Origin of the sequence: Faecalicatena orotica (genome assembly GCF_905197545.1) — a bacterium.
Lineage (GTDB): Bacteria > Bacillota > Clostridia > Lachnospirales > Lachnospiraceae > Faecalicatena_A > Faecalicatena_A orotica.
Map to the genome: position 1 here is coordinate 173,014 of NZ_CAJJZH010000009.1, position 48,418 is coordinate 221,431.

Annotated in this window: 38 protein-coding genes (1 of these 38 cut by a window edge); 30 read left to right on the forward strand and 8 right to left on the reverse strand. The window is 45.2% G+C overall.

What is annotated here, in order from left to right:
• From glgA to gdhA, 9 genes are all read left to right on the forward strand, one after another.
• A protein-coding gene (glgA, locus tag ABIN22_RS18455) for a glycogen synthase GlgA (protein WP_109729272.1) crosses the window boundary here: on the forward strand, positions 1-424 show its 3' end. It extends 1,025 nt beyond the left edge of the window; only the last 424 of its 1,449 coding nucleotides appear in the window; its start codon lies beyond the left edge, outside the window; it ends in the stop codon at positions 422-424.
• 42 nt (positions 425-466) lie between these two features.
• On the forward strand, positions 467-1,336 hold the full coding sequence (gene metF / locus ABIN22_RS18460; RefSeq protein WP_109729273.1) for a methylenetetrahydrofolate reductase [NAD(P)H]: 870 nt from the start codon (positions 467-469) through the stop codon (positions 1,334-1,336).
• 12 nt (positions 1,337-1,348) lie between these two features.
• Positions 1,349-1,990: a vitamin B12 dependent-methionine synthase activation domain-containing protein gene (locus ABIN22_RS18465; protein ID WP_346910395.1), complete on the forward strand. Its 642-nt coding sequence runs from the start codon at positions 1,349-1,351 to the stop codon at positions 1,988-1,990.
• Positions 1,991-2,009: 19 nt separating this feature from the next.
• A complete protein-coding gene (locus tag ABIN22_RS18470) occupies positions 2,010-4,400 on the forward strand; it encodes a homocysteine S-methyltransferase family protein (protein WP_346910397.1) in 2,391 nt (796 codons plus the stop codon).
• 124 nt (positions 4,401-4,524) lie between these two features.
• Positions 4,525-6,039, forward strand: a complete 1,515-nt coding sequence (locus ABIN22_RS18475) for a 4Fe-4S dicluster domain-containing protein (protein WP_118618638.1) — start codon at positions 4,525-4,527, stop codon at positions 6,037-6,039.
• 111 nt (positions 6,040-6,150) lie between these two features.
• On the forward strand, positions 6,151-8,790 hold the full coding sequence (gene alaS, locus ABIN22_RS18480; protein ID WP_346910399.1) for an alanine--tRNA ligase: 2,640 nt from the start codon (positions 6,151-6,153) through the stop codon (positions 8,788-8,790).
• A gap of 125 nt (positions 8,791-8,915) precedes the next feature.
• Positions 8,916-9,092, forward strand: coding sequence for a 30S ribosomal protein S21 (gene rpsU / locus ABIN22_RS18485; protein WP_004054229.1), 177 nt, complete (start codon positions 8,916-8,918; stop codon positions 9,090-9,092).
• Positions 9,093-9,292: 200 nt separating this feature from the next.
• Positions 9,293-9,877 (forward strand): putative ABC transporter permease, encoded by a 585-nt coding sequence (locus ABIN22_RS18490; protein WP_109729277.1) that lies wholly within the window; start codon positions 9,293-9,295, stop codon positions 9,875-9,877.
• A gap of 517 nt (positions 9,878-10,394) precedes the next feature.
• On the forward strand, positions 10,395-11,729 hold the full coding sequence (gene gdhA, locus ABIN22_RS18495) for an NADP-specific glutamate dehydrogenase (RefSeq protein WP_109729278.1): 1,335 nt from the start codon (positions 10,395-10,397) through the stop codon (positions 11,727-11,729).
• A gap of 464 nt (positions 11,730-12,193) precedes the next feature.
• Here gdhA and ABIN22_RS18500 read toward each other — a convergent pair whose 3' ends face one another.
• Together ABIN22_RS18500 and ABIN22_RS18505 are read right to left on the reverse strand one after the other, a co-directional pair.
• Positions 12,194-13,468, reverse strand: coding sequence for a sensor histidine kinase (locus ABIN22_RS18500; RefSeq protein ID WP_346910402.1), 1,275 nt, complete (start codon positions 13,466-13,468; stop codon positions 12,194-12,196).
• The gene (locus ABIN22_RS18505) at positions 13,462-14,175 is read right to left on the reverse strand and encodes a LytR/AlgR family response regulator transcription factor (protein ID WP_346910404.1); all 714 of its coding nucleotides are present in this window, start codon (positions 14,173-14,175) and stop codon (positions 13,462-13,464) included. Before ABIN22_RS18505 ends, ABIN22_RS18500 begins: the two co-directional genes overlap by 7 nt.
• Positions 14,176-14,342: 167 nt before the next feature.
• Here ABIN22_RS18505 and ABIN22_RS18510 point away from each other — a divergent pair, with 167 nt between their 5' ends.
• The 4 genes from ABIN22_RS18510 to ABIN22_RS18525 all read left to right on the forward strand — a co-directional run bounded on the left by ABIN22_RS18510 (position 14,343) and on the right by ABIN22_RS18525 (position 19,564).
• The gene (locus ABIN22_RS18510) at positions 14,343-15,032 is read left to right on the forward strand and encodes a DUF4097 family beta strand repeat-containing protein (protein WP_346910406.1); all 690 of its coding nucleotides are present in this window, start codon (positions 14,343-14,345) and stop codon (positions 15,030-15,032) included.
• 141 nt (positions 15,033-15,173) lie between these two features.
• The gene (gene sdaAB / locus ABIN22_RS18515; RefSeq protein ID WP_109729282.1) at positions 15,174-15,839 is read left to right on the forward strand and encodes an L-serine ammonia-lyase, iron-sulfur-dependent subunit beta; all 666 of its coding nucleotides are present in this window, start codon (positions 15,174-15,176) and stop codon (positions 15,837-15,839) included.
• Position 15,840: 1 nt separating this feature from the next.
• Positions 15,841-16,710 (forward strand): L-serine ammonia-lyase, iron-sulfur-dependent, subunit alpha, encoded by an 870-nt coding sequence (gene sdaAA, locus ABIN22_RS18520; RefSeq protein ID WP_346910408.1) that lies wholly within the window; start codon positions 15,841-15,843, stop codon positions 16,708-16,710.
• Positions 16,711-16,951: 241 nt separating this feature from the next.
• Positions 16,952-19,564: a cation-translocating P-type ATPase gene (locus ABIN22_RS18525; protein ID WP_118618912.1), complete on the forward strand. Its 2,613-nt coding sequence runs from the start codon at positions 16,952-16,954 to the stop codon at positions 19,562-19,564.
• Positions 19,565-19,689: 125 nt separating this feature from the next.
• On the opposite strand, the gene ABIN22_RS18530 is transcribed toward ABIN22_RS18525, so the two are convergent.
• The 3 genes from ABIN22_RS18530 to ABIN22_RS18540 all read right to left on the reverse strand — a co-directional run bounded on the left by ABIN22_RS18530 (position 19,690) and on the right by ABIN22_RS18540 (position 23,490).
• Complete coding sequence (locus ABIN22_RS18530) at positions 19,690-21,114, reverse strand: APC family permease (protein ID WP_346910410.1); 1,425 nt, start codon at positions 21,112-21,114, stop codon at positions 19,690-19,692.
• A gap of 259 nt (positions 21,115-21,373) precedes the next feature.
• Complete coding sequence (locus ABIN22_RS18535; protein ID WP_346910412.1) at positions 21,374-22,132, reverse strand: type 1 glutamine amidotransferase; 759 nt, start codon at positions 22,130-22,132, stop codon at positions 21,374-21,376.
• A complete protein-coding gene (locus ABIN22_RS18540) occupies positions 22,129-23,490 on the reverse strand; it encodes a Mur ligase family protein (RefSeq protein WP_346910414.1) in 1,362 nt (453 codons plus the stop codon). The genes ABIN22_RS18535 and ABIN22_RS18540 overlap by 4 nt, the downstream gene beginning before the upstream one ends.
• 238 nt (positions 23,491-23,728) lie before the next feature.
• On the opposite strand from ABIN22_RS18540, the gene ABIN22_RS18545 reads away from it, so the two are divergent.
• Complete coding sequence (locus tag ABIN22_RS18545) at positions 23,729-26,158, forward strand: cation-translocating P-type ATPase (protein ID WP_346910416.1); 2,430 nt, start codon at positions 23,729-23,731, stop codon at positions 26,156-26,158.
• Positions 26,159-26,219: 61 nt separating this feature from the next.
• On the opposite strand, the gene ABIN22_RS18550 is transcribed toward ABIN22_RS18545, so the two are convergent.
• Entirely contained in the window at positions 26,220-26,951 is a 732-nt protein-coding gene (locus ABIN22_RS18550; RefSeq protein WP_330405212.1) for a J domain-containing protein, read from the reverse strand.
• A 95-nt stretch (positions 26,952-27,046) separates the two neighbouring features.
• Entirely contained in the window at positions 27,047-27,226 is a 180-nt protein-coding gene (locus ABIN22_RS18555) for a hypothetical protein (RefSeq protein WP_109729289.1), read from the reverse strand.
• Positions 27,227-27,354: 128 nt separating this feature from the next.
• Between ABIN22_RS18555 and fliB the strand changes: the two genes are divergently transcribed.
• The 10 genes from fliB (at position 27,355) to ABIN22_RS18605 (ending at position 38,458) form a co-directional block, all read left to right on the forward strand.
• Positions 27,355-28,503 carry a flagellin lysine-N-methylase gene (gene fliB / locus ABIN22_RS18560; protein ID WP_346910419.1) on the forward strand — a complete coding sequence of 383 codons (1,149 nt, stop codon included), beginning with the start codon at positions 27,355-27,357 and terminating at the stop codon, positions 28,501-28,503.
• 27 nt (positions 28,504-28,530) lie between these two features.
• Complete coding sequence (locus ABIN22_RS18565) at positions 28,531-29,571, forward strand: alcohol dehydrogenase (RefSeq protein WP_346910441.1); 1,041 nt, start codon at positions 28,531-28,533, stop codon at positions 29,569-29,571.
• Positions 29,572-29,615: 44 nt separating this feature from the next.
• Positions 29,616-30,419 (forward strand): C39 family peptidase, encoded by an 804-nt coding sequence (locus tag ABIN22_RS18570; protein ID WP_346910421.1) that lies wholly within the window; start codon positions 29,616-29,618, stop codon positions 30,417-30,419.
• 68 nt (positions 30,420-30,487) lie between these two features.
• Positions 30,488-31,744 carry a D-alanyl-D-alanine carboxypeptidase family protein gene (locus tag ABIN22_RS18575; protein WP_118618658.1) on the forward strand — a complete coding sequence of 419 codons (1,257 nt, stop codon included), beginning with the start codon at positions 30,488-30,490 and terminating at the stop codon, positions 31,742-31,744.
• A gap of 182 nt (positions 31,745-31,926) precedes the next feature.
• Positions 31,927-32,610, forward strand: a complete 684-nt coding sequence (gene deoC / locus ABIN22_RS18580; protein WP_346910423.1) for a deoxyribose-phosphate aldolase — start codon at positions 31,927-31,929, stop codon at positions 32,608-32,610.
• A complete protein-coding gene (locus ABIN22_RS18585) occupies positions 32,607-33,488 on the forward strand; it encodes a metallophosphoesterase (RefSeq protein WP_118618660.1) in 882 nt (293 codons plus the stop codon). Before deoC ends, ABIN22_RS18585 begins: the two co-directional genes overlap by 4 nt.
• Before the next feature lie 146 nt (positions 33,489-33,634).
• Positions 33,635-34,378 (forward strand): segregation and condensation protein A, encoded by a 744-nt coding sequence (locus ABIN22_RS18590; RefSeq protein WP_346910425.1) that lies wholly within the window; start codon positions 33,635-33,637, stop codon positions 34,376-34,378.
• A gap of 17 nt (positions 34,379-34,395) precedes the next feature.
• Positions 34,396-34,965 (forward strand): SMC-Scp complex subunit ScpB, encoded by a 570-nt coding sequence (gene scpB, locus ABIN22_RS18595; RefSeq protein ID WP_109730561.1) that lies wholly within the window; start codon positions 34,396-34,398, stop codon positions 34,963-34,965.
• A gap of 104 nt (positions 34,966-35,069) precedes the next feature.
• Positions 35,070-36,347: a serine hydrolase gene (locus ABIN22_RS18600; RefSeq protein ID WP_430517205.1), complete on the forward strand. Its 1,278-nt coding sequence runs from the start codon at positions 35,070-35,072 to the stop codon at positions 36,345-36,347.
• A 122-nt stretch (positions 36,348-36,469) separates the two neighbouring features.
• Entirely contained in the window at positions 36,470-38,458 is a 1,989-nt protein-coding gene (locus ABIN22_RS18605; RefSeq protein ID WP_118618664.1) for a 2-isopropylmalate synthase, read from the forward strand.
• Between the two features lie 144 nt (positions 38,459-38,602).
• Here the strand turns inward: ABIN22_RS18605 and ABIN22_RS18610 are convergent, their stop codons facing one another.
• Positions 38,603-39,946 carry a peptide MFS transporter gene (locus ABIN22_RS18610; protein WP_346910428.1) on the reverse strand — a complete coding sequence of 448 codons (1,344 nt, stop codon included), beginning with the start codon at positions 39,944-39,946 and terminating at the stop codon, positions 38,603-38,605.
• Between the two features lie 352 nt (positions 39,947-40,298).
• On the opposite strand from ABIN22_RS18610, the gene rbr reads away from it, so the two are divergent.
• The 6 genes from rbr to ABIN22_RS18640 all read left to right on the forward strand — a co-directional run bounded on the left by rbr (position 40,299) and on the right by ABIN22_RS18640 (position 47,907).
• A complete protein-coding gene (gene rbr, locus ABIN22_RS18615; RefSeq protein ID WP_346910430.1) occupies positions 40,299-42,458 on the forward strand; it encodes a rubrerythrin in 2,160 nt (719 codons plus the stop codon).
• Between the two features lie 215 nt (positions 42,459-42,673).
• On the forward strand, positions 42,674-44,113 hold the full coding sequence (locus tag ABIN22_RS18620) for an acyl-CoA carboxylase subunit beta (protein WP_346910432.1): 1,440 nt from the start codon (positions 42,674-42,676) through the stop codon (positions 44,111-44,113).
• Positions 44,114-44,127: 14 nt separating this feature from the next.
• Complete coding sequence (locus ABIN22_RS18625; protein ID WP_118618680.1) at positions 44,128-44,919, forward strand: OadG family transporter subunit; 792 nt, start codon at positions 44,128-44,130, stop codon at positions 44,917-44,919.
• A gap of 17 nt (positions 44,920-44,936) precedes the next feature.
• On the forward strand, positions 44,937-45,305 hold the full coding sequence (locus tag ABIN22_RS18630; RefSeq protein ID WP_118618682.1) for a biotin/lipoyl-containing protein: 369 nt from the start codon (positions 44,937-44,939) through the stop codon (positions 45,303-45,305).
• A 20-nt stretch (positions 45,306-45,325) separates the two neighbouring features.
• Positions 45,326-46,477, forward strand: a complete 1,152-nt coding sequence (locus ABIN22_RS18635) for a sodium ion-translocating decarboxylase subunit beta (RefSeq protein ID WP_118618684.1) — start codon at positions 45,326-45,328, stop codon at positions 46,475-46,477.
• A gap of 17 nt (positions 46,478-46,494) precedes the next feature.
• The gene (locus ABIN22_RS18640) at positions 46,495-47,907 is read left to right on the forward strand and encodes an oxaloacetate decarboxylase subunit alpha (protein ID WP_109730263.1); all 1,413 of its coding nucleotides are present in this window, start codon (positions 46,495-46,497) and stop codon (positions 47,905-47,907) included.
• Positions 47,908-48,418: the final 511 nt, after the last annotated feature.

Sequence of the window (48,418 nt, forward strand, 5' to 3'; positions counted from 1 at the left end):
GTTCAGACATTTTGCATGGAAATACTCAGGAAAGGTTTCTGCCAATATCTTTTATTCGGAGGAGTTATCGCATAAAATTTATGCATCATGTGATGCGTTCCTTATGCCTTCCTTATTTGAACCATGCGGGTTAAGCCAGCTTATGAGCCTCCGCTACGGAACAATCCCGATCGTAAGGGAGACCGGCGGTTTGAAAGATACTGTAGAACCCTATAACGAATTTGAAAAGACCGGAACTGGTTTCAGCTTCAGCAATTACAATGCGCAGGAGATGCTGAATACCGTCCGTTACGCAGAACGTATCTATTACGATAAGAAACGTGACTGGAATAAAATTGTAGAGCGCGCCATGAATATGGACTTTTCATGGAAGAATTCTGCAAGGCAGTACAATGATTTATATAAGAGCCTGATCGGTGAATAGAAGGGGCTGCTGCGTGAAAACGATACACAGGAGAGTAAAGGCATGAAGATTATAGACAGACTGAAAGAAGACAGGATACATATATCGTTTGAAGTATTTCCGCCAAAGACAGACGCGGGGGTTGATAATGTAATGAGGGCTACAGACAGGATTGCTGAACTTAGGCCTGATTTCATCAGCGTAACATACGGTGCCGGCGGCGGAACCAGCAGGAATACAGCGAAGATCGCGAAGCATATCAAAGAGGATCTGGGGGTCGAGAGTCTGGCACACCTTACATGTGCATCATCCACAAAGGATGAGGTGAGGGGTGTAATCTCGAATCTGAAAGAACTGGGAATAGAGAACATTCTGGCGCTCCGCGGGGACATCCCGGCAGACCAGCCGTTCCCGACAGAAGACAGGTTCCATTATGCTTACGAATTGGTTGAGGAGATTCGCAGGTCAGGTGATTTCTGTATCGGCGCAGCCTGTTATCCGGAGGGCCATGTTGAGAATGAGCACAAGGAAGATGATATCAAGTTTCTGAAGCAGAAAGTGGACAGCGGTGTTGATTTTCTGACGACCCAGATGTTTTTCGACAATGATATTCATTACAATTTTTTATACCGTATCCGTGAAGCCGGAATCACGGTACCGGTGCTGCCGGGTATCATGCCTATTACGAGTGCAAAGCAGATGAAGCGCAGCTTAGAATTATCCGGGACAGTTTTCCCAAGAAGATTTCAGGCAATTCTGGACAGGTTCGGTGATTATCCGAATGCGATGGAACAGGCCGGGATCGCATATGCAACGGATCAGATTATCGACCTGCTTGCGAATGGTGTGAAGAATATTCATATTTATTCCATGAATAAGCCAGAGACAGCAGAAGCAATTATGCGCAATTTATCAGAAATAATAAAATGCTAGGAGTTATAACAGATGGATGATATGACAAAAGAGGCCATCCGTTATCTGGGGTATGGAAAGCATGCGGTAGATGAAAGAACTCTTGCTTTGATTTCAGATTCTTTTCGGAATCTGGAGGAGACGGCAGGCAGGAAATCCATCTATCGCATCTTTGATTTCAATCAGACGGCGGATGATGAGTTTACAATAGGAACGAGTGCGATACAGAGTTCAAGTCTCGGCAGGAATCTCAAAGGATGCAGGAAAGTTATTCTGTTTGGCGCTACGCTTGGTGCCGGTGTTGACAGGCTGATTACACGTGCATCTGTCACAGATATGGCGGGGGCTGTTGTACTTCAGGCATGCGCGGCTGCTTTGCTTGAGGAATACTGTGACAGGTGCCAGACTGAGATTGGCATGGAAATGGAAAAAGAAGGGCTTCACTTAAGGCCGAGATTCAGTCCCGGATATGGAGATTTCGACATTCGCTTTCAGGCCCCGCTCATACAGATGCTGGATTGTGCGAAGACGATCGGGCTTACGATGACGGACAGTTACATGATGACGCCGACGAAATCTGTAACTGCCGTGATTGGGGCAAGTGATACGGCGGAGAAATGCCATATAAAGGGCTGTGAAGTTTGTGAAAAAAAGGATTGCATATACAGAAGATAATAAGCGGAAAGGACATCATATGATTTTAGACAGATTAGGAAAAGAACTGCTGTTTTTTGACGGCGGAATGGGAACTCTTTTGCAGGCGGAGGGGCTGAAGCCCGGAGAACTCCCTGAAACATGGAATATTACTCATGCAGAGATTGTAACAGGGATACATAAAAAGTATATAGAAGCTGGAAGCGACATCATACTGACCAATACATTCGGTGCAAATGCCTTGAAGTTCCATGACGGCAGCATGTCTCTGAAAGAGATTGTTGAGAAAGCCGTGGGGCATGTGAAGAGGGCGGCAGGACTTGCGGATGTGGACCGTGAAGTATATACGGCCCTGGATATCGGTCCGACCGGAAAGCTTTTAAAGCCTATGGGGGATCTGGATTTCGAGGAGGCCTATGAAGCATTCAAAGAAGTGGTGATATATGGCGAGGAAGCAGGGGCTGACCTGATCCATATTGAGACGATGAGTGATACCTACGAGCTGAAGGCTGCAGTGCTGGCAGCTAAGGAGAATACCTCCCTTCCGGTCTTTGTAACTACGATCTTTGATGAGCGTGCGAAACTGCTGACCGGAGCAGATGTTCCGTCGGTCACGGCACTTCTGGAAGGGCTCAGGGTAGATGCACTCGGGATTAACTGTGGTCTGGGTCCGGAACAGATGATGCCGATTCTGGAACAGATTCTGAGATATTCTTCCCTGCCTGTGATTGTAAAGCCGAATGCGGGTCTTCCCAAACAGGTAAATGGGAAAACCGTTTATGATGTTCTTCCCGAAGCGTTTGCTTCTACGATGCAGGAAATTGTCAGAAAAGGTGCTGTTGTCATCGGGGGATGCTGCGGTACAACCCAGGATCATATCCGGGCGATGACCGGACTTTGCCGGGGAATGGAACCGGTGGCTTTAAAGCCGAAGGAATGGACGGTTGTTTCTTCCTATGGGCAGGCTGTATTTCTGGGAGAAGGCTCCAAAATTATAGGGGAGCGTATCAACCCTACCGGAAAGAAGAAGTTTAAACAGGCTTTAAAAGAGCATGATATGGATTATATTCTGAAAGAGGGAATTACCCAGCAGGACAAGGGTGCGCATATTCTGGATGTCAATGTCGGACTCCCCGATATTGACGAGGCGGCTATGATGAAAGAGGTAGTGACAGAACTTCAGAGTGTGACGAACCTGCCGCTGCAGATTGATACGGTGGATGTAAAAGCGATGGAAACGGCGCTTCGTATTTACAACGGAAAACCAATGGTGAATTCAGTCAGCGGCAAGCAGGAGTCGATGGATGCCGTATTCCCCCTGATTCAAAAATATGGAGGAGTCGTAATTGGACTTGCCCTCGATGAAGACGGCATTCCTCCGACAGCAGACGGCAGGGTCAGGGTAGCCCGCCGCATCATCGAAGAAGCCGGAAAGTATGGGATTCAGAAGAAGGATATTGTCATTGATGTTCTTGCCATGACGATCAGTTCCGAACCTGAGGGGGCTAAAGTCACGCTGGAGGCATTAAAGAAAGTAAGGGAAGGGCTGGGAGTGAATACAGTTCTGGGAGTTTCCAATATCTCCTTCGGCCTGCCAAGCCGTCCGGTTGTGAACGCGAATTTTTATACGATGGCAATGTTTAACGGCCTGAGCGCAGGGATTATCAATCCTTCTTCCGAGGACATGATGAAGTCTTATTATGCTTATCACGCACTGATGAATCTGGATAAAAACTGCGAAACTTACATATCCCAATATGCGCAGACGGCAGCCCCGGCACAGGCGGCACCGTCAGCCGGACAGAGTATGCTTCTTGATACTGCCATTGAAAAAGGGCTGAAAGAGGAGGCCCATCATATTACATCAGGGCTTGTGAAAGACAGAAAGCCCCTTGATATTATCAATGAATTCCTGATTCCTGCACTGGATAAGGTTGGCAAAGGGTTTGAGAATGGTACGGTCTTCCTCCCGCAGCTTTTGATGAGCGCGGAGGCTGCAAAGGCATCGTTTGCCATATTGAAAGATGCTTTTGCATCTGATGGAGAGGTAGAAGAAAAGAAAGAAAAAATTGTACTGGCAACAGTTAAGGGGGACATTCATGATATCGGAAAGAATATCGTAAAAGTACTCCTTGAGAACTACGGTTTCGATGTCATAGACCTCGGAAAAGATGTCGCACCGGAACTAATTGTGGATACGGTGCTTAAGAAAGATGTCCGTCTGGTTGGTTTAAGTGCCCTTATGACAACAACGGTTGTAAGCATGGAAGAGACAATCAAACAGCTCAGAAAGCAGGCTCCTTCCTGCAGGGTTATGGTCGGGGGCGCCGTGCTGAACCAGGAGTATGCGGATATGATCGGGGCAGATTTTTACGGCAGGGATGCAATGCAGTCCGTTTACTATGCACAGGAACTGCTTCAGGGCAAATAATGTACTTCTTTTTGTACAAGGAACTGTATTGACTATTTTTTAACATAAGGGTATAGTGATAGTGCAAAGAGAAGATATGGCGCATTATGTGCTGTTTTTTATGAATTCAGGAGGATGAGAACCTATGATGAGAGGACTGCAGACACCGGTCAGGGCGATTAGGAGACGTGTATTTACAGAGGTTGCAAAACTAGGATTTAAAGCGGACGCAGATACACTGCTGACGGATATGGAAGCAATACCTTATGAAATTGTGAATGATGATACAGAAGAGAAGTACCGCGAGAGTACATACCGCGCGCGCGCGATTGTAAGAGAGCGGTTAAGGCTTGCGATGGGGCTGTCCCTGCGCCCGGAGAATAAACCGGTGCACCTGACTGCCGGAGTGGAAGCCAGTAATATATCTGAAAAATATTATGAGCCGCCGCTTATGCAGGTAATACCATCTGCATGTGAGCGCTGTGAAGAGAATAAGTATGAAGTGAGTAATATGTGTAAAGGATGTCTGGCGCATCCATGCCAGGAGGTCTGTCCAAAGGGCGCGATTTCTATGGTGAACGGGAAGTCATTCATCGATCAGGAAAAGTGTATTAAGTGTGGGAAGTGTAAATCTGTCTGTCCGTATGACGCCATTGCGAAAAAAGAAAGACCGTGTAAGAATGCCTGCGGAGTCGGTGCGATTGTGTCTGATAAGTATGGAAGGGCCTACATTGATACGGAGAAGTGTGTATCCTGCGGTATGTGCATGGTCAGTTGTCCGTTTGGGGCGATTTCTGACAAGTCACAGATCTTCCAGCTGACACGTGCCCTTCAGGAAGGCGGAGAGATTGTAGCCGAGATCGCACCAGCATTTGTAGGGCAGTTCGGAGACAATATCACACCGAGAAACATCAAGGCTGCCCTGCAGGAGCTCGGCTTCTCAGAGGTCTATGAGGTAGCTCTGGGTGCAGATATCGGTGCGATTTCAGAGGCCCACCATTATGTGGAAAAGGTGGTGTCCGGCGAGCTTCCGTTTCTATTGACATCTTGCTGTCCGTCCTGGGCGATGATGGCGAAAAAGTTCTTCCCGGACCTGATCGACCAGATTTCACAGGAACTGACACCTATGGTTGCAACGGCAAGAACGATAAAACAAGAGCATCCGAATGCAAGAGTCGTTTTCATTGGACCATGTGCAGCCAAGAAGCTGGAAGCTTCCAGAAGGACCGTGCGCAGTGATGTTGATTTTGTTGTGACTTACGAAGAACTGCAGGCAATGTTTGATGCGAAGGAGATTGACCTGACCAAATATTCCGCAGAGTCTTCCTTCCATGATGCAACAGGGGCCGGACGCGGCTATGCATGCGCCGGAGGTGTTGCGGAAGCAATTGAAAAGTGTGTCAATGAATATTATCCGGGGGTGGATGTCAACATTGAGCACGCAGAGGGGCTTGCCGAATGTAAGAAGATCCTGACCCTTGCAAAAGCAGGCAGAATGAACGGCTGCCTGATCGAGGGTATGGGCTGCCCGGGAGGATGCATCGCGGGTGCGGGAACGAACATTCCGGTAGCGAAGGCAAAGAAGGCTCTCGCAAACTACGTCAAGAACTCAACCAACGATATTCCGCCGAGTGAACTGGCTGAAATCGAACTGAAATAATATTGAAAAACCATTACAGCTATGATATGATAGGTTAGACACACAGAGTGGATATATATCCACTCTGTTTCTGTTGAATGTATAATGCAAGAAACCGGGAGGATAAAGGTTATGCAACCATATGGAGTGAACCAACTAAGAAAGATGTTTTTAGAGTTTTTTGAAAGCAAAGGGCATCTGGCAATGAAGAGCTTCTCTTTAGTGCCGCACAATGATAAGAGCCTTCTACTCATCAATTCAGGAATGGCGCCTTTAAAGCCTTATTTTACGGGACAGGAGATTCCGCCGAGAAAAAGAGTGACAACCTGCCAGAAGTGTATCCGTACAGGTGATATCGAGAATGTCGGTAAGACTGCACGCCACGGTACATTTTTTGAGATGCTCGGGAACTTCTCTTTTGGAGATTATTTTAAAGAAGATGCAATCAAATGGTCATGGGAATTCCTGACAGAGGTTGTCGGACTTGATCCGGACAGGCTGTATCCTTCCGTATATCTGGAGGATGATGAGGCGTTTGATATCTGGAATAAAAAGATGGGGATACCGGCAGAAAGGATCTTTAAGTTTGGTAAAGAAGATAATTTCTGGGAGCATGGCTCAGGCCCGTGCGGTCCCTGCTCTGAAATTTATTATGACAGAGGCGAAAAGTACGGATGTGGCAGCCCGGACTGTACAGTCGGCTGCGAATGCGACCGTTATATGGAAATTTGGAATAACGTATTTACACAGTTTGACAATGACGGAAAAGGTCATTATGAAGAACTGGAACAAAAGAATATTGATACCGGTATGGGACTCGAGAGGCTGGCATCTGTCGTTCAGGATGTTGACTCCATTTTTGATGTGGATACGATTAAGGCACTCAGAGACCATGTCTGCCGCCTTGCAGGGGCAGAATACGGCAAAGACGAGCAGAGGGACGTTTCAATCCGTGTAATTACAGACCATGTCCGTTCCGTGACTTTTATGATCTCAGACGGTATTATGCCGTCCAATGAAGGCCGCGGCTATGTACTGCGCCGTCTTTTAAGAAGGGCATGCCGTCATGGAAGACTGCTGAATATAGAAGGAAATTTCCTGCCGGAACTCGTCCTGACTGTTATCGCTGAATCGAAGGATGGATATCCGGAACTGGAAGAAAAGAAAGACTTTATCCTGAATGTCATTGCAAAGGAAGAAGAGCAGTTCAATAAGACCATTGATCAGGGGCTCGGAATCCTTTCCGATATGATTGCTGATATGGAAGCAAAGAAGACAAAGACTTTATCCGGTGAGGACGCATTTAAACTTTATGATACTTACGGTTTCCCGATCGACCTGACGAAAGAGATACTGGAAGAAAAAGGAATGGATGTGGATGAAGAGGGATTCCATGCAGCAATGGAAGTGCAGCGTAAAACCGCAAGGGCGGCCCGCGGCGTGACAAACTACATGGGAGCCGATGTTACTGTTTATGAATCCATTGACCCGGGTATAACAAGTACGTTTGTCGGTTATGATACATTAAGCTGTGAGTCTGAGATTATTGTACTGACGACAGAAACAGAAATTACAGAAGCTCTTTCCGACGGCGAAAACGGGACTGTCATTGTAAAGGAGACACCGTTCTATGCAACCAGCGGCGGTCAGGAGGCTGATAAAGGGACCATCCGTACCGCAGAAGGGGAATTCAAGGTAGAAGATACCATTAAGCTCCTAGGAGGCAAAATCGGCCATGTAGGCCATGTTGTAAAGGGAATGATCAAGACCGGGGATAAGGCTGAACTTACCGTGGACGCTGAAAAGAGAGCTCTGTCTGCGCGTAACCACAGTGCGACACATCTGCTTCAAAAGGCATTGAGAACCGTACTCGGAACGCATGTTGAACAGGCAGGTTCCAGTGTGAATGAAGACCGTCTGCGCTTTGACTTTACTCATTTTTCAGCATTAACAGAAGAGGAACTAAAAAAAGTAGAAGCAATCGTGAACGAGAATATCACAAAAGCACTTCCTGTCGAGATAAAGAACATGCCGATCGAAGAAGCGAGAAAGACCGGTGCTCAGGCGCTGTTCGGTGAAAAATATGGTGATATCGTGCGTGTTGTCAACATGGGTGGTTTTTCAATTGAATTCTGCGGAGGCACCCATGTAAAGAATACAAGCGAGATCATGGCGCTTAAGATCATATCTGAGACAGGGGTAGCAGCAGGTGTGCGCCGTATTGAGGCACTCACATCGGCGGGCCTTCTGAAGTATTATGATGCGCTCGAAAAGAAGCTGAATGAGGCGTCTAAGGTTCTGAAAGTGTTACCAGAGAACCTGACAGAGAAGATTACACATATGATGAATGAAAACAAGGCCCTGCATTCAGAAGTGGAGAGCTTAAAGAGTAAACTGGCCCAGGATGCGATGGGCGATGTGATGGATCAGGTACAGGACGTAAAAGGCATAAAGCTCCTTGCTACAGAGGTGGACGGTGTAGACATGAACGGACTGCGCGATCTGGGAGACCAGTTAAAAGAAAAGATTGGCGAAGGTGTCGTGGTCCTTGCTTCCGGCAATGACGGCAAAGTAAGCCTGATGGTTACGGCGACAGAAGGCGCCATGAAGCAGGGTGCACATGCGGGAAATCTTGTAAAAGCAATTGCCGGCCTGGTAGGCGGTGGCGGCGGCGGACGCCCGAACATGGCTCAGGCAGGCGGAAAGAACCCGGCTGGTATAAAAGATGCACTTGTAAAGGCAAAAGAGACGCTTGAAGGACAACTTTCTTAGTTTTTTTCCCGGAAACAGTTGACGTTTAGCGAAAATATGATATAATCTTTTGTAGTGCAATAAATATACCCGAACAGTCGTATGATGCACAATACAAGGCTGGAGGGGAGGTTAGGTGTGAGACTATGTCAAATGTAATCGTTAAAGAAAACGAGACGTTAGATAGCGCTTTACGCAGATTCAAAAGAAACTGTGCCAAAGCTGGTATTCAGCAGGAGATTCGTAAAAGAGAACATTACGAAAAACCAAGCGTAAGACGTAAAAAGAAATCTGAAGCTGCTAGAAAACGTAAGTATAATTAATATGTGCAGACAAATAGAGTGTTGAAAAACACTCTATTTTTATGTTCATACCCTATAGGGGAGAATCAGGGAACTTCCCCCAATTTTTTTAAGATTTACTTAAGACTTTCCAAAGTCCGTAGCAATGTAGAAAAAGCTGTGCTATGATAATGCGTGTAAGAGAGCTGGATGATATAGAACGATAAAATGGAGTGATGAAAATGTGGGACAAGATGATTTTGGGATATGACATGTATCATATAGTGCTTTGGTTCCTTGCATATAGTATCCTGGGATGGGTTGTAGAATCTGTCTATATGTCAATCTGTAACAGGAAGCTGACGAACCGTGGCTTTTCAAGAGGGCCGATCTGCCCGATATACGGTGTGGGTGCCCTGACTGTGTATCTGCTCCTGAGTCCATACAGCCATAACAAGTTTCTTTTGTTTTTACTGGGAGCTGTTCTGGCAACAATGATAGAATGGATTACAGCAAGGATTATGGAGAGGATATTTGGCGAGATCTGGTGGGATTATACGGACAAGCCTTTCAATTATAAAGGTATTCTTTGTCTGGAAAGTACACTCGCATGGGGATTGTATACAGTTCTGCTGTTTGGAGTCCTTCACGGTTTTGTTGTACGGATAGTAAATGCAATACCGTTCCGTATAGGCCGCATTGCGGGAACACTGCTAATTATACTTTACCTAATGGATTTTATGTGGACAGTTGTCCGCGAAAAAAGGGAAAAACAGGAAATAGACAGAGCAATGGAAAGCGAGAATAAACTGGAAAATAATTCTTGACTGCAGGAATAAACTGGTTTATACTATATAACTGTAATGGCAAAGGCGTCATGAACGAGGGTTCATGGCGCCTTTTTGTGATACGGGAGGAGCGGTGCCATAAAAACTCCGGGAAGAGACCACGCTGACCCGGATGACAGGCCGGTCAGGAATGGAAAAGTACGGTACAGATTTCTTTTTTTCAATAGTTTAAAAAGTGAAAATGAATAATTGAAAGACATTTCCTGCAAAATGGATTTTTATATCATAAAAGAAATTTCGTTTATCAGGATATTAATCTGTCCTTTTTAAAAGCATATTTCAGTGAAAAAGTCCAGATAAAGCAATGTGTTGGATTTGACGGCATTCCATAATATAATTAGGGCGTTTATTGGAATAAAGTGATAAAGCTGTAAAAAATATGAAATTCCTGATTGACAAAACTGCATTGAGTATATAAAATATAACGAGTAGACAATGTAGTCAAATTACGGTAGGCATTGTCCTTCCGATTTTATTTTCCAGGAGGTAAAGAAAGATGTCATATGTTGATGAAGTAATCGAATTGGTAGTAAAGAAGAACCCGGCAGAGCCTGAATTCCATCAGGCAGTTAAGGAAGTACTGGAATCCTTAAGAGTGGTAGTTGAGGCAAATGAGGAGAAATTCCGCAGGGATGCCCTTCTTGAAAGACTTGTAGAGCCAGAGAGACAGTTAAAGTTCCGTGTGCCGTGGGTTGATGACAACGGCCAGGTACAGGTTAACACAGGATACCGTGTTCAGTTTAACAGTGCGATCGGGCCTTACAAAGGCGGACTTCGTCTTCATCCATCCGTAAACCTTGGAATTATAAAGTTTTTAGGATTTGAGCAGATTTTCAAGAATTCTCTGACAGGACTTCCGATCGGCGGAGGAAAAGGTGGTTCCGACTTCGATCCTAAGGGAAAATCAGACAGGGAAGTGATGGCATTCTGCCAGAGCTTTATGACAGAATTATGTAAATACATTGGAGCGGATACCGACGTACCGGCCGGAGATATCGGAACAGGTGCAAGAGAAATTGGCTATATGTATGGACAGTATAAGAGGATTCGCGGCCTCTCCGAAGGTGTGCTGACAGGAAAAGGATTAAGCTACGGCGGTTCCCTGGCACGTACAGAAGCGACAGGATATGGCCTTCTTTACCTGACACAGGAAATGCTGAAACTGAATGGAATCGAGCTTGCAGGCAAGACGGTAGCTGTTTCCGGATCAGGAAATGTGGCAATCTATGCGACACAGAAAGCACAGCAGTTAGGTGCAAAGGTGGTAACAGTCAGTGATTCCAACGGCTGGGTATACGATCCGGACGGAATCGATGTAGAGACATTAAAGGAAATCAAAGAAGTAAGACGTGCAAGGCTGACAGAATACAAAATGTACCGCCCAAATTCAGAATATCATGAGGGAAGAGGCTTATGGTCTGTAAAAGTCGATATTGCCCTCCCGTGTGCGACACAGAACGAACTGCTGCTTGATGATGCAAAAGCACTGGTAGCTAACGGATGTTTAGCAGTAGCAGAAGGCGCAAACATGCCGACGACATTAGAGGCAACTGAATATCTGCAGGCAAACGGAGTTCTATTTGCTCCAGGAAAAGCTGCAAATGCAGGCGGAGTTGCAACCTCTGCACTGGAGATGTCACAGAACAGCGAAAGACTGAGCTGGTCATTTGAAGAAGTAGACAGCAGACTCCAGAGAATCATGGTAGACATCTGTCATAACATGGCTGATGCTGCAGAGAGATATGACGTGAAAGGAAACTACGTTGTAGGGGCTAACATTGCCGGATTTGAAAAAGTAGTAGATGCGATGATGGCACAGGGGGTAGTTTAGAACGAGAATTAGTGAACGAGCTTTAGTCTCGTGAGCGGACGACGGACGCTAAAGCCAATGTGAGCCCGGGAGCCCGTGGGGCATGGTCTGTTGGTTCAAAGTCCCGAACGCTTCGCATAGAAGCTGTATAAGAAAACGGAAGGAAAATGGAGGTATATGCCGCATTCAGCTCAAAAACTGATGTTTTTGTGCCTCAGGCGGCAACAGAATTTACTTTGAAAGTAAATTCTGCCCTCCTTTTTCCTTCCGTTTTCTTTAACACCTTCTACTGCTTGCTTAACGGACTTTTCACCAACAGGCCATGTCCCACGGGCTCCCGGACTCACATTGACTTTAGCTGGTTCATCCGGTCAATAGAATAAATTCGTTATCTGGAAGTTCTCTACCAGTGAGGGATACTGACGCAACGGATGGCAGAACATAAAAAGGCAATTCCTAAGTATTGAGTGGAATTGCCTTTTCATTCATATATTGTACATTACAATTTTTATGGAAAATACTTCATTATCACGTTTGATATTCATAGTGCCATTATGGTTTCGAACAACAGTATGAACATTTTTTAGTCCAAAACCATGTTCGGATTCATCCACGGGAATCTTTTGATTCCATGTTGGAAGTGGGTTAGATATACGAATGAAAAGAGCCTGTTGTACATAATTAATTTCTAGACGAATCCATCTGTTTTCGGGTGGTAGTTTTTCACAGGCTTCTAATGCATTATCTAAAATATTACCTAACACTATAATGCTTTCATCAAAAGACATATGAATCCCTTTAGGCAGTATGATTTTGCTGCTTATTGGGATTTGCTTTTCCTTTATTTGTGTAATTTTTAATGATAGAATTGAATCTACTCCAAGATTTCCGGTTGAAATGATTTGTGAGGTATCATTAACATTTGACAGGAGCTTTTTAATATACACCTGCATGTCGCTTGTCTGCAAAGGGGTTTGTTTTGACATCAGTAATAATGCCTGTAGGTGGTTCTTCATATCATGCCGGACCCCTTTCAGCTTTTCTTGAGAATCGGTTAAATTCTGAAAATGCTGTGCAGATAGATTTAATTGCTGTTTCAATAAAAGGATTTCATTATTTTGGCTTAATAAATTACAAAATTTAGAGTAAATAAATGCAGTCGTAATGTTTATAAAAATAAAAACACAAAGAAGCGGAACTTCAAGGGAAAACAATATATCAGCATTATTGTTTATCCGAATTAAGAAAAAGAAAAGTACAAGCAGACTGGAAACAGGTATTGCTAATACGACACTTAAAAATCTGTTTGGCAGTATGGTGGGATTTCGGGGGCTTAATTTCCATAGCAGCAAAATGAGCAGCCAGAAAATAAGATGCATACTGCCCAGAGAAATATAATAATTAATATTTATATATTTGAGATTTACATCAAAACTTCTCAATAAGGCAATGGTAAGCATAACCAAATAACCGGATATTACAAGTTGGATTGCTGAAAATAATAGTTTCTTTTGTTGGTTTCCTTCGTAAAAAATTAAAAACGCAAAACTAAAAATAACACTGAAAAATGGATAAGTTCCGCCAAACGGGCTGTTCCATAATAATGCAGCAGATACCCCGGCAATTAAGATCAGCAAGATATTTCTCTGTGTATGTGTACATCGTGGCTCTCCGTACTGAGCATCCATAAATTTTGTCAGGATAAGAAAATCGATGCAGTATAATAAGAGGTCATAACAAAACAGCAAAAATACTACCATTCCCCGCATCTCCTTTCTATGAACTTAAGATGCCCTAAATGAGCATTTTCTTTATACTTCAGGCTGACAGGAAGCAAAATATGATTTCTTAAAATTACAGCTTTGTCACTAAAAGATGATATATACTCCATATTAACTATATAAGAAGTATGGATTTGCAAAAAATAATTTGGGTTTAACTGCCCTATTACATTTTTGAACCTGCCATAATAGACTTCTTCGCTGTTTGCTGTATATATTTTAACTTTTCTGTTTGCGGCTTCAAAATATAAAATCTCTTTTGTATATAATTGATGAACAGTGGCACCTTTTTTGAAAAAGAAATAGCTTTTCGTGTCCTCTATATAATAAAGGGCATCTTTGATTACAGCAAATAATTTTACATAAGATAATGGCTTCTCTAAGAATCGAAAAGGAAGAGACTCAAAGACCTGATATACGTATTCCCTGTACGCGGTAACAAAAACTAAAATAAAATTGGAATCTAGTTTTCTTATTCTCATAGCTGTTTCAATTCCATTGGCAGAGGGCATTTCAATATCTAACAGGACAATATGGAATCTGTCAGCTGATGTGTAATGTTCAATTAATTCACTGCCGGACAAAAAGACTTCTGTTTCAATATTATTGAATGGCATCTGTCGAATGGCAGATTCTATTTCATGTGCTATTTTTATTTCATCATCACATATTGCAATTTTGACCATGCTGTCACCTCTTCCGTTTTCTATTATACATCATAAAAATTATGAAATCCAATTTAAACACTTCAAAAATCGTATTGATTACTACAAAGAGGAAGTTCTTAACTGGTTGATTCTGTATAATGTAAGCAGTCAAAAGGAGTGGATTGATAATAAACGGAGGCATAAGAGTGAAAAGAAAAAGGATTTTACTATTGGGGTCGGGTCTCGCTGTTCTGTTGAGCGGCTGCGGAGGTTTTCATTTAAGAGGTACAATTCCGGATTATAAAGAAGAAACATATATTACCTCTTCAAAAGTTAAGGATATTGTTTTACAGGATGAGGATGTTCCCGTTGAAATCTGTGATTCTGACAATGGGCAGTTATATCTTTCTTATTATTCCGCAGATGATGGGAGTGAGAAATATAAGATTAAAGAAAGCAAAGGAGTACTGGCAGTCGAAAAAGAGTCAAAAAGGAATCAGGGAATTTTTATTTTTGGTGACCAATATTCTTCTGATTCGTATAAGAAGGTAAAGCTGACATTGTTTCTACCTAATGATTATAATGGTAATTTGTCCATTCAGACAATGGATGGAAATATAGTAATTGAAGATATAACTTTAAAAAACCTGATTATAAATACAAATGATGGGGACGTGTTTTTTTACGATACGGCTGTCACACAATGTTTATCGTGTAAGACAAAGGATGGAGAAGTGAAAGGAACATTATGTGGAACAGAATCAGAATATACCGTTAAAATGAAATCTAAGAATATAAACAATCGTACAAACATAGAAACTGGCAGCAATAAAAGCATAGACATTATTACAAAGGATGGGATTATTGATATTTCATTCAATAGTAAAAATGAATAATGTACTGTCCTTCAAAGACTTTCAAATTCAGCTTTAAGTTTCGTTTTAAGTCTGGATGGAATTTCACAGTGGTTAATTTCCGGGAAGTCTGGTATACTGAATCGTGAGAGAGAAAACAGGTACATTTTGGAGGTTTTTTGTATGAATATTTTTGATATTTTAGGGCCGGTCATGGTTGGGCCGTCGAGTTCGCATACCGCCGGAGCTGTGCGGATCGGGTATATTACCAGGACTCTGCTGGGGAGCAGGCCTGTAAAGGCTTCTATCGGACTGCACGGGTCTTTTGCGGCCACGGGAAAAGGACACGGGACGGACAGGGCGATTGTCGCCGGGCTTCTGGGGATGAAGCCGGATGATATGCGGATACCAGACAGTTTTTCGGCGGCCCGGGAGGAAGGACTGGAATTTACCATTCAGAATACACAGATTGTCGGGGCCCATCCGAATACGGCGCTTCTAAATGTGACAGGAGAAGATGGGAAGACTTTGGAAGTACAGGCGTCATCTCTGGGCGGCGGACGAATTATGGTGAATAAACTGGACGGAATCATGGTAAACTGTACAGGAGAGAGTCCGACTTTAATTATTTATAATCAGGACCAGCCCGGGTATGTGGCTGCCGTGACGTCTATGCTGGCGGAGGCGTCAATCAATATTGCAACGCTCCAGCTGTACAGGGGGAAGAAGGGCGGACATGCCGTTATGGTAATCGAGATAGACCAGAGGGTGCCAGAGGATGCAGTCAGATGGCTGGAGACGCAGGAAGGCATTCAGAGGGTAACGTATATAGATGGGGAGGGCGCTTAAGATGGCTTATCAGTCTTTGGAGGAAATCAATGAGTTTTGCAGGGAACAGAAGCTTCCGTTCTGGCGCGCCGTGCTGTTGGATGATATGAATGAAAGGACGGTTACTGAGGAAGAATCTCTTTCGGCTATGCGTGGTATGTGGGACGCCATGCTGCGGGCCAGTGACAGCTATGATGAAAAATTGTCTTCCGGCAGTGGCCTGGTAGGCGGCATGGGCGGGAAAATGGAAGATTACAGGAAGAAGGGGGACACCCTCTGCGGGGATTTTGTCTCAAGGGTAATTGTACAGGCACTCCAGATGGGTGAGTCTAATGCATGCATGAAACGTATTGTTGCGGCACCGACGGCCGGGGCATGCGGTGTGATTCCGGCAGTGCTGGTGCCGTTATACAGGGAGGGACACATAAATGCAGATAAGATTATCGAAGCACTTTATGTGACAGCCGGTATTGGACAGGTGATTGCTTCTCGTGCGTTTATTGCAGGGGCGGCAGGAGGCTGTCAGGCAGAGATCGGTACGGCGTCTTCAATGGCTGCCGGTGCGCTCGTATATTTAAAGGGCGGGGACAATGAGGCGATTGTACATGCAGCAGCGATGGCACTGAAGAACCTGCTCGGCCTTGTATGTGATCCAGTGGCCGGACTGGTTGAGGTTCCCTGCGTGAAGAGAAACGTGATCGGGGCCGTGAATGCGTTGTCTTCTGCGGATATGGCGCTGGCCGGAATTACAAGCAGGATCCCGCCGGACCAGGTGATTGACGCCATGAGAGAAGTCGGTGAATCCATGCATGTTTCTCTGCGCGAGACAGGTGAGGGCGGTGTTGCAAATACGCCAAAAGCAAAAGAAATCTCGGAACGCCTTGGTAAATAAAGGATTTTCCCTTGACATAATTTTCCCCGTGTATTATAGTTAAGTTTAATAAAAGGGAGTAACTAGCGCTTTTATACAGCGTTCGCGATGTCGTCAGTACGATGGTTGTCCATCCGTATCGTGATTAAATTGGTGAGACTTTTATTGCATTACATAAAGTGCAATAAGAGTCTCTTTTTTTATGCAGATAATGTTTCTGCCGGGAGAATCAGGATTGCGCAAAAGAAATGGAGGATTATACATGAAGGAATTTTATCAGATTTCCGGTGAAGAGAGCAAGCAGAGGGTGAATGGGACTCTCGAGCCGCTGACAATGGAGGAAGTGAAAGAACATCAGGAAAAGTACGGACCGAATGAACTGGTCGAAGGTAAAAAGAAGACGACCATACAGATTTTCCTTGAGCAGTTCAAGGATTTTCTCGTGATTATCCTGATTGTGGCCGCTGTCGTTTCAGGTTTCCTTGGTGATGCAGAGAGTGCAGCGGTTATTCTGATTGTGATCACTATCAATGCGATTCTGGGAACTGTACAGACAGTAAAGGCTGAGCAGTCTCTTTCCAGCCTGAAAAAACTGTCCGGCCCGGAGGCAAAAGTACTGCGTGGCGGAAATATTATACCGATTCCATCGGCGGAAGTGACAGTGGGGGACATCGTCATGCTCGATGCCGGAGACTATATCCCTGCCGACGGACGCCTGCTGGAGAGCGCGAGCCTGAAGGTAGATGAGAGTGCACTGACCGGAGAGAGCCTGGGTGTTGAAAAAAATACAGAGACGATCTGTGGCGAGGTACCACTTGGGGACCGGATTAACATGGTGTATTCAGGCAGCTTTGTTACCTACGGCAGAGGCTCTTTCCTTGTAACAGGGATTGGGATGGAGACAGAGGTAGGAAAGATTGCAAGCCTTCTGAAGAGTACCTCGGAAAAGCGTACACCGCTCCAGATTAACCTTGACCAGTTTGGACAGAAATTATCTATTATTATCCTTGTGTTCTGTGCTATTTTGTTTGGCGTCAATGTACTGCGCGGCGGTAATATCGGCGATGCCTTCCTTTTTGCAGTTGCACTGGCTGTAGCGGCGATACCGGAGGCACTGAGCTCCATCGTGACGATCGTCTTATCATTTGGTACACAGAAGATGGCGAAGGAACATGCAATTATCAGGAAGCTTCAGGCAGTGGAAGGTTTAGGAAGTGTGTCCATTATCTGTTCAGATAAGACAGGGACTCTGACACAGAACAAGATGACCGTAGAAGATTACTATGTGAATGAGACAAGAGTACCGGTTGATCAGATCGACATCAAGCGTCCGGCACAGAGTATGCTGCTTTTATGCAGTGTGCTGTGTAATGATTCTACAAATGTGGATGGGGTTGAAATTGGTGACCCTACAGAAACTGCATTGATTAATCTGGGAAGCAGACTTGGCGTATTTGCACAGGATGCCAGAGAAAAATACCCGAGGGAGAGCGAGAATCCCTTCGACAGTGACAGGAAATTAATGTCCACCCTGCACACGATCGACGGAAACCATGTTATGATCGTAAAAGGGGCGGTAGATGTACTTCTCAACAGAATGAAGTCTATTCAGATTCACGATCAGGTGCGTGACTTTACAGAGGAAGACCGCCGGATTATAGAAGCACAGAATCAGGAGTTTTCGAAGGGCGGCCTGCGCGTGCTTGGATTTGCATATAAGGAGACGGGTGACAGGTGTGACCTGACTCTTGAGGATGAAACAGATTTGGTATTCGTAGGATTAATTTCCATGATGGACCCGCCGCGTGAGGAGTCAAAAGCAGCAGTTGCCGAATGTAAGAAGGCAGGAATCCGGCCGATTATGATTACCGGCGACCACAAGGTCACTGCTGCGGCAATAGCGAAGAGAATTGGCATACTGGAACAGGACTCCGAGGCATGTGAAGGTGCCGAGATTGACCATATGTCAGATGAAGAACTGAAAGATTTCGTGGAAGGAATCTCAGTCTATGCCCGTGTATCGCCGGAACATAAGATCAGAATTGTACGTGCATGGCAGGAAAAAGGGAATATCGTATCCATGACCGGTGACGGCGTAAATGATGCTCCGGCCCTGAAGCAGGCCGATATCGGTGTTGCTATGGGAATTACCGGAAGCGAAGTGTCAAAGGATGCCGCATCTATGGTTCTGACAGACGATAATTTTGCAACGATTGTAAAGGCTGTTGAAAACGGAAGGAATGTATACCGTAATATTAAAAATTCGATTCAGTTTCTTCTATCTGGTAACTTTGGTGCGATTCTGGCAGTACTGTATGCATCAATCGCAGGACTCCCGGTTCCGTTTGCACCAGTACACCTGCTGTTTATCAATCTTTTGACTGACAGCCTGCCAGCGATTGCACTGGGACTGGAACCTCATTCGGAGGATGTGATGGAAGAGAAGCCGCGTCCGATGAATGAATCCATCCTGACGAAAGATTTTCTGTTGAAGATCGGTACAGAGGGGCTTTCGATCGGTATTACAACAATGATTGCTTTTATGATCGGATACCGGCAGAACGCCCTGCTGGCCAGCACGATGGCTTTCGGAACGCTGTGTACGGCAAGGCTTGTGCATGGGTTTAACTGTAAATCGGATCATCCGGTCCTGTTCCAGAAGAGGTTTTTCAACAATATTTACCTCATCGGGGCATTTGTCCTCGGGCTGGTGCTTATTACCGGTGTGATGATGGTTCCGGGGCTTCACAGTATCTTTAAAGTACAGTCCCTTTCGATCGGACAGTTATTTACTGTGTATGGTCTGGCAGCAGTAAACCTGCCGGTTATACAGCTCATAAAGGCTGTAAAACAGGCATATAGAAAAAGAAAATAAGATCAGAACCTACATCGAAATAAAAAAGACGTATGGACTGCCTGCCGGGCAGGAATCCATACGTCTTATTTTATGCGGCTGTATGATAGCTGATAAATGAATATATGCCCTCAGACGCCGTGTGCTTAATCATCGCCGGTTTGTACTTCTTTCAGATCTATGTTCAGTACACGGCCGAATTCCGGGAATTTACGTTTGGCGTAAGCATAGAATACAATACCAAGCAGGGCCCATATCCCGATGATAATCCATTCAGGGACGTTGAGTCCTGACGGCATTCCCGGCATATAGAGGACCAGCATCAGTCCGCTTAATGCAATTGCCATGAATCCTACAAAACGGGGTGTCCTGACCTTATAAGGACGGCTCAGGCGGGGTTCCTTTCTCCTGAGTACAAGGAAAGAAACAGATACCATCAGATAAGCGGTTACGGCACCTACCCCTCCGGCGTTGGTCAGCCATTCCATCATGGCACGTCCAAAGAATGGGGCGATACAGGAGATTGTTCCGATTAGAAGGACTGCATTGGAAGGCGTTTTGTATTTTGGATGGATCTTAGTCAGAAAGTCCGGCAGGCATTTTGCTTCGGCCAGGGCATATATGGCGCGGCTGCCACCCATAAAGAATGAATTCCAGCTGGAAAGGATTCCGGCCATTCCCCCGATAATCAGAATATTTGCCATGATATTGTAACCGCCGTAGGCTTTTTTCATGGCATCTGCAGTTACAAGTACGCTGTTCTGCATTTCACCTTTTGTCATCATCAAAGATACTGCAAGGATGATTAATGCATACCATGCGACTGCAGAAGCGATGGAAATCAGGATTACCTTGCCGATCTGCCTGAACGGGATGGCGATTTCTTCCGCTGCCTGCGGGATTACATCAAAACCCACAAACATGAACGGCGTCATGACTGCTACGGAGAGGAGGCCGCCAAATCCGTTGTCAAACAAAGGCTTCGTGTGTGTGATGTCTCCTTTAAGGGCAGAGCCGAACATCAGGACAATACCGATTCCTACGATAACAAATGTAAATACACCCTGCATGAAAGCCGCCGGTTTTACCCCGATATAGTTCACAATCGTAATGATGATGGAACTTACGACACCTATGGCTACCCAGGTGCCATAGATCTCGAAACCTTCGACTGAATACATGTAGCCTTTCATGATTCCCGGGGCTATATATTCCAGCACGGTAGGAAGTGCACACGCTTCAAATGCAACGACGCCTACATAACCAAGGATAATTGCCCAGGTACAGAGAAAGGACCAGTTGGGGCCAAGTGCGCGGAGACTGAAGATCTGTTCACCGCCGCACTGGGGCATTGCTGAAGTCAGCTCCGCGTAGGTCAGGCCTACGAACATGATCATAATACCACCCATTACGAAAGCGAGCATGGCGCCTGCCGTACCGGCTTTCATGATCCACTGTCCTGCCATGACCACCCAGCTCCAGCCAATCATTGCGCCGAAAGCTATGGAAAATACATCTTTTTTGCCAAGGACCCGGTCAAACTTACTCTTTTGAGTTTTGGGACTACTCATTTAATCACTCCAATCAATATTTTTTATCCCCCAGATATATTGCTGTATAAGTGGGACTGATCGGGGTATAAATCCAACTTATACAACAATATTGTTCTATTATACACAAAATCACTCTTAGACTCTAGTATTAATTTCAGTCCAAATGTTAAAATCGCTCAATTGTGCAGCCAGAATCAGGCTAAAATGGATAAAATTAGGCGGAAGACAGACAAGGACACACAGAAACATATTCTTCCTATGCTCCTGTGTGCCCTCTTTAGGTGTGTCTCTTGATTGTTTCTTTGAGGATGTATTTTTTATCACTGTATCTGTCCACGATGTAGCTGTTTGCCTGATGTTCCAGTTCATCAGGCAGGGGGGCAAGTGCTATATCATCCCCGTATTTCTTTTTCAGTGCCCGCTCAAGCAGGTAATCACATACGTGTGGGTTCTTTGGGAGGAGTGGGCCGTGCAGGTATGTGCCGATCACATTCTTATATACAACTCCTTCGTAACCGGACTTTCCGGTATTGCCCAGACCATAAAATACCTTTCCAAATGGCGTGTGGTCCCCAATCATGGTACGTCCGCCGTGATTCTCAAATCCAACGACCGGTGTATCAAAAAGCGGGCTGTTCAATACGATGTTACGAATCAGCCGTTCCGGTTCCCATTCCGTAGTGATATTCAGGATGGAAAGCCCTTCGATCAGCTTTTTGTCGGTTTTATAATACTTTCCGAGAAGCTGGTAACCTCCGCAGACGGCAAGTACAACACCGTCATTTTCTACATATTCCTTGAAATCCTGCTGTATGTTCTTTAAATGTCCACAGACAAGTTCCTGCTCACGGTCAGAACCACCTCCAAGCAGAACGATATCCAGCTTTGAAAAGTCAATGGAATCCCCGGAAAGAAACGGAATGACTTCCGCTTCCATGCCGCGCCACTTGAGACGCTTGCGGAAACACTGGATATTCCCACGGTCACCATATAAGTTGAGAAGGTCGGGATATAAATGTCCAATTGTTAATTTCATGCCTGTGTCCCTCCTTGTGTTTCTTTTTCCAGACCCGCCAAAAGGTGGTTGGTTCTGTACAGACCGGAATAATTTACGATCACGTACAGGTTTTTTGTGCCATTTTTGGTAAGTCCGATGATTGTGGAACGCATATCTGTCGTGGACTCACAGGGGATATCTTCGTATTTCAGACGCAGCCCCATGTCGTGCCGGCGTGTGCCATTGGTTGTAATTGATTCAGCCTGGGCATCTGCAAGATACTGGAAGTCCACATCCCAGAGCCAGGAAATGTCCTCGCCGTCCTGGTAGGTGTCATTGATCTGGATGATGATATCCTTCGGCTTTTTATCCTTTAGCACCAGCGAAATCTTCTGCTGGAACCCGATCGGGTTCTTGGCGAGGTGGAGCTGTACCCGGGCTCCGTTGATTGTGAAAATGCTTTCCCTGTTATTGCCATAATCGAAGGACTCGATCATTTCCTGAAAATGAGTCCGCTGAGCCTGCAGGGCGTTCAGGGCTGCGTAAGCGGATAATGTATTGTAAATATTATATGGCGTGCGGGCCGTTGAATGGATCAGCATCCCATCCATCATAAAGGTATACAATTCGTCGTGAAGCTCAATCCCGGTGGCTGTAAAATCCGGCTCAGGGCGCTTCAGTCCGCAGTTCGGACAGTGGTAAATCCCGAGCTGCCCGTAGTGGAAAAACTCATATTCCAGTTTTTGGCCACATGACCGGCAAAAGATGCTTTCCCGGATCTCGGAACGGGAAATATCGTCAAAAATTTCCTCGCTGATACCGTAAGTCACAAAACGATTCTTGCTTTCAGCCGCCAGCGTATAGGAAAGGACGTCATCACAATTGATGACAAGGGTAGTCTCAGGGACACTTGTGACCGCTGTCTTTAATTTATTGAATGTGATGTCGACTTCCCCGAAACGGTCAAGCTGGTCTCTGGAAATGTTGGTGAGCAGGGCGCAGTCCGGCTTCAACTGGGGCAGTACGCCTACGGACGCGATCTCGTCCACCTCAATACACGCATAATCTGCATCCAGATGGCAGTGTTTGTCTGTCGACAGAACAAATGCAGAAATGATGCCGTTGAGCATGTTGGCGCCGGTCCGGTTAATGATAACCTTTTTGCCTTCTGCCTTCAGTGCGTGGTACAGGATTGCATTAGTCGTAGTCTTGCCGTTTGTCCCCATTGTAACAATTGTCTTTTCCCGGACCATCTCCGACATGGCAGAGAGGATCTTCGGGTCGATGATGCGGGCAACATATCCCGGCAGAGTCACACCGCTTCCCCTATTCAGTTTTTTAATCAGATAGCTTGTGCATTTGGCACATTTAATTGCAAGTACAGTTCTTAATCTCATAATTTTAATTCTACACTTATCCTTTTCTAAAATACTCGTATCATTATAATGGAAAAAGCGTAAGAAAACAAGGATACCGGGCATAAAAATATCGAATTATAAAAGAATTTATAAAGATTTGATGAAGCCTCTGGAAATTAAACAGCAGTGTGTTAAAATAAAGAAACCGGAAGAAGATTCTGGTAAGATATAACAACTGCATAAGACAAGCAGCTGAAAATGAGGTGGATGAAATTATATGCAGAGAAAAAGAAGACAACAGGTGGTCGAGGAGAAGAAAGATAAGAGGCTTCCGACCACAAGGTACCAGCCGGATTATAAGGCAGGGCTTACGAGCCAGCAGGTGCAGGAACACAGGCTGCACGGGTGGACTAATAAGGCGGTGGATCCGCCGGCTAAGTCCACGAAGGAGATCATTCACGATAATGTATTCACATACTTTAACTTAATATTTTCGATTCTGGCGCTGCTTTTATGCATTGCGGGGTCTTTTAGGAACCTGACATTTTTGCCTGTTATTATTCTGAATACATTGATTGGTATCATACAGGAGGTACGTGCCAAGAAGGTTCTGGATAATCTGACGATGCTGAATGCCCCGCATGCGGCGGTTATCAGAGACGGGAAAAAATCAGTAATTGATGCGGAAGAACTGGTTTTGGATGATATCGTTATCTTTAAGGCCGGTAATCAGGTCTGTGCCGATGCAGAAGTATGCGCAGGGGAAGTGCAGGTAAATGAGTCACTCCTGACAGGAGAGGCCGATGAGATTACCAAACGTAAAGGCGATTCACTGATGTCCGGCAGCTTTATTGTTTCCGGAAAATGCCATGCAAGGCTGGAAAAAGTAGGGATGGATTCTTATATTTCCAAGCTTACCATAGAAGCGAAGGAGATGCAGGAGGGAGAACAGTCAGAGATGATCCGTTCTCTGGACAAGCTTGTCAAATGTGTGGGTATCGCGATTATCCCGATCGGGATCGTGCTTTTTGTTCAGGCATTTTTCTTCCAGCAGGAAGGTTTTCAGTCCAGCATTACTTCTATGGTCGCAGCGGTAATCGGCATGATCCCGGAAGGCCTGTATCTGCTGGCGAGTGTGGCGCTTGCGGTGAGTTCCGTGCGTCTTGCCCAGAAGAAGGTACTGCTGCATGATATGAAGTGTATTGAGACACTGGCCCGTGTGGATGTGCTCTGTGTAGATAAGACGGGGACGATCACGGAAAATACGATGAAGGTGCAGGAAGTGGTCAGGGCAGACGGCTATGACAGTGAGAAGATGGAACCTCTGAGCATGCTGATCGGTGATTTCGCCGCGGCAATGGACCAGGATAACATTACAATGGCGGCGGTGAAGGAATACTTCCAGACCACGACGGGGAAGAAGTACGTGAGTAAGACCGGCTTCTCATCTGCGTCAAAATACAGCAGCGTTACCTTTGAGGATGTAGTCTACGTGATGGGGGCACCGGAGTTTGTACTCCGTGACCAGTATGAAGAATATGAGGAAGAAATTACGGAATATGCTTCGAAAGGTGCCCGTGTACTTGTATTCGGAACATATGATGGCGAGATCGATGGTAAAGCGCTGGAAAATGCCGTGACACCGCTCGGATATATTCTTCTTGCGAATCCGGTCAGAAAGGAAGCGAAGGAAACCTTTACTTATTTCAAAGAACAGGGCGTGGAAGTGAAAGTCATATCAGGAGATAACCCTGTTACAGTTTCAGAAGTTGCGAAAAAGGCCGGGATAGCGAATGCAGAGAATTATATAGATGCATCCACACTTAAATCCGAAGAGGAACTGCGCAGTGCGGTACTTGAACATACTGTATTTGGCCGGGTGACCCCGAACCAGAAGCGTCAGTTTGTCCAGGTTCTGAAGGAGGAAGGCAGAACGGTTGCCATGACAGGGGATGGTGTCAATGATGTACTGGCACTGAAAGACGCGGACTGCAGTATTGCAATGGCATCAGGAAGTGAGGCGGCTGCACAGGCATCGCAGCTTGTACTGCTTGAATCAGATTTTTCATGCATGCCTCAGGTTGTGCTCGAAGGCAGGAGAGTTGTTAATAATATCCAGCGTTCTGCAAGCCTGTTCCTCGTGAAGAATATTTTTTCCTTCCTGCTTTCACTGTTCTCAGTCTTCTTTGTGACAACCTATCCTCTGGAGCCGTCACAGGTTTCACTGATTAGTATGTTTACTATCGGTATTCCGGCGTTCTTCCTGGCACTGGAGCCGAACAAGAATATCATCAAGGGGCACTTCCTGACGAATGTATTCCTTAAGGCACTCCCTGCGGCACTGACAGATGTTCTGGCGGTAGGCGCACTGGTTGTATTTGGTCAGACATTTGGCGTTCAGGCGGCAGATATATCAACGGCTGCAACCATGCTGCTGGCGATTGTAGGATTTATGATCCTGTATAAGATCAGCGCCCCGATGAATGTGCTCCGCACAGCAGTGGTTGGCGGAAGTATCATAGGGCTTCTTTTCTGCAGTATCTTCCTGCACCAGCTCTTTGCCATTACAGGAATGTCAACGAAATGTATTATGCTGTTTGTCGTATTCTCAATCGCGACTGAACCTGTGCTTCGTTATCTGACGGCGCTGGTCGGAAAACTCAGGATATATTATATCCGTCTGAGAAACCACGAGGTGGAAGAATAACAGGTCAAAAAAGGATGAAATCTTTTCATACAAGATTTCATCCTTTTTTCATCAGATTTATCTACTGAATGGCATAATTCAGCAGTTTTTTTAAGCTGTTGTGAAACTGCCTGCTCTGGGAGCGGAGCTTCATCTTTTCCGCACTGCTCATCGTATGCTCGATGTGCGCGTCATACTTTGCAAAAAGTGTTCGGTAGTCCATATTCTGTTTCTGCCCCCAGCGTACCAGAATCCAGTTCATCGCATCCGGATGCCAGTATGCCATAGGGATATCAGCCATTTTTAGTGTTGTTATGTACTGGATCGCTTTAAGCGAGAGGGCGTTCAACTGCCCGGTTACATCTTCATCCATCTTGTCCGGCCTCCCCAGCCTCTTAAAGATCTTAAGGGGAAGTCCTTCCCGTTTAGAATTCTGTTCCATCAGACTGCTGCTTTTTGATACGATCTCATTCAGTCTACAGGCTGCATTCCAATAGGTGACAAATGAAGTGGATTTCTCCTCCCCGGGCTCGGGCCCCACTGTATAAGTCCTAAAAACACGTTCTCTGCCGCCTGAAAGCTTTAGATTATACTTTTTACGCTTGTCCGGGTTTGAAAGAATCCGGTAAGCCTCAAGAATTTCCTGCATATAAGCAGTGGTATCTATATTAGAATGTATATTAGCATCCGGATGATATACCTTAGCCAGAGCATTCTTAGCGCTCGTAATCTCGTCAAGAGTTGCTTCTCTGGATACACCGAGAATGTCATAATATGTACGGGTTCCCATAGCGTCCTCCTTATAAATTTCCATTATTTATACTTCCCACGTATTATATTACGATATGAATCAGGAAAAATCAAGAAAAAAACTCCCGCACTGCCTGCACAGGCGGAAGTCCTTTGTTCCTATCCCTGGAACATGTTTTCCACGTAGTCACGCATTGCTTCCCTGCTGTGTTTTTCTTTTGCGCCGTCAATGACTTTTTCCTGTTCTGATTTGGAAAGATGGGAAAAATGATTCAGTGCATCTGAATGTTGTGCAAGGGCCATCGTGAAACCAATCGGAAGTTCTTCGTTATTTATCATTTTGAAATCTCCTTTCATTTTTATATTAGTATGTGTTGGATTTTTAACATCATACTGTTTTTCCGGAAGATAAAATGATATAATGTCACTATATATTTTTTGAATTTATTATAGAAGGGAATGGAAGTATGCAGTATACAGCACCGCATTATTACAGCAGATTTAAATGCATTGCGGGAGAATGTCCGGACACCTGCTGTGCGGGATGGCAGATTGTGATTGATGACCGGTCACTGAAAAAATATAAGAGGCAGAAAGGTATCTTAAGAAACAGGCTGCACAACGAGATTGACTGGAAAGAAGGAACATTCCGGCAGTATGAGGGACGTTGTGCGTTTTTAAACGGGGATAACCTGTGCGACCTGTATCTGGAGGGCGGCAGCAAGATGTTCTGCCGGACATGCAGAATGTATCCCCGGCATATCGAAGAGTTTGAAGGGCTGAAGGAAGTCTCTCTGTCGCTGTCCTGTCCGGCAGCGGCTGAACTGATTCTGGGAAGTGATGAACCGGTACGTTTTATTACAAAAGATGTGGAGAAAATGGCGGATGAGGAATATGAAGAATTCGATTATCTCCTTTTCACAAAGCTTGAGGACGCAAGGGATCTGATCCTTAGGATCCTTCAGGACCGGAATATCAGAATTAATGTACGGTTTGCATTTGTACTTGCGTTAGCCCATGACCTGCAGCAGAGAATCGATAAAAATGCGTTATATGAGGCCGACAGTCTAATCGAAAGATACCAGAACGAAAATGCTGTACGGTGGTTTGAGGACAGGGTGACCTTATACGAGCGTGACGGGAAAAGAGAAGAGAAGCGGATGAAATCGTTTAAGGCGGCATTCTCTGTTTTAGACGGACTGGAAGTATTGAAGGGTGACTGGACTTCATATCTTGAGAATGCCAAGGATACAATTTTTACGGCAGGTCCTGCTGTTCAGCCGGAAATACCGGATGGATTTGATGTACAGTGGGAGCAGCTGATGGTGTACTTTGTGTATACATATTTCTGCGGTGCAGTCTATGACCGGCAGGCATACAGCAAGATGAAATTTGCATTGATGGGGACACTTTTAATCAGGGAAATCAGCAGGGCCGTATGGATTCAAAACAAAAGAAGCAAGGCCGACCGGGATGCAGCAATGTGCGATCTCATGGAGGCCGCCAGACGTTATGCAAGGGAAATTGAACATTCTGATTCCAATAAAAACATGGTGGAAGAACGGCTGAAAAATGAATCCAATTTTGGAATAGAATCGTTTTTGCAGATGTTTTAAAGATAGGAGGAGAAGTGTATGAAGAATATGAAGGCGGTTGTTTATAAAGGCGATGGCATCATCCGTCTTGAAGACCGTCCGATCCCGGATATCCAGAAAGATACAGATGCACTTGTCAAAGTCACCCTGACGACGATTTGTTCCAGCGATATACATATTAAGCATGGTGCCGTGCCCCGTGCAAGGAAAAATATCATTCTGGGGCATGAGTTTGTAGGTGAGGTTGTACGGGTCGGACATGATGTCAAAAAAATCCGCCCGGCTGACAGGGTGGCTGTAAACGTTGAGACTTTTTGCGGCAAATGCTATTTCTGTAAAAGAGGATATGTCAATAACTGTACTGACAAATACGGGGGCTGGGCGCTGGGGTGCAGGATTGACGGCGGACAGGCCGAATATGTCAGGATTCCTTTTGCTGATAACTGCCTGACAAAAATACCGGATTCCGTGAGTGACGAGGCGGCGTTGTTTACAGGCGATCTGCTGTCTACCGGATATTGGGCGGCTAAGATGGCGGATATCAGGCTTTCAGATACGGTTGCCGTCATTGGTGCAGGTCCGGCCGGGATTGCTGTCATGAAATGTGTCGGCCTGTATAATCCTTCCCGAATCATAGGAATTGATATTGATGACTCCAGGCTGGAACTTCTCCGAAAGAACAGGATTGCTGATGTTGTTCTGAATCCCCTGAGGGATGATGTGGAAAAAGTGGTTCGGGATATGACGGAGGGGCGCGGTGCAGATTCTGTGCTGGAGGTTGCCGGAAGTAAGGAAAGTTTTGAGACGGCCTGGAGGATTGCAAGGCCAAATGCAGTAGTCGGTGTTGTTGCGATGTATGAAGAAGATCAGGTTCTGCCTCTTCCGTCGATGTACGGGAAGAACCTTACATTCAAGACCGGAGGTGTAGATGCTTCTAATTGTGAGGAGATTCTGCGGCTGATTGAAAACGGCAAACTTGATACGGAATGTATGATTACGCACCGGACGTCGCTGGACCATATCATGGAAGCCTACCAGATATTTGAAAATAAAGAGGACGGCATGATAAAATGTGCAGTCAGGGTATAACTGCTTTGGAACGGCCGTCATAGAAAAGAGATGACTCACGAAAGATGACATTATATAAAAGAGTGATAAGCTTCTTTTTAGCGGTGTTGCTTACCATTTCCATGATTTTCTGGAGTTCGGGGTTCATTCTGAGTGATGAAAAAAGCATGGAAGTATACCAGGACATAAGAGAGTCACTGCCTGTAAAGGAAGACATAGATGTGCCGGAGCCCCCCCTTGAACGGAATTTGGATGAATCCATGATGATCATCGAAACGGGTGAGCTTCCGGATTCATGGCAGCTGGAGGTGCCGATTGTATATCAGGAACCGGAGCTTCCGACAGGCTGCGAGTCCGTCGCTCTGACCATGCTCCTTATGTATGAGGGGTTTGAGCTGGGGAAGACGGATATTGCAGACGAATATCTCATTTACAGTGAAACCGGGGATTTCGCAGATGGATATGTGGGAAACCCCTATTCTTACGAGGGCGCGGGGTGCTTTCCACCATCTCTGGCCAGAACAGCAGAGAGATTCCTAGAAGAAAATGACTCTGAACTTCATGCAGAAAATATTTCGGGTAAGAGTCTGGGGGAATTGTATTATTATTTGGCAAACGGTATACCCGCTGCTGTCTGGTGCACAATGTATATGTCATATGATATATGGCTGTATGAAGATGGGTTCGAGCAGGACGGAATCTGCTACAACTGGTATGAGAATGAACACTGCACAGTACTGACCGGCTATGATCTGGAGAACAGGACGGTTACAATACACGATCCTTTGGAAGGCATTGTGGTGAGAGATATGGATGAATTCGAGTATATCTATGACGCCATAGGACGGTTTGCCCTTGTAATTCTGTAAAACAGGTTCTAATATCCGGCTCCCTTTACTATATTGGTAATAGACGATATAGCAGAGGGAGTTTTTTCATGAAATCAGTCCTGGCGTTAATTTTAAGTGCATTACTGTGTGTACAGAATGTATATGCAATGCCGGCAAAAGAGTATATTGTCTATGAAGATACTCAAAAGCAGGATCAGACTGCGCAGGATGAAACGGATGCAGAGAATCCGGATGATACAGCAGAAGAAGGGGCAGATGCTTCCGGACCTGAAGTCAGCGCACCGTCTGCCATTTTGATGGAAACATCAACCGGGGAAATCATTTATGAGAAAGACGCAGATACAGCACGCCCTCCGGCAAGTGTAACCAAGATCATGACAATGCTGCTCATATTTGATGCGATAGCAGATGGAAAAATCAAACTGGAAGATCAGGTGACCACTTCCGAATTTGCCGCATCAATGGGTGGTTCCCAGGTTTTCTTAGAGCCGGGGGAGACCCAGAGCGTTGACACAATGCTTAAATGCATTTCTGTTGCAAGTGCCAACGACGCCTGTGTGGCAATGGCAGAATACATATCCGGAAGTGAAGAAGAATTTGTCAAACAGATGAATGAGCGTGCAAAAGGGCTTGGGATGGAGAATACTCACTTTGTGAACTGCAACGGGCTTGACACAGACGGGCATGTGACAACGGCCAGAGACATTGCTCTCATGTCGCGTGAGCTTCTCACAAAATATCCCCAGATACACGACTACTGTATGATCTGGATGGAGAATATCACGCACACGACAAAGAAGGGAACAACGGAATTCGGCCTTACAAATACGAATAAACTGGTGCGCCAGTACGAGTATGCCACAGGCCTGAAAACAGGATCAACGGGACTTGCAAAGTTCTGTGTATCTGCTTCGGCTAAGAAAAATGATATTGAACTGGTTGCAGTTATCATGGCGGCTGAAGATTCCAAAGCCAGATTCAGGGATGCAACCGCATTATTGAATTATGGATTTGGAAAATGTCAGTTATACAAAGATGAGAACCCCGGAAATTTGAAAGATATTGAGATAAAAGGCGGTGTACAGGAAAGTGTGCCGTGTGAGTATGGCAGCACATTCAGTTATCTGGATACGACCGGAGCCAATCTGGCCGGGATTACAAAGAAATTAAAGATGAAAAAAAGTCTGGATGCCCCTGTGAAAAAGGGAGACAAAGCAGGCAGCCTGATTTATGAATTAAATGGTAAGGAAATCGGGAAGGTCGATATTATTGTTACTAAGAATGTAAAGAAAGCCGGATTTACTGACTATTTGAAAAAAGTTCTGTCCAGATTCCGGACGTAAGGCTTTCACGGACCGATGCCGTGCAGCGGGGGCACGGCACGGTGCAGATAGTAACAATAAATCTGTTACCATCATTCCGGTGTAAAGAAAAAATTGAATTTCATAGTAAAAAATGGTAGGATAGTTAAGTGATACAGGGAATACAATAAATTGTATACGAGTATACTAAGAGGAGAGAGAACATGGATTACTCAAAAATGATTGATCATACAATATTAAAACCAGATGCTTCAAAGGCAGAAGTGGAAAGACTCTGCCGGGAGGCAATAGAATATGGATTTTGTTCAGTATGTGTAAATTCCAGTTTTGTGTATTATTGTGCACAGCTTTTAAAAGGCAGCGATGTGAAAGTGTGCACGGTTGTTGGATTCCCGCTCGGGGCCATGTCTACTGAGGGGAAAACGGCAGAGACACTTACGGCTGTCAATGACGGCGCACAGGAAATTGATATGGTAGTGCACATAGGTATGGTGAAGAGCAGGGAATGGGAGTATGTGAAACAGGATATCGAGTCTGTCGTGGAAGCAGCAGGAGGCAATGCGGCCGTAAAGGTGATTCTTGAGACCTGTCTTTTGACAGATGAGGAGAAAATCAGAGTGTGCCAGATTGCGAAAGAAGCAGGGGCTGCCTTTGTAAAAACTTCAACTGGTTTTTCGACCGGAGGTGCGACGGTACATGATGTGGCCCTGATGAGAAAGACTGTAGGCCCTGTCATGGGAGTGAAAGCATCCGGGGGAATCCGCACGCTGGAGACAGCGAAGAAACTGACTGCGGCGGGAGCGGACCGTCTGGGGACAAGCTCGGGGGTTAAGATTGTTAAATCTCAGAAAGTGGAAGAAGTGAAAGCTGAGAGGATGAAATCATGATAAAGACACTTCTGATCTTGTGTGCCGTGTGCCTCCTGCTGTTCCTGATCTTGATAGCGGAAGGGAGACGCGAACTTAAGTTCTTTAAAGTGACCAGATACAAGTTAAACGTACCCAGATTTAGAGCATTAGATTCGGCTAAAAAGGTGATCCTGCTGGCAGATCTGCATAATAAAGTGTATGGTACAAAAAATGAGGAACTTCTGGATGCGGTCCGCAGGGAAAAGCCTGATATGATCCTTGTCCCGGGAGATATGCTTGTAGGTAAGGACAAGGTATATTATAAGGAAGCAATGGAGTTTATGGCGCAGCTTCCGTCAATAGCGCCTGTTTACTACAGCCTCGGGAATCATGAACAGCGCATGAAGGAGGATCCGCAGAAATACGGAGACAGTATTTTCCGGGAATATAGGGATAAATTGAAAGAATCAGGGGTTATTTTTCTGGAAAATGAGATGGCAGAGTGTATGATGGACAGGCTTCCTGTGAGGGTTTTGGGGATTGAGCTTCCCATGAGTACATATGAGAAGTTTAAGAGGCATGATGTTTCAGCCAGGGATATAGAGGACTGCATTGGAAGAAGTGAAGCAGATAAATACCAGATACTGCTTGCACATAATCCGGCATTTTTTCCGGCATATAAAAATTGGGGGGCAGATCTGACGGTTTCCGGCCACCTTCATGGCGGGATCATCCGTATCCCCGGCCTTGGCGGGATTATCACGCCTCAATTTGTACTCTTCCCTAAGTACTCAGGGGAGCTGACCGTGGAAGGGGAACAGGCCATAGCAGTGAGCCGCGGGCTTGGAACACATACAGTCAATCTCAGGTTCTGCAATTATGCCGAGGTTGTAGTAATCGAACTGATTCCATCCTGACCACCTGTTACTGTTCAATCCCATCCTGTCATTACGCTGACAGGATGGGAGCCGTAACACGGATTCCCTCTAAGTATGACTTGTACAATCGCGGGAATTCCCGTATAATAAAATACAGTGCGAAAAAATACCCGGAGAGTGAAAGAATGGGAATACCAGTAAAGTTAGAAGTGTTCGAAGGCCCGCTGGACCTTTTATTACATTTGATAGATAAGAATAAGATTGACATTTATGATATCCCGATCGTCGAGATAACGAACCAGTATATGGATTATATCCGTGATATGCAGCATGAAGACCTGAATATCATGAGTGAATTCCTTGTAATGGCAGCTACGCTGCTGGATATCAAATGTAAAATGCTCCTTCCCAAAGAGGTGAATGAGGAGGGAGAGGAAGAAGACCCCCGTAAGGAACTGGTGGAACAGCTTCTTCAATATAAACTATATAAATATATGGCGTATGAACTCAAAGACCGCCAGATCGATGCGGACCAGGTTCTCTACAAAAGCCCGACGATTCCGGAGGAAGTGAAGGGATATGTGGAACCGGTAGATATAGACCTGCTTTTGGACGGTCTGACCCTGACAAGGCTGAACCGTATATTCAAAGAGGTCATGAGGCGGCAGGATGATAAGATAGATCCCGTAAGAAGTAAGTTCGGGAAGATTGAGAAAGAAGAGGTTCCGCTGCCTGTCAAACTGAATTATGTAGAGGACTATGCAAAGTCACATAAGAGGTTCAGCTTCCGGCAGCTTCTGGAGCAGCAGGTAAGCAGGATGCATGTCGTAGTGACATTTCTGGCAGTACTGGAATTGATGAAGATGGGGACCATTCGGGTAGAACAGGAGGATACATGCGGGGATATCATGATTGACTCGCTGATTTGAAAGGGATGGAAGAGGATATGGAAATTGAAAAACTGCAGGGTATCATCGAAGCAATCCTTTTTACAATGGGGGATTCTGTAGAGCTGGGTAAGATTGCTGCAGCGATTGAACATGATGAGGACACAACGAAAAAGATTATACATAATATGATGGACAGATACGAACAGGAGAATAGAGGAATCCGTATTATTGAACTTGGGGATTCTTTTCAGATGTGTACAAAAAAAGAAGTGTATGAATATCTGATCCGGATAGCAAAGCAGCCGAAAAAATATGTCCTGACGGACGTGCTGCTGGAAACGCTGTCTATCATTGCCTATAAGCAGCCGGTTACGAAGCTTGAGATTGAGAAGATCCGTGGGGTGAAATCGGACCATGCCGTTAACAAGCTCGTGGAGTATGGACTCGTGGAGGAAGTCGGCAGGATGGATGCACCGGGCAGGCCGCTTTTATTTGGTACTACGGAGGAATTCCTGCGCAGATTCAGCGTACAGTCTCTGGATGAACTTCCGGTCATTAATCCGGAACAGGTGGAACACTTTAAAGAAGAGGCAGAAGATGAGGCACAGCTGAAGCTGGATATATAAGGTGAATTTACCGGAAAGTACTGCTGTTCGGGAAAAATGAGGTTCTAATACGGTAAAGTTACACATAAATACTAATAATATAGTATGGTGTGGAGTGCTTTATCGTGAGAAAAGAGAAAAAAAGAAAAGAAAAAGGGACGGCAGGACCCCTTATCATATGGAAAAGAATTGCGGTGTTTTTACTAATCTTCGGCCTTGCCATAACAGGGGTCCCCGGGAGGGAGAACCTGATTGCAGAGGTTCAGGCAGAGGAAGGTGAACCGCAGAATCTATACGCCCAGTCGGCAGTTTTGATGGATGCAGACAGCGGGCGTATTTTATTTTCTAAAAATGGACAGACAGAACGGGCAAATGCGAGCACCACAAAGATTATGACCTGTATACTGGCACTGGAATATGGCAGTATGGATGATGTAATGACCGTCAGTGACCATGCTGCATCGCAGCCGAAGGTCCATCTGGGGGTGGCTTCCGGGCAGACATTTTACCTCAGGGACCTTTTGTATTCCCTGATGCTGGAATCCCATAATGATTCTGCGGTTATCATTGCAGAGAATATCGGGAAAAGCGTGGAAGGGTTTGCCGATATGATGAATGCGAAGGCAAGAGAACTCGGATGCAGCCATACATATTTTATTACCCCGAACGGACTGGATGCGGCGGATGATAACGGAATCCACCATACAACGGCAGAAGATCTGGGGAGAATCATGAAATACTGCATTATGGATTCCCCCCGGAAGGATATGTTTCTGGAGATTACAAGGACTGCAAACTACCAGTTTACGGACTGCTCCGGCAAAAATTCCTACTCCTGCACAAATCATAATGCATTTCTGCAGATGATGGACGGGGCGCTTTCAGGGAAAACTGGTTTTACAGCAGACGCGGGATATTGCTATGTAGGGGCACTCCGGCGTGATGACAGAACGTTCATAGTGGCACTGCTTGCCTGTGGATGGCCGAATAACAAAAGCTATAAATGGGCCGATGCGAAGGCTCTGATGAATTATGGCCTGGAAAACTACGAATACCGCAGTCTGTGGCAGGATATCGATCCCGGCAGTATCAAAGTGAAAAACGGGATCAATAAAGAAAAGCCCTTTGATATGGAAACAGAAATCAGCCTGACTGTGATGGGAGAGGACAAAGACTGGAAAATGCTCCTGAAAGACAATGAGCAGGCAGAAGTGACATGGGATAAGGAAGAAAGTCTGGAGGCACCGGTTACGAAAGGGCAGAAAGTGGGCGAGGTCAAATATTCCCTGAATGGGGAAATATTAAGGACATATGACATATCGACATCCTCAGGAATCAGGGAAAAGACTTTTGAATGGTACTTAAAAACGATATTTAGCATGTATTTTATAGGAGTAGATTAGATGATTAAAATACATCAATGTAAATGATTAATTTTACCACTGGATAATGACAGATTCTTATGTTAGTATAGGTAAAGATAAAAAAAGACAACTAATTTGATTAAATATAAGGAGATGTTATAATGAAGAATTACGAGAAATACCAAAGAACGTATTTTATGCCCCCCGAACCCTGTTATGACTGGGTGAAAAAAGATCATATCGCTGCACCGCCCGTTTGGTGCAGTGTTGACTTAAGAGACGGGAACCAGGCATTGATCGAACCTATGAGTCTGGATGAAAAGATTGAATTTTTCCAGCTTCTGGTTGATGTCGGATTCAAAGAAATTGAAGTCGGGTTTCCGGCTGCTTCTGAAACGGAGTATCAGTTTCTGCGTGCTCTGATTGAACAGAACATGATTCCGGATGATGTAACGATTCAGGTACTGACGCAGGCAAGGGAACATATTATAAAGAGAACTTTTGAGGCAGTAAAGGGAGCACCGCATGCTGTAATACATGTATACAATTCAACATCAGTTGCCCAGCGCGAGCAGGTTTTCAAGAAAAATAAAGAGGAAATCAAGAAAATTGCTGTTGATGGGGCGAAATTACTGAAAAAGCTGGCAAAAGAGACAGAAGGAAATTTTACGTTCGAATATAGTCCTGAGAGCTTTCAGGGAACGGAAGTGGATTATGCGCTGGAGGTGTGTAATGAGGTCCTGAAGGTATGGAAACCTTCGAAGAAGAATAAGGCAATTATCAATCTGCCGACTACAGTTGAGAATGCGATGCCTCATGTATTTGCAAGTCAGGTGGAATACTTCGATAAAAATCTCTACAGCCGTGAGAACGTAATACTTTCACTGCATCCGCATAATGACAGGGGCTCCGGAGTGAGTGACGCTGAGTTGGGAATCCTTGCCGGGGCAGACAGGATTGAAGGAACATTGTTCGGAAACGGAGAACGGACAGGTAACGTGGATATTATCACACTGGCGATGAATCTGTTTTCCCAGGGTGTGGATCCGGGACTGGATTTCTCTAACATGAGTGAGATTTCCGAAACATATGAGAGACTGACAAGGATGAAGGTATCCCCCCGCCAGCCTTATGCCGGAGAACTTGTATTTACGGCATTTTCCGGATCACATCAGGATGCGATTGCCAAAGGAATGACATGGCGTGAGGAAAGAGAATGCGATGACTGGACTGTTCCATATCTCCCGATCGACCCGAAGGATGTGGGGAGGAGATACGATTCAGATGTAATCAGGATCAACAGCCAGTCAGGAAAAGGCGGCGTAAATTACATACTGAAGCAGAGCTTCGGCATCAGCCTGCCGGAGAAGATGAAAGAAGAGGTCGGATATCTTGTCAAAGACGTTTCTGACAAGGCACATAAGGAACTGACTCCTGACTGGGTTTACCATATATTTGAAGATAATTATATCAACGCGAAATCAATCTTTACAGTGGATGAGTGCCATTACAAACAGGAAGACGGCATTGTTGCAGAAGCTACGATTCACCATGCGGGCAGCAACAGAGTTATCACAGGCGTCGGAAACGGACGTCTGGACGCAGTCAGCAATGCAATCAAACATTATTTTGATATCAGCTATGAGCTTGCATTTTACGAAGAGCACTCCCTGACAAAAGGATCTTCCTCAAAGGCCGTTGCATACGTGGGGGTTGTGTGCAATAAGAAGAAATACTGGGGAGTCGGGATCGATGCCGATATCATCAAGGCCTCCGTGGAAGCACTTGTTGTAGCAGTGAATAAGATAGAAGAGATCAAAAATTCCGAGACATGTAAAGACGAAAGGCTGCTGGAGATTACGAATTATATTTATGCAAATTATAAAGATGTTACGTTGGATGATCTGTCAGAAAAGTTCTTTCTTTCCAAACCGTACCTGTCAAAGTATATCAAGGAAAAGTCAGGAATCACGTTTGGAGATATCTTGAAAAAAGTCAGGATGAAAAAGGCAAGGGCGATGCTTAAGAGCAGCAATGCTACAGTGGAGAGTATTGCAGAGTCGGTTGGTTATCAGAATGTAGAACATTTCAACAGAGTGTTTAAGAAGATGTATAACATGACACCGGTGCAGTTTAGAAATAGAAAATAAAGCAAGATCCCTGTCGGAACAATAAGTGTTCCGACAGGGATTTCTTTTGTGCAGAAGGAGGAGATTAGTCTGCAAAAAAGGGCATTGGATTTCTTAAAGAAACCAATACCCCTTTTCTCATTAAGCAATTGTCTGCTTTTATGATTATTTTTCTGAAGCAAGATGATCCAGACTCTTGCTTGCAATCCAGAGAGCAAGGCCTAATACAATTACAACAACACCAAGTCCGCCGTAGCCAACCCAGAATGTAGTAGTCTTCAGCCATCCATATAAGTATGGATATGTCAGGTTTGCAATAAATACAGCGATTGGCCAGAAACCTAACAGAAGACCAAGCACTTTCGCTGGTGCGAGCATTGTTATAAATGAGTTACCAAGCGGTGAGAAGATCATTTCACCGACTGACATTAACAGAGATACAAGTACGATCCAAAGCAGGGAAGCCTGGCCGTCACCTCTGATTAAATCAGCTGCAACCATAACGATGTATGCAAGACCTACCAACATCATTCCAAGAGCGGTCTTCTTGAACATACTCATATCACCCTTCGGGCGTTTTGCCATCTTAGCCCAAACTACAGCGAGTACAGGTCCTAAGATGATACATGTCAGTGCGTTCATAGAGTCAAACCATGCAGTAGGAACTGTAAAGCTTCCGATTACCCAGTTTGCGTGGTTCAGGAAGTTCTCTCCATCGCCCCATCCAAAATAGAAGTAAGCCGGCATATAAGCGAGGTACCATACGAACCAGAATACTGCTGAGAACAGTGTTACTAAAACAATAGCAAAGATACGTTTCTTGTCTCCGCTTGTAAGTGGTTTGCTTTCTGCTTCTTTTTTCTTCTCTTTGTCTACGAACTGTCTCTGGTCATGCTTGAATGGTTTCTTACCAGCATCGCCGAGTGCCCTTGAGTTCATTGCGAACCAGATTGCATCTACGAAAAGGAAGATTGCACAAAGTAAAAATACAAAGTTGAATCCCATAGGCTGGATAAGAAGGATAACAAATGTTGTTCCGATGAATGAACCAATATTTACGAAAGAATACTGAATGGAGAATGCACTGTTCAACTCATCTTTGTCTTCAAACAACAGACCGTTAACACCTGAAAGGTTACCTTTGAATAAACCAGTTCCTACTGAAACAAGAATAATCATAACCCACACAAGAGTCATTGAGTGAGCCTGCCATGTACATAAGTAACCAAGTCCCATTAAGATCATACCTATGATAACGCAGAGTCTTGGGCTTAACCAGTAGTCAGCGATGTATCCTCCAACCATAGGTGTGATATATGTAGCTGCTACGAAACCTGCAGAGATTGAAGATGCATAAACATCTGATAATCCGAGTCCGCCGCCGCCTACAGTTGTTGCGATCCAGATAGCGAGCATGTATTTAACTACATAGAATGCGCAACGTTCAAATGTGAAACCTAAAGCACAAACATAAAAGCCAAAAGGTCTCTTCTTTTTTGCTGTTTCCATAATAAAAACCCTCCAATTAGTTTTTTATTGTTTTTGCACATACTGTGCGGGTTTGAGAAGATAGACTATGTTCTAGACTATATTCTCCTTGCGTTAGAAAAACCTCCTCCTTCGTTAAAATTTTCTCCATGAGGAGATTGTACCATAGTTTATACAAAAGGACAAACAAAACTTTATATTTTATTAATAAATTTTTACAGGGAGTTTATAAGTAATCCTTATTATTGCGCGAAAATTAAAGAAAAAAGGAATAAACTAATTATTTCATGCCCAGATATTGACAAATATAGGAAATTATGCGAATATAATAACAGTAATTATTATTGATTTTATACGAAAGAGAGGAAGAAAAATGCATCAGTTTACGGAAATCAGAATCCCTATTGAAAAAGACAATCCTTCTATAAAAAGGAACGAGGATTTGTGCATCAAATGCGGGCAGTGCAGGAGGGTCTGTGAAGAAGAAATCGGGGTCGGAAAGCTGTATTCGCTGAAGAGCACTTCTGATAAGGCAATTTGCATCCACTGTGGACAGTGTGCTAATGTCTGTCCGGTTGGTTCAATCACAGAGGTGTATGAGTATCAGAAAGTAAAAGAAGCAATACGGGATCCGGAAAAAGTGGTGATTTTCAGTACTTCACCATCAGTAAGAGTGGGTCTGGGGGAAGAATTCGGAATGCCTTATGGAAGCTTCGTTGAAGGAGAGATGGTGGCAGCATTAAGAAGGCTTGGGGCAGACTATGTGCTTGACACGAACTTTGCAGCGGACCTCACCATAATGGAAGAGGCATCCGAACTGGTACGCAGAGTAACAGAAAACGACAAGCCGCTTCCACAGTTTACGAGCTGCTGTCCGGGCTGGGTTAAGTTTGTGGAGACATTCTATCCTGAGATCCTGCCGCATATTTCCAGTGCAAAGAGTCCGATTGGCATGCAGGGGCCGACGGTCAAAACCTACTTTGCAAAAAGCAGGGCAATTGACCCGGAAAAAATCGTGAATGTCGCAGTTACACCGTGTACGGCTAAGAAATTTGAAATACGAAGAGATGAAATGAATGATTCTGCCTATTTGCTGGACATTGCGAATTTACGGGATATGGATCATGTGATAACGACAAGAGAACTTGCCCGTTGGATGCGTGAAGAGGGAATCGAACTGAAAGACGTGGGAGTGAGCGGCTATGATGAACTGATGGGAGAGGCTTCTGGGGCTGGTGTGATTTTCGGAAATACAGGAGGTGTTATGGAAGCGGCTGCACGAACAGCCCATTTCCTGATAGCCGGCGAGAATCCCCCTGATGACTACCTGAAACTGAATCCGGTACGCGGGATGGACGGGATTCGTGAAGCTGATGTAAAGATTGGGGATATATCTCTTAAGCTGGCTGTCATTCATGGTACTGAGAACGCCAGAAAATTTCTTGACAAGTGGAAGGAAGATCAGCCCCACTATGATTTCGTAGAGGTGATGGCCTGCCGAGGTGGATGTATCGGTGGGGGCGGCCAGCCGAAAACAGAGATTCCGATGACCGATGAAATACGGAAAGCAAGGATTGCATCCTTGTATACAAAAGATTCCGGGATGCAGCTCAGGTATAGTCATGAGAATCAGGAGATCAAAAAGCTGTATGACGAATTCTACGAGGCACCGCTTTCCGGACTAGCGGAACAGATGCTGCATACATCATACAGGGATCGCTCAAAGGATCTTGGACCCGAAGGGAAATTACATATTAACGAAGCAGGAGAAAATTCTAAAACTAACAGGAACATTAATATAGAAGAAAAGGAGAACGAAACAATGAAAAAGTGGAAATGTACAGTATGTGGTTATATTCATGAGGGGGAGAACCCGCCAGAGCAGTGCCCGATCTGCAAGGTTCCGGCGGATCGGTTTGCGGAGGTGATAGAAGATGTAACGGCTGACGTATCTGAAGAGACAGTACAGGCAGATACGGCCGTGAAGAGACCTGAGGAAGCTCCTGCAAAGGGAACGAAAACAGAAAAGAACCTGATGGAAGCTTTTGCAGGCGAATCTATGGCGAGAAGCAAATACACATACTGGTCTGGTGTAGCAAAAGAAAATGGTCTGGAGCAAATGGCGGCCATTTTCATGGAAACAGCCGAACAGGAAAGAGAACATGCTAAAATGTGGTTCAGTTTATTCCACGGTATTAATGGGGTAGAACAGAATCTGATTGACGCAGCGGCGGGGGAAAACGAAGAATGGACTCAGATGTACAGACGCATGGCGGAAGAAGCGCGCGAAGAAGGGTATGATGCAATTGCGGCAAAGTTTGAACTTGTAGCCAAGGTTGAAGCACAGCATGAAAAACGTTACCTTCGTCTGTTGGAAAATTACAGGGCCGGAAAGACCTTTAAAGGGGAAGCACCGCTAGGCTGGAAGTGCAGGAATTGTGGATATATACATGAGGGGCCGGAGGCTCCGGAAACGTGTCCTGTATGCATGTATACAAAAGCGTATTTTGAGCGTCAGGTGCATAATTATTAATGAGCCGCCAGCGAATAATATTTGCTGTCTATTAGTGGAGAAGCACAGGGTTCTGTGCTTCTTTTTCTGCTCATCAGGAAGTGGTGGCATATTCTGTGAAAAAAATATCAGAATGTGTATTTATTAATTGAAATTTTATATTAAGTGGTATATACTAGAATAGGCAGAAATTTTGGTTTAATTTAAACAAATTTTATAATATGGAGGGCTAGATTATGAGCTACAATGCTACAGAAAACTCAGCAAGCAGGCGAATTGCCATGCTGCTTGATGAGGGGAGCTTTGTTGAAATCGGCGGCGCTGTTACAGCGAGAAGTACAGATTTTAACTTGCAGACAAAAGATACTCCGGCTGATGGTGTCATCACAGGTTACGGGGTAATTGACGGCAATCTTGTTTACGTGTACAGCCAGGATGCTACAGTTTTAAAGGGATCCGTCGGTGAGATGCATGCAAAGAAAATTGCAAACATTTATGACATGGCAATGAAAATGGGGGCACCGGTTATCGGACTGGTCGACTGCGCAGGCCTGAGACTTCAGGAGGCAACAGATGCTCTGGAAGCTTTTGGAAGCTTATATTTTAAGCAGTCTATGGCTTCAGGCGTGATTCCGCAGATTACAGGGATATTTGGAATGTGCGGCGGCGGTCTTGCAGTAGTGCCGGGACTTACAGATTTCACATTCATGGAGAGTAAAGACGGCAAGTTATTTGTAAATTCTCCAAATGCTCTGGAAGGCAACATTGATTCCAAATGTGATACTTCTTCAGCAGAGTATCAGAGCAAGACAGCAGGTCTGGTTGACGGGATTGGTGATGAAACTGATATCCTCGGACAGATCCGCGTGCTGGTCAGCATGATTCCTGCCAATAATGAAGACGACCTTTCCTATTCGGAATGTCTGGATGACCTCAACCGTGTCTGCGCTGATATTGAGAATGCAGCAGAAGATACAGGGATTGCTCTTGCAGCTATTTCTGACAGCAATATATTCTTCGAGACAAAGAAAGAATATGCAAAAGACATGGTAACAGGATTTATCCGCCTGAACGGCATGACGGTCGGCGCTGTAGCTAACCGCTCCAAGGTATATGATGCAGAAGGAAATATCGCAGAAGAGTTTGATAAAGCACTTTCTGTTGACGGATGCAAGAAAGCAATTGATTTTGTGAACTTCTGTGATGCTTTTTCCATTCCGGTTCTCACACTGACAAATGTGACAGGCTTTACTGCTACAATCGAATCCGAAAAGAACATGGCAAGAGCCGTTGCAAGACTTACTTATACGTTTGCAAATGCGACAGTACCGAAGGTGAACGTGATTGTTGGAAAGGCTTACGGCAGCGCATATGTAGCAATGAACAGTAAATCAATCGGGGCAGACATGGTTTATGCATGGCCGTCAGCTGAAATCGGTATGATGGATGCTTCACTGGCAGCAAAGATTATGTATGCAGACGCAGACGCCGATACTCTGAAAGAGAAAGCGGCAGAATACAAAGAACTTCAGTCCAGTCCGGTTTCCGCGGCAAGAAGAGGATACGTGGATGCAATCATCGAACCGGCTGATACAAGAAAATATGTAATAGGGGCATTCGAAATGCTGTTCACAAAGAGAGAGGATCGTCCGGACAAAAAACACGGAACGGTTTAGTGAGGTGAGGCAAAGTGAAGAAAAAAATCAGTATATTAGGTCTTGTCTTTCTCCTCATCTTCAGTTTCACAGGATGCGGAAGCAAAGCAAAAGACACGGCAGATTATGATCAGGCTACGATGCAGAACTACGCTGACACGATTGTCCAGAGCTTCAATAACATGACGGATGACGACCTGAACAGATTTGAGGACATGTCAGATCTGGAACTGAATCTGACATTGATGCAGTCAGGACTTCCGATTGAAGGCGATGACTTCGTGACTATGATCGAGGCATGGAAGGCCGGACAGAAAGAATGCGGGGCTCTTGTAGAGGTCGGCGAATATGAATTTACAACAACTAACAGCGGCGCAGTACTGACTGCCAAGGCCCAGTTTGAAGACAGGGACGGCGAACTTTCCTTTACATTCGATGACAAAATGAATATGGAGAGCATGACAGTAAATGCGGATTACGCAACAAGTGAGATACTGAAAAAAGCAGGACTTAACACAATCCTTGGAATGGGAACTGTATTCGTTGTATTGATTTTCATTTCATTTATTATTTCTTTATTTAAGTTCATACCTGCAATTGAAAAGAAATTCAGTAAAAAGGCTAAAACGAATAATGCAGCACCGGCACCGGCAGCACCTGCGGCTCCAAAAGCGGCACCAGCAGCACCGGCGGTTACACAGGCTGCAGATAATGACGGAGAGCTTGCGGCAGTTATCGCGGCAGCAATTGCAGCGGCTGAGGGCACTTCTACAGATGGATTTATTGTCCGCTCTATTAAGAGAAGAAAGTCAAACAGATGGAGTTAATCAGGAGGAGATAAGAGATGAAAAATTATACAATTACAGTAAATGGCAATGTATATGATGTAACAGTAGAGGAAAAAGGAGCAGGCGCAGCACCGGCTGCAGCAGCCGCACCAGTAGTGGCTCCTAAGGCAGCACCGGCACCGGCAGCCGCACCGAAGGCTGCAGCAGCAGGCGGAATTGAAGTGAAGGCAGGAGCAGCCGGAAAAGTATTTAAGATAGAAGCAAACGTAGGACAGAGTGTTCAGTCAGGAGATCCGATTGTTATCATCGAAGCTATGAAGATGGAGATCCCTGTAGTAGCCCCAGAGGCAGGTACAGTTGCTAGTATTGATGTAGCAGTAGGCGATGCCGTTGAATCAGGAGCAGTCTTAGCTACATTAAACTAGTTTACCAGGAGGTTTGACAAATGGAATATATTTCAAATACATTAGGAAACCTCGTGCAGCAGACTGCATTCATGAACCTGACCGTTGGAAATCTGGTTATGATCGCTGTTGCATGTGTATTCCTATATTTAGCAATCAGACACGGCTTCGAGCCGCTGCTGCTTGTTCCAATTGCCTTTGGTATGCTGCTGGTTAATATCTACCCTGATATTATGCTGCATGCAGAAGATGCTGCGAACGGAACAGGCGGACTTCTCTATTATTTTTATAAGCTTGATGAATGGTCAATCCTTCCATCTCTGATTTTCCTTGGAGTTGGTGCTATGACTGACTTCGGACCGCTGATCGCCAACCCGAAGAGTTTTCTCCTTGGTGCGGCAGCACAGTTCGGTATTTTTGCTGCTTATCTTGGCGCTATGGCAATGGGATTCTCAGACAAAGCCGCGGCAGCAATTTCTATTATCGGCGGGGCAGACGGACCTACATCTATTTTCCTTGCAGGTAAACTGCAGCAGACGGCTATTTTAGGACCAATCGCGGTGGCGGCGTATTCCTATATGTCACTGGTGCCAATTATCCAGCCGCCTATTATGAAACTTTTGACGACTGAAAAAGAGCGTAAGATCAAGATGGAACAATTGCGTCCGGTTTCTAAACTGGAAAGAATTCTGTTCCCGATTATCGTAACAATCGTTGTTTGTACAATTCTTCCAACAACGGCACCATTGGTTGGTATGTTAATGCTTGGTAACCTGTTCAAGGAGTCCGGTGTTGTAAGACAGCTTCAGGAGACTGCAGCCAATGCGTTGATGTATATCGTTGTTATCCTGCTCGGAACTTCAGTTGGTGCGACAACGAGTGCAGAAGCATTCCTGAACCTGGATACACTGAAAATCGTAGCACTCGGTCTGATTGCATTTGCATTTGGTACGGCAGCCGGAGTACTTTTCGGTAAGATTATGTGCAAGGCAACAGGCGGAAAGGTTAACCCGCTTATCGGTTCTGCAGGTGTATCTGCGGTACCAATGGCAGCCAGGGTTTCACAGAAAGTCGGAGCAGAGGCGGATCCTACAAACTTCCTGCTGATGCACGCAATGGGACCGAACGTAGCAGGTGTTATCGGTACTGCAGTCGCAGCCGGAACATTTATGGCTATCTTTGGTGTTAAATAATAATGGAGGACAAATAAATGGCAGAGATCGTTAAGAAACCAGTTAAAATAACAGAAACAGTCCTGCGAGATGCTCATCAGTCCCTGATTGCCACAAGAATGACAACAGAGCAGATGCTGCCGATCGTAGATAAGATGGACAAAGTCGGATACCATGCAGTAGAGTGCTGGGGAGGTGCTACATTTGATGCTTCCTTACGTTTCCTGCACGAAGACCCGTGGGACAGACTCCGTAAATTCCGTGACGGATTTAAGAATACAAAGCTGCAGATGTTATTCCGCGGCCAGAACATTCTGGGATACCGTCCATATGCAGATGACGTGGTTGAGTACTTTGTACAGAAATCCGCTGCGAACGGAATCGACATCATCCGTATCTTTGACTGTATGAATGATATCCGTAACCTGCAGACGGCGGTTACGGCGGCAAATAAGGAAAAAGCTCATGCACAGGTAGCAATGTCCTATACACTCGGTGATGCTTATACACGTGATTACTGGATGGACCTTGCAAAGAGAATCGAAGACATGGGTGCTAATTCCATCTGTGTGAAGGATATGGCAGGACTTCTTGTTCCATATGAGGCGACAGAACTTGTTACAGCACTCAAAGAAGCTGTAAGCATTCCGATTGAAATGCATACACATTACACATCAGGTGTGGGCGGAATGACTTATCTGAAATCAGTCGAGGCAGGAGCAGATATCATTGATACTGCAATGTCACCATTCGCAATGGGAACATCACAGCCGGCAACAGAAGTTATGGTTGAGACTTTCAAGGGAACACCATACGATACAGGACTCGATCAGAACCTGCTCGCAGAAATCGCTGATTACTTCAGGCCGATCAGGGATGAAGCATTAGAGAGCGGGCTGTTAAATCCAAAGAACATGGGTGTAAATATCAAGACACTTCTCTATCAGGTACCGGGAGGAATGCTTTCCAACCTGACAAACCAGCTCAAAGAGCAGGGGGCAGAAGACAAGTTCTACGAAGTGCTTGAAGAAGTACCTCGCGTACGTAAAGACCTCGGAGAATGCCCGCTTGTTACACCATCTTCACAGATTGTCGGAACACAGGCTGTATTCAACGTCCTGATGGGCGAACGCTACAAGATGGCAACAAAAGAAACAAAAGACGTATTATCAGGAAAATACGGTGCAACAGCAAAACCGTTCAATCCAGAAGTACAGAAGAAGGTTATCGGGGACGCAGAAGTTATCACCTGCCGCCCTGCCGACCTGATTCCAAACGAGCTGGACACACTGCGCAAAGAATGCGAGCAGTGGATACAGCAGGATGAAGACGTCCTGACATACGCACTGTTCCCACAGGTAGCAGTAGACTACTTCAAATACAGACAGGCACAGCAGACCAAAGTAGACGCAAAAGTAGCAGACACAGAGGACGGAGCCTATCCGGTTTAAATTAGAAAAACCTTGTAAGAAGATTGGACATACAGAAACGTGCCAAGCGTATGACAAGGTCGTTCATAAAGCAGTAAATTGGAATAAGTATTCCTAAATAAAAAGCAGAGAAAGTGATGTACGTACTAACAGTCCACATTTTCTCTGCTTTTACTGTATAACTTTCTGACTTAGCCATTCTTTCGCTCGGCTTTAAGCCGGCGAAAGAAATTTTCCAATTTGATGCGCGCAGCCATTCAGGAGGCGGGGGTGGTTTCGGGGGCGTCTAGTGTGCGGTTGGAAGCACTTGCAGGAAAAGAGGGGGAGCTTATGGATAAAAAATGATTCCGAATCATTTTTTAAGGCCGCCTGAGCTTTGAAATCATCAGATTTCAAAGCGAATGCGACCGGGCCATAAGCTGCCCCGCGGTTGCGGGGAGTTAATTCCCCCCAAAAACCCCCCGCCCCCCCCCCCCCCCCCCCCCCCCCCGCAGGGGGGGGCGCCCCCCGCACAATAAATAGGGACACACCG

Excerpts from the sequence above, each read along its gene's own strand:
- metF (WP_109729273.1), top strand. The coding sequence starts at position 467 with ATGAAGATTATAGACAGACTGAAAGAAGACAGGATACATATATCGTTT.
- ABIN22_RS18465 (WP_346910395.1), top strand. The coding sequence starts at position 1,349 with ATGGATGATATGACAAAAGAGGCCATCCGTTATCTGGGGTATGGAAAG.
- ABIN22_RS18470 (WP_346910397.1), top strand. The coding sequence starts at position 2,010 with ATGATTTTAGACAGATTAGGAAAAGAACTGCTGTTTTTTGACGGCGGA.
- ABIN22_RS18475 (WP_118618638.1), top strand. The coding sequence starts at position 4,525 with ATGATGAGAGGACTGCAGACACCGGTCAGGGCGATTAGGAGACGTGTA.
- alaS (WP_346910399.1), top strand. The coding sequence starts at position 6,151 with ATGCAACCATATGGAGTGAACCAACTAAGAAAGATGTTTTTAGAGTTT.
- rpsU (WP_004054229.1), top strand. The coding sequence starts at position 8,916 with ATGTCAAATGTAATCGTTAAAGAAAACGAGACGTTAGATAGCGCTTTA.
- ABIN22_RS18490 (WP_109729277.1), top strand. The coding sequence starts at position 9,293 with ATGTGGGACAAGATGATTTTGGGATATGACATGTATCATATAGTGCTT.
- gdhA (WP_109729278.1), top strand. The coding sequence starts at position 10,395 with ATGTCATATGTTGATGAAGTAATCGAATTGGTAGTAAAGAAGAACCCG.
- ABIN22_RS18500 (WP_346910402.1), bottom strand. The coding sequence starts at position 13,468 with ATGGTAGTATTTTTGCTGTTTTGTTATGACCTCTTATTATACTGCATC.
- ABIN22_RS18505 (WP_346910404.1), bottom strand. The coding sequence starts at position 14,175 with ATGGTCAAAATTGCAATATGTGATGATGAAATAAAAATAGCACATGAA.
- sdaAB (WP_109729282.1), top strand. The coding sequence starts at position 15,174 with ATGAATATTTTTGATATTTTAGGGCCGGTCATGGTTGGGCCGTCGAGT.
- sdaAA (WP_346910408.1), top strand. The coding sequence starts at position 15,841 with ATGGCTTATCAGTCTTTGGAGGAAATCAATGAGTTTTGCAGGGAACAG.
- ABIN22_RS18525 (WP_118618912.1), top strand. The coding sequence starts at position 16,952 with ATGAAGGAATTTTATCAGATTTCCGGTGAAGAGAGCAAGCAGAGGGTG.
- ABIN22_RS18530 (WP_346910410.1), bottom strand. The coding sequence starts at position 21,114 with ATGAGTAGTCCCAAAACTCAAAAGAGTAAGTTTGACCGGGTCCTTGGC.
- ABIN22_RS18535 (WP_346910412.1), bottom strand. The coding sequence starts at position 22,132 with ATGAAATTAACAATTGGACATTTATATCCCGACCTTCTCAACTTATAT.
- ABIN22_RS18540 (WP_346910414.1), bottom strand. The coding sequence starts at position 23,490 with ATGAGATTAAGAACTGTACTTGCAATTAAATGTGCCAAATGCACAAGC.
- ABIN22_RS18545 (WP_346910416.1), top strand. The coding sequence starts at position 23,729 with ATGCAGAGAAAAAGAAGACAACAGGTGGTCGAGGAGAAGAAAGATAAG.
- ABIN22_RS18550 (WP_330405212.1), bottom strand. The coding sequence starts at position 26,951 with ATGGAAATTTATAAGGAGGACGCTATGGGAACCCGTACATATTATGAC.
- ABIN22_RS18555 (WP_109729289.1), bottom strand. The coding sequence starts at position 27,226 with ATGATAAATAACGAAGAACTTCCGATTGGTTTCACGATGGCCCTTGCA.
- fliB (WP_346910419.1), top strand. The coding sequence starts at position 27,355 with ATGCAGTATACAGCACCGCATTATTACAGCAGATTTAAATGCATTGCG.
- ABIN22_RS18565 (WP_346910441.1), top strand. The coding sequence starts at position 28,531 with ATGAAGGCGGTTGTTTATAAAGGCGATGGCATCATCCGTCTTGAAGAC.
- ABIN22_RS18570 (WP_346910421.1), top strand. The coding sequence starts at position 29,616 with ATGACATTATATAAAAGAGTGATAAGCTTCTTTTTAGCGGTGTTGCTT.
- ABIN22_RS18575 (WP_118618658.1), top strand. The coding sequence starts at position 30,488 with ATGAAATCAGTCCTGGCGTTAATTTTAAGTGCATTACTGTGTGTACAG.
- deoC (WP_346910423.1), top strand. The coding sequence starts at position 31,927 with ATGGATTACTCAAAAATGATTGATCATACAATATTAAAACCAGATGCT.
- ABIN22_RS18585 (WP_118618660.1), top strand. The coding sequence starts at position 32,607 with ATGATAAAGACACTTCTGATCTTGTGTGCCGTGTGCCTCCTGCTGTTC.
- ABIN22_RS18590 (WP_346910425.1), top strand. The coding sequence starts at position 33,635 with ATGGGAATACCAGTAAAGTTAGAAGTGTTCGAAGGCCCGCTGGACCTT.
- scpB (WP_109730561.1), top strand. The coding sequence starts at position 34,396 with ATGGAAATTGAAAAACTGCAGGGTATCATCGAAGCAATCCTTTTTACA.
- ABIN22_RS18605 (WP_118618664.1), top strand. The coding sequence starts at position 36,470 with ATGAAGAATTACGAGAAATACCAAAGAACGTATTTTATGCCCCCCGAA.
- ABIN22_RS18610 (WP_346910428.1), bottom strand. The coding sequence starts at position 39,946 with ATGGAAACAGCAAAAAAGAAGAGACCTTTTGGCTTTTATGTTTGTGCT.
- rbr (WP_346910430.1), top strand. The coding sequence starts at position 40,299 with ATGCATCAGTTTACGGAAATCAGAATCCCTATTGAAAAAGACAATCCT.
- ABIN22_RS18620 (WP_346910432.1), top strand. The coding sequence starts at position 42,674 with ATGAGCTACAATGCTACAGAAAACTCAGCAAGCAGGCGAATTGCCATG.
- ABIN22_RS18630 (WP_118618682.1), top strand. The coding sequence starts at position 44,937 with ATGAAAAATTATACAATTACAGTAAATGGCAATGTATATGATGTAACA.
- ABIN22_RS18635 (WP_118618684.1), top strand. The coding sequence starts at position 45,326 with ATGGAATATATTTCAAATACATTAGGAAACCTCGTGCAGCAGACTGCA.
- ABIN22_RS18640 (WP_109730263.1), top strand. The coding sequence starts at position 46,495 with ATGGCAGAGATCGTTAAGAAACCAGTTAAAATAACAGAAACAGTCCTG.